This window comes from Caulobacter sp. FW305-C-30-S16, from assembly GCF_058783025.1.
This window is the reverse complement of record NZ_JBYSYH010000001.1, coordinates 54,515-110,773: the sequence shown is the minus strand read 5'-3', so window position 1 is coordinate 110,773 and position 56,259 is coordinate 54,515. Positions and strand designations below refer to the sequence as shown.

The window sequence follows — 56,259 nt, the reverse complement described above, 5'->3', positions numbered from 1 at the left end:
TTTCGCCCTTCTTCCTGTCCTTCGCGGCGGCCGGTTTCGGCGTGGCCCTTGTGCATGTGGCCATCCCCACGCACTGGCTTCCGTTCGTGCTGGTCGGCCGGGCCCAGGGCTGGCCGCTGCGGCGCGTGCTGACGGCGGCCGGCGCGGCCGCCGTGGGCCATATCCTGACGACCTCCATCGTCGGCGTGCTGATCCTCACCGCCGGCCGTTTCGTCGAGCAGTGGATCCAGGGCGTGCTGCACTATGCCGCCGCGGCCCTGCTGCTGGGCTTCGGACTCTATTACCTGACGCGCGCCTTCCAGCGCCGCGTGGCGCTGGCGGGGCTGGACGAGTCCGCGCTCGCCACGCCGCCACGCGTCGACGACCGCGCCGCCTGGTGGGGCGTCGTCGGGGCGCTGGCCCTGTCGCCGGGCGAGGTGCTGCTCTCTTTCTATCTTACAGGGGATACGCACGGCTGGCCGGGGCTGGTCCTGCTCAGCCTGGTGTTCCTGGCCGGCACCTTCGCCGGGATGGTCGCCCTGATCACCCTGACCTGGGCCGGGATGGCGCATTTCCGCATGGACCGGCTGGCCCGCTACGAATCGGCGATCCTCGGGGCGGTTCTGGTGACACTGGCCATCGTGGTGGTGGTTTTCACGCCCTGAGCCGCCTATCTAGCGGGTCATGACCGACGCTTCTCCCGCCCGCATCCCCGTCACCGTGCTCACCGGCTACCTCGGCGCCGGCAAGACCACCCTGCTCAACCGCATTCTCACCGAGGACCACGGCAAGCGTTACGCCGTGATCGTCAACGAGTTCGGCGAGATCGGCATCGACAACGACCTGGTCGTCGGCGCCGACGAGGAAGTGTTCGAGATGAACAACGGCTGCGTCTGCTGCACGGTGCGCGGCGACCTGATCCGGGTGGTCTCGGGCCTGATGAAGCGCAAGGGCGGGTTCGACGCGATCATCGTCGAGACCACGGGCCTGGCCGATCCCGGCCCGGTGGCCCAGACCTTCTTCGTCGACGACGACGTTCGCGCCCGCACGAAGCTGGACTCGGTGACGACCGTGGTCGACGCCCTGCACCTGCCGCTGCGGCTGGCGGACAGCCGCGAGGCGGTCGAGCAGATCGCCTTCGCCGACCAGATCCTGCTGAACAAGACCGACCTTGTGACGCCGGCGCAGCTGAAGGCCGTCGAGGCGCAGATTCGCCGGATCAATCCGCTGGCCCCGATCCATCACACACAGCGCTCGGCCGTGCCGCTGGACGCGATTCTCGGCCGCGGCGGGTTCGACCTGGACCGCATCACCGAGCTGGAGCCGGAGTTCCTCAATCCGGCGCACGGCGAGGCGGGTCATGTGCATGACGAACACTGCGACCATGACCACGGACACGACCATCATCACCACGATCATGATCACGGCCACCACGACCACGCCGCCCATGATCACGTGGCCGAGGCCGGCATTCGCGGCGTGTCGCTGACGTTCGAAAAGCCGCTCGACGGCATCAAGGTGACCAACTGGCTGAACCAGCTGTTGCAGGACAAGGGGCCCGACATCCTGCGCGCCAAGGGCATCCTCGACGTGAAGGGCGAAAGCCGCCGCCTGGTGTTCCAGGCCGTGCACATGATCCTCGAGGGCGACTTCCAGCGCGACTGGAAGGACGGCGAGCCACGCTACAGCCGGATGGTGTTCATCGGCCGCGACCTCGACGAGGCGATGCTGAAGGCCGGGTTCGAGGGGTGCGTGGCCTGAACTCCTTCCTCTCCGCGTAGCGGGGAGGGGGACCAGCCGGAGGCTGGTGGAGGGGCCGGCGCCAATGCGAGCGGCCTCATCCTGAATTCCGGTCATTCCGGAGCGTACTGCGCAGCCCCCTCCACCATGCTCCGCATGGTCCCCCTCCCCCCTGCAAGGGGAGGAATGTTCGCGCCAAAGAAAAAGGCCGGTGTTTCCACCGGCCTTTCGCATGTCTGGCTGTAAGGCCGACCTATTCGATGTCTTCGTTGATCAGGCCGATCTTGAAGTAGCCGTTCGCCTGCAGGACGTTCAGCACGGCCATGAACTGCTCGTACATCACGTCGGCGTCGGCGCGCACGAACACGCGCTCTTCGGTGAAGTTGGCGGTGACGCCTTCCTTCTGCATCGCGACGGGAATGTCGGCCGGCAGGTTTTGCAGGCTGGATTGAACCGCTTCACCGACGAAGATCGCGCCGGTCTTCTGGATCGAGATGAAGACGGGCTTTTTGGGCTTGGGATCGTCAGCCTTGGGCGGAACCGCCGGCGGAAGGTCGAGCGCGATCGAGACGGTCGCCATCGGCGCGGCGACCATGAAGATGATCAGCAGCACGAGCATGATGTCGACGAACGGCGTGACGTTGATCTCGCTGTTCTGACCCAGATCGTACTTGGAGCCGCCGCCCCCACCCAGTTTCGCCGCCATTCCGACACTCCCTTGCGCGGGCAAACGCGTGCCGCCCGCTGTCATTCGTCAAACCCATTACGCGACTGCAGCCGCTTGTAAAGCCTGTCTCGCTTGGCAGGCGAAAACGAACGGCCGCTGGGCAAGGCCAAGCCTGCGTTATAAACGCGCCACCATGACTTTCGATTTCGACGCCTATGTGACCGCCGCGCTTTTCGACCGTTCCGGACGAACATTGTTCGCTCTGGGCGATGGAACCGTGCGCGCCGTGACGGGGGACGGGTTCGTCACCGTCGAGGCCCACCAGGGGGCGGTGTTGTCCGCCTGCGTCCATCCCTCCGGCATGGGCATCCTGACCGGCGGGGACGACGGCCGGGTGGTCTGGACCCGGCTGGAGGGGGGCGAGATCGCCGCAGATCTGGTCGGAGCGGTGAAGGGCCGCTGGATCGACTCGGTCGCCGCCAGCGCCGAATCGGGCCTGATCGCCTTCACCGCCGGCCGCGAGCTGCACGTGCTCGATTCGAAGGACCCGACCTTCAGCCGTGTGTTCACCCACGAGAAGTCCGCCGCCGACGTGGCGTTCGACCCGAAGGGCCGGCGGCTGGCCGTGGCGACCTACAACGGCGCGGCGCTCTGGTATGCGCGCATCGCCGACCAGAAGCCGCAGATCCTCAAGTGGGCCGGCAGCCATGTGCTGGTCGCCTGGAGCCCGGATGGCCGGTTCCTGATGAGCGCCATGCAGGAGAACCAGCTGCACGGCTGGAAGGTCGCCGACGACAAGAACCTGCGCATGGGCGGCTACCCGGCGAAGGTGAAGAGCATGAGTTTCCTGTCGAACGGGCTGATGATGGCGACGTCCGGCTCGAACGGCGCGGTGGTCTGGCCGTTCGCCGGCGCGACAGGCCCGATGGGCAAGGACGCCGCCGAGATCGGTTATGACCAGTCGGCCATGGTCGTGCGGGTCGCGGGCACGCCGAACGCCTCGGTCCTCGCCGCCGGCCTCGACGACGGCCGCGTCTGGGCCGCCGACCTGAAGAGCGGCAAGATCGAACATCTGAAGGCCGAGAAGGGCGCGGCCATCAGCGCCCTGGCCATCAGCCTCGACGGCTCCCGCGTCGCATGGGGCGATGAGCACGGCGGCGCCGGGATGGTGGAGACTGGGCTGTCCTAGTCGCAAGCCTCCCCGCTCGCGGGGGAGGAAGGCAAGCTACTCAAACCCCCGCATCTCCGCCCAGACCTCGAAAGGGTCCCGCCTTGTCCGCAGGGTGTTGATCGGCGCGCTCTCGTCGGGCCAGCCCAGCGCCATGCCGGAGAAAAGCATGTGGTCGTCGGGCAGGGCGAGGTGTTCGGCGACCGTCTTCGGGTAGCGGGCCCAGAACTCCTGGGCGCAGGTGGCCAGGCCGCGTTCGGTCGCCAGCAGCATCAGGGTCTGCATGTACATGCCGACGTCCGACCACTGGGGCGGGCCCAGCTTTCGGTCGAGGCTGAAGAACAGGCCGACCGGCGCGCCGAACAGCTGGGTGTTCTTGAACAGCTGCTGCAGCCGCGCCGGCTTGTCCTCGCGCGGGATGCCGATCGTTGCGTAGAGGTCCTCGCCGCACTGGAAGCGGCGGGTGCGGAAGGGGTCCCAAAGGTCAGGCGGATAGACGTCGTACTCGGGGGTCTCGCCGGCGAGGTTGGCGGCGACCTTCGCCTTCAGCCCCTCCAGCGGCGCGCCGGTCAGGGCGTGAACCCGCCACGGCTGGAGGTTGCCGCCGGACGGCGCGCGCTGGGCGGCCAGCAGCAGCTCGCGGACGAGCTCGCCGGCGACCGGCCTGTCCAGATAGGCGCGGACGGAGACGCGACGATCAACGGCTTCGGAGACGTTCATGGCGGATGCTTTCGGCCAGCGACAGATGCGATGTCAGTGGCTAGCATCCCTCCGCCGCGTCAAGGCAAGGGGAGGCCGGATTGAGCCCGGAACCGCCGGAAGAACCGCAGGAATACATCCCGTCCAGGGAGGACGAGGCGGCCGGGCCCGACTCGCCGACCGTCGTCGCGCCTGCGCCCCAGGTCGCGCCTGCGCCTCCACCGGGAGCCTCCCGGCGACCCGGCGGTTTCGGTCGGCTGGTGCGCGCCGTGTTCATCTGGGGCTTCATTCTGACCGTCGTGCTGCCGGTCGGCGTGACGCTGCTGTACCGGTTCGTGCCCCCGCCGGTGACCATCCTGATGGTCCAGCGCCTGTTCGAGGGCAAGGGACTCGACTACCGCTGGCGTCCCCTCAAGCGCATGTCGCCCGCGCTGGTGCAGGCGGCGATCGCCTCGGAGGACGCCAAGTTCTGCGCCCATAACGGCTTCGATTTCGAGGCGATCCAGAAGGCCGCGGCGTCGAACAAGCGGCGGCCCGGCAAGATCCGCGGCGGTTCGACGATCAGCCAGCAGACGGCCAAGAACGTCTTCCTGTGGCCGCAGCGGTCGTACCTGCGCAAGGGCCTGGAGGCCTATTACACGGTCCTGATCGAGACGCTCTGGGGCAAGCGGCGGATCATGGAGGTCTATCTCAACGTCGCCGAAATGGGCTCCGGGACCTATGGCGCCGAGGCGGCCGCGCGGCGCTACTTCGGCGTCAGCGCCGACAAGCTGACGCGGGCCCAGGCGGCGCGCCTGGTGGCCATCCTGCCCAATCCGCTCAAGTACAAGGCCGTCAACCCGGGCAAATATGTCGCCAGACGCTCGCGCCGCATCGGGGCCGCCGCCGGCACGGTGCGCAGCGATGGCCTGTCGGCCTGCGTCGGGAGTCTGCGTCCCGCGACCCGGGCGGAGCGGGCGGAACCCGCGCCGGAGCGCAAGCCCGCAGCCCGGCAGCCCGCGCCGGAGCGCAGGAGCGATCCGTTGCCGCCGGTGCCTGTCCCCGAACCCGTTCCGGTGGAGCCTGCGCCTGTTAGTGATCCCGCGCCGGCGGAGCCGGAGTTCAAGTCCACCGATTGATTTCCGCTCATACCGGCCTTCTCCGGGGTGAGCGGGTGCGGGATTGATCCGGACACAGCGAACCGCTTGACGGAACCCGCGCTCGCCCTTCCCATGCCGCGCAATAAATTCCCCTGTGAGGATGCGTCCCATGTTGAAGACCAAACTTCTGGCCGCCGGCGCGGCTCTGGCGATCGTGGCCGGGATCGGCGGCGTCGCCGCCGTGGCCCAGGCCCAGGCGCCCGCCGCCGCGCCGACCCCCGCCGTTCCCACCGCCGCCGACGCCCAGGCCTTCATCGCCAAGGCCGAGGCCGACCTGGCCGCCCTGTCGCAGTACGTGAACCGGGCCTCGTGGGTCCGCGCGACCTACATCACCGAGGACACCCAGTGGCTGGAGGCCAAGGCCGGGTCGGAGATCACCGACCTCGCCACCCGCCTGGCTATCCAGGCGGCGCAGTACGACAAGGTCGACGTCGACCCCGTCACCCGCCGCAAGCTCGATATCCTCAAGCGCGCCCTGGTCGCGCCGGCGCCGCAGCGTCCGGGCGCGGCCGACGAGATGGCGACCATCGCCTCGCGTCTGGACTCGACCTATTCGACCGGCAAGTTCACCTACAAGGGCAAGACCCTGACGCTGAACGACGCCGAGGACATCCTCGCCTCGAGCACCGATCCCGAGGAGCTGAAAGCCGTCTGGGAAGGCTGGCACTCGATCTCGCCGGTGATGGTTCCCGACTACGCGCGGCTGGTGGCCCTCTCCAACGAGGGCTCGGCCGCGCTCGGCTACAAGGACACCGGCGCCCTCTGGCGCTCGGGCTACGACATGGATCCCGACGCCTTCGCCGCCGAGACCGACCGGCTGTGGAAGCAACTGGAGCCGTTCTACAAGAACCTGCACTGCTACGTGCGCGCGCGGCTGAACGAGAAGTACGGCGACGCGGTCCAGCCGCGCACCGGCCCGATCCGCGCGGATCTGCTCGGCAACATGTGGGCCCAGCAGTGGGGCAACATCTATCCGATCGTCGCGCCCAAGAGCACGACCCCGTCCTACAACCTCGACGAACTGCTGGTGAACGCCGGCTATGACCCGGTGAAGATGGTCAAGACCGGCGAGGCCTTCTACGTCTCGATGGGCCTGGCGCCGCTGCCGGAGACCTTCTGGACCCGCTCGCAGATCACCCGCCCGCGCGACCGCGAAGTCGTCTGTCACGCCTCGGCCTGGGACCTGGACGACGCCGACGACATCCGCATCAAGATGTGCACCAAGGTCAACGGCGAGGACTTCTACACGGTCCACCACGAACTGGGTCACAACTACTACCAGCGCGCCTACAAGGCCCAGCCCTACATCTTCAAGGGTGGCGCGAACGACGGCTTCCACGAGGCGATCGGCGACTTCATCGGCCTGTCGGCCCTGACCCCGACCTACCTGCAGCAGATCGGCCTGCTGAAGGACGCGCCGGGTCCGGACGGCGACATTCCCTTCCTGCTGAAGATGGCGCTCGACAAGATCGCCTTCATGCCGTTCGGCCTGATGGTCGACCGCTGGCGCTGGGAGGTGTTCTCCGGCCAGCTGACCCCGGCGCAGTACAATGACGGCTGGTGGGCGCTGCGGACCAAGTACCAGGGCATCACGCCGCCCGCGACACGCCCGACCGACGCCTTCGATCCGGGAGCGAAGTATCACGTGCCGGGCAATGTGCCGTACACGCGCTACTTCCTGGCCCACGTCTACCAGTTCCAGTTCCAGCGGGCGGCCTGCAAGCAGGCCGGCTGGACCGGGCCGCTGCATCGCTGCTCGACCTACGGCAACAAGGAAGTCGGCGCGAAGTTCAACGCGATGATGGAGATGGGCGCCTCGCGTCCGTGGCCCGAAGCGCTGGAGGCCTTCACCGGGGAGACCCGCACCGACGCCAGTGCGGTGGCCGACTACTTCAAGCCGCTGAACATCTGGCTGGTGAAGCAGAACAAGGGTGAGAAGTGCGGCTGGTAGGTCCGCTCGCGTCCTGAACGGAACGAGGGGAGGCGGAGCGATCCGCCTCCCCTTTTTCTATTCCGCCGCCGCCAGCGCGGTGGCGCGGGGGCGGGCGACCGCCGCGAACCGGGCGTGGTATTCCGGGTGCTCGGTGCCCATCCACCGGTCCCACCAGGTGAAGTACAGGCCGTAGTTCCAGCCGGCCTGGGCGTGGTGCAGGTCGTGGTGGGTGACCGTCGTCATCCAGTCGAACATCGGCCTGCCGTCGCGCCGGGCGGGAAACAGTTCGTAGCCGGAGTGACCGATCACGTTGCGCGCGATCTGGTGCAGCATGAACAGGCCGAACGCGATCCACGGCACGGGAACCAGCAGCAGCCAGATCACCGAGAAGCTGGCCATGACCGCGGCCTCGGCGATGTCGAAACTGTAGGCCGTGAAGGGTGTGGGATTGTTCGAGCGGTGATGGCGCCGGTGGAAGGCGCGGAACAGCCGTGGGTGATGCATCAGGCGGTGCGACCAGTAGAAATAGGCGTCGTGGGCGACGATGGTCAGGATCAGGCCCGCGACGATCCAGACCGGCCCGCCGTCGTTGCGCCAGGCCGCGCCCCACATCAGGCCCGCCTTCTGGAGGCCCAGAGTCGCCAGCGTCACGGTCGAGAACACCGCAACGGACCGGACCGAACAGAGCAGCTCGATGACCAGCTGACGGGCCGGCGGCGTGTCGGGCCGGATCTTCCAGCGGCGCAGGGCCGGCGCGAGGGCCACGCACAGGACCAGCCAGGTCAGCGGCGCGGCGATGATGTAGCGGGTGAGGTCGACCTGAAACCCGGTCAGCCAGTGGCGGCCGAGGTGCAGGATCTGCGTAGCGATGGGGTCCATGGCTGTCTCCGTCAGGGGGCGATGGCCAACCCTGACGGCGTCGGGGAACCGGGGCTTCCCTCGTCCTCCCGATTCCGGGGGATTCCGGAATCAGCCGGTCTTTTCCGGATTTGACGACCGGGCCAGCGCCTGGATCCGCCAGGCTGACGGCGTCAGGCCGGTGGCGTCCTTGAAGGCGCGATTGAAGGGACCGAGCGAGGCATAACCCAGGTCGAAGGCGAGGGCGGAGATCGAGGCCCGGGTGTCGTCGGGCGACGCCAGGGCCGCCTTCGCCGCCTCGATCCGGCGGGCGTTGAGAAAGTCGGAGAAGTTGCGGAATCCCAGCCCGCCGTTGATCAGCCGCCGCAACCGGTGCTCGGGGATCCCCACCTCGCCGGCCAGCTGGCCGATGGTCAGGCCTTCGCGGCGCCAGAGATCGTTCCCGGCCATGATCGCCTGCAGCCGGGCGAGGGCCGGCCTGTCCTGCGGGGCGACGCCGTCCCCGGTCGCGTCCACCGGACGGGCGGGGCTCACGAAGATGTCCGGCCTCCCCTGCAGGAACGTAGCGGCGCCCAGCAGGGTGATGGCGGCCAGACTGGCGGCCTGGAGCATGGGACCCCAGGCCGGGCGGACGCCGAGCGCGTCGGCGATCTCGAACCCGGACAGGATGATGCAGTAGAGCGCCACCACGACCATGAACGGCCCGCGCAGCGACCGGCGCGCCTCGACCAGGTCGCCGCCCCAACTGCGCCAGACGATCCGCACGACATGCAGCACCAGCGCCACCTCGAGCAGGTTGTGCACGATCCAGACGCCGCTGGCGGCGGGGCGCGGCAGGATCGCGCCGACCGTGGCGACGGCCATCATCAGGACAATCGGGGCCAGGCGCTCCCAGGTGGCGGCGCGGTCCTCGAACAGGGTCACCGCGAACAGCCAGAACCAGGCCGTCCCGGCGCTCGACAGAAGCCAGATCGGCATGTTCAGCCAGACCAGGGCCTGGGTGGCCGCGCCTCCCGAGTTCAGGCTGAAGGCGGCGACCGACAGGCAGAAGACGGCGCCGGCCCAGCGCGCCGCGCCGACACGTCCGCTGCGCAGCAGGCCGAGGCCCGTCGCGAGCACCGCGCCGACGGCGATGCCGCGCAACAGGATTTCGATAACAGGCATGGGGTCCTCGCCGACGCCGGCAAGAGTTCCACGCGTCGCGGCCGGCGCCAACGTGGTTTCCCGACTTTCACCCTGCCTGGTGGCCCAAGCATTTACCGCGATGACGCCATCATTGCCCGTTGATCGCAATTCTGTCGGGGCAGGGCGATGAAGACGGGTCTGAAAATTCTGGTTCTGGCGCGCCGCCTTCTGGACGGCTGGCGCCGTGATGACGGCGCGGTGGCGATCCAGTTCGCCGTCGCGATCGTTCCGATGGCCGTGATGGTCTTCGGCGCGCTCGACGTCAGCCGGGCGTCCGGTGAGAAACAGCGGCTGCAGGACGCGCTCGATTCCGCCGCGCTCGCCGCCGCCCGATCCACGGAGACCACTGACGCCGGTCTCAAGCTGGTCGGCGACAAGGTCCTGGTCGCCAATCTCGCGGCGTCGAAGGCGACCCTCGGCAACTCGACCTTTCGTCTGGAGGGATCGAAGGTCATCGCCACGGCCCAGGCCTCAATGGCCACGACGGTCGCGAACCTGTGGATGGACGGCGACATGACCATCGGCGCGGAGTCCGAGGTCACGCGGTCTTCCAACAACGTCGAGGTGGCGCTCGCCCTCGATGTCACCGGCTCGATGTCCGGCCAGAAGATCATCGACCTCAAGGCCGCGGCCAAGGACCTGATCGACCTCGTCGTTCAGGACCAGCAGACGCCCTACTACACAAAGCTGGCGCTGGCGCCCTACTCGGCCGCCGTGAACGTCGGGACCTACGCCGCCAGCATCCGCGGGACCTACAGCAGCGGGACCTGCACGACGCCGGGCTGCGCCAGCTACAAGTTCACCAACGCCCAGGGAAACCTGAAAACCTTCGCCATCAGCACCTGCGCCACCGAGCGGACCGGGTCGGACGCCTTCACCGACGCCGGGCCGGGTTCCAGCCTGCTGGGGCGCAACTATTCCAGCAGCGCGAACGGTTGCCTGACCAGCACCATCACACCCCTGTCCACCGACCGGGCGGCGTTGAAGAGCCAGATCGACGGCCTGACCGCCGCCGGCTCGACCGCCGGGCATCTGGGCCTCGCCTGGGGCTGGTATCTGGTGTCGCCCAACTTCGCCTCGCTCTGGCCGACCGCCAGCCAGCCGGCGGCCTACGGAACCGACAAGCTGCTCAAGGTCGTGGTCCTGATGACCGACGGCGCCTTCAACACCACCTACTGCAAGGGCGTGATCAGCAAGGACTCCGGGTCCGGCAGCGGGTCATCGGCCGATCACATCAACTGCAACGCGCCGAACGGCGGCGCCTTCGCCCAGGCCCAGGCGCTCTGTACGAACATGAAGGCGCAGGGCGTCATCATCTACACCGTGGGCTTCGATGTGGCGGCCGATGAGGATGCGCAGGACATCATGCGCGAGTGCGCCACGGACGCCGAGCATGTCTACTTGCCGTCCACCGGCGCGGCGCTGAAGACCGCGTTCAGGGCTATCGGGGAGGACATCTCCCGGCTGCGGATATCCCGGTAGGGCCGCGCATCGTAACGCCGGATTCACCACGGCTGTTGGGGGTTTTCTTACCCTCATGCGCGATGATCGCCGGCTCAAGGGGTGATAATCCATGAACCGTGCCTCGAAACGGCCCGCCAGCTGGCTCCTCGCGCCCATCGGGCGTTTTCTCCGGCGCTTCCGCAGCGAGCGCGGCGCCGTGGCCATCTGGTTTGCGGTCATGGCCCTGCCGACCGCTGTGCTGGCCTTCGGCCTGATCGATGTCAGCCGCGCCAGCGTCGAGAAGCGCCAACTGCAGGACGCGCTCGATGCGGCGACCCTGATGGCCGCCCGGTCGACCTCCACCACCGACGGCCAGATGCAGGCGATCGGCGCGCCGGCCCTGGTCGCGCAGCTCTCGGGCGTCAGCGACGCCACCATCACCAGCTCCAGCTTCAAGATCGTCGGCACCAAGGTGACCGGCACGGCGACGGCTTCCGTGGTTCCCGTCATCGCCAACCTCTGGCTTCAGGGCAACATGACCATCGGCGCGGAGTCGGAGGTGGCCCGGTCCTCGACAAACCTCGAAGTGTCGATCGTGCTCGACATCACCGGGTCGATGAGGGGTCAGAAGCTGACGGACCTGAAGACCGCCGCCAAGGACCTGATCGATCTGGTCGTGTCTGACGTCCAGACGCCCTTCTATTCCAAGGCGGCCCTGGTGCCCTTCGAGGTCGGCGTCAATCTGGGCAGCTATGCCGCAAGCGGGCGTGGCGCGATCGCCGCGGCCAAGTCGGTGACCGGCGCCTCCTGGATGACCGGAAGCAGCAAGAACATCACGGCGATCAACAGGAACAACCCTGTTCGGGTGACGTCCAACGCCCACGGCTTCAACAATGGCGACGTTGTCTGGATCAGCGGCGTCAACGGCATGACCCAGCTGAACAACCGGGCCTTCGTCGTCACGGGACGCCAGACCAATACCTTCCAGCTGCAGGGCGTGAACGGCTCCAGCTACAGCAGCTACAGCTCGGGCGGGACCATCCGGAAGTGTCAGGTGTCGGACTGCGGCATCGTGATCACCGCGAACGGGCACGGCTTCAACAACGGCGACAAGGTCTATTTCACCGGCGTCGGCGGCATGACCCAGCTGAACGACACCGCCTTCACGGTCGCCAACAAGACGACCAACACCTTCTCGCTGTCCGGTGTGAACGGCGCCAGCTACGGGACCTACAGCTCGGGGGGCTCGGTCTGGTGCCTTGTCGCCGGCTGCAAATATTACCAGCTGACGGACAACAACGGCGACGTCCGGCAGTTCGAGATCACCACCTGCGCGACCGAGCGCATCGGCACAGACGCCTATCTGGACACCGCGCCGGGCGGCTCTCCTGTGGGCAAGATGTACACGCCCGGCGGAACCGGTTGTCCGGCGGCGACCATCTTCCCCCTCTCGACTGACAAGACCGCGCTGAAGGCGGCGATCACCGACCTTGATGACGGCGGTGCGACCGCCGGTCAGATCGGGGCGGCCTGGGGCTGGTACATGCTGTCGCCGAACTTCGCCTCGCTGTGGGCGAGCGCCAGCCAGCCGGCCGCCTACACCGCGACCGACGTGCTGAAGGTTCTGATCTTCATGACCGACGGTGATTTCAACACCGCGTACTGCAACAACGTGCTGAGCAAGGATTCCAACGGCAGCGACGACAAGCAGATCAACTGCAACGCCACCAACGGTGATCCGACGACCCAGGCGCAGGCGATCTGTACGGCGGCCAAGGCCAAAGGCGTCGTGATCTATACCGTCGGCTTCCAGGTCGGCAGCGGATCGACGGCGGAGGCCTTCATCAAGGCCTGCGCGACGGACGCCGACCACGTTTACCTGCCGTCGAGCGGATCGCTGCTGAAGGACGCCTTCGCGGCCATCGGTCGCGACATCACCAAGCTGCGGTTGTCCCGCTAGACCGGCGGGCCTCGTCCGGAAACGGGCGGGGCCGACCGGCCCGTCGCGACAGCGGCCCGGGTCAGGCGCTGAGCGCGTCGTTGTCGGGAATGACCTGGGCGCAGGCTTCAGCCAGCGCGCCGAACAGGGCCTCGGCCGAGACTGGCTTGCTCAGATGCCCGTCGGCGCCGGCGGCCATCGAGGCCGCAACGTGCTCGGGCAGGGCGTTGGCGGAAAGCGCCCAGATCGGCGTCGAGGGACGGCCGCCCGCGCCTTCCGCCGCGCGGATGGCGCGGATGGCGGTCAGGCCGTCCATCACCGGCATCTGCATATCCATCAGGATCAGATCGAATGAAGCGACGGCGGCGGCCTCGACCGCCTCGGCGCCGTTCTCGACACAGGTCAGCTCGACGCCGGAACCGTCGAACAGCAGCTCGACGACCCTGCGGTTGACCGCGTGATCCTCGGCCAGCAGCACGCGCGGGGCCCGCCCGTCAGACGGTTCGAACAGCGCGGCCTGCGAATTTTCCTTCAGGTCGCCGGCCCAGCGTTCGAGCTCGACGGTGAGCACGAAGCGCGATCCCTCGCCCGGCGTCGACTGCGCCTCCAGCGTGCCGCCCATGGCCTCGGCCAGGGCGCGCGAGATGGCCAGGCCCAGACCCGTGCCGCCGAAGCGGCGGGTGATCGAGCCGTCAGCCTGTTCAAAGCGCTCGAACAGACGGTCCCGCACGTCCGCGCCGAACCCGATCCCGCTGTCGACGACCGCGATGACCAGCCGACCGTCGTGATCCATCGCCGCTTCGAGGCCGACGCCGCCGCGGCGGGTGAACTTGATCGCATTGGACAGCAGGTTGCACAGGATCTGGCGCAGGCGCACGGCGTCGCCGACGAAGGCGCTGTCCGCGCTGGCCCCGATCGCCAGGGAAAAGCTGAGGTCCTTTTCGGCCGCGTTGGCGCGGAAGAGGGATGCGGCCGACCGCAGGCAGTCGCCGAGATCGAAGGGCTCGGGCTTCAACTCAAGCCGGCCCGACTCGATGCGCGCGATATCCAGAACGTCGGCCAGGATGGCTTCAAGCGTCTGGCCCGACGTCTGGATCAGGCTGACCATCTCGGTCTGGGCCGGGCTGAGGTCGGTCCGCGCCAGCGCGGAGGCCACGCCCATCACGCCGTTCAGGGGCGTGCGGATTTCGTGGCTCATGTTGGCCAGGAACTCGCTCTTGGCGCGGTTGGCCGCCTCGGCCAGGTCGCGCGCCCGGACGGTGGCGGCCTCGACATGCTTGCGGCTGGTGATGTTCTTGAGCACCCCGAGGACGCCGTCGACGCGGCCGTCTTCGCCGATCAGCAGTTCGGAGGCCGAGAAGGCCCAGACTTCCCGGCCATCTGGCCGGTTCATGCGGTACTCGGTGCGGAACGGCTCGCCGGTGGCCATGCAGTGGTTCCAGTGCGCCTGCGCTTCCTCGCGGTCGTCGGGGTGCACCGTCACCCACATGTCGCGCGCGACGTCGTCGTAGCTGAGGCCGCCCTCGAAAAAGGTGTCGGCCGCCCCGTCCACCTTCAGGGTCTTGTCGCGATAGTTGACCTCGTAGACCAGCACCTCGGCGATCTCGAGCGCGAGCTTGAGCCGGCTCTCGGACCGCTGTGCGCGCTGCAGCGTCTCGACCACGTCGGTGATGTCGTGGCTCATGGTGATGATGCCGCCGATCTTTCCGTCGCTGTCCCGCCACGGGCAGATCGTCGCCCGCAGCCAGCGATCGGGGCGCGTGGCGCTGGGCACCAGGATCCTGTCGGTCGTGATCGTCTCGCCCGCGAGGCAATTCCGGTAGAAATGTTCGAGCTGCGGAAAGGACTTCGGGAACAGCTCGGCCATCGGCCGGCCGATGGCCTCCTCGGCCGGAACGCCCTTTTCCTCCTCCCAGTGCTCATTGACGAAGACATAGCGAAGGTCGCGATCAGCCATGCCCAGGGCGACCGGAGAGGAGTGCATCACCGCGTCCTTCAGCGCGACCGCCGCGCGGGAGGCGATCCTGGCCTGTTCCGCCAGGCGGCCGGCGCGGGAGCGTTCTATGGCCTCGGCGAGCAGGGCCGCCAGATCGACGAGTGTGGCGACTATCGCCTCATCGCGAGGCCTCTGGTCCCTGAACAGCAGGCAGAGAGCGCCCAGCTTGACGCCGTCGGCCACCACCACGGGGGCGTTGACGTAGCTTCGCGCGAATGGCCAGCCGACCACCCACGGGTGGTTGCTCCATTCTTCGGCGAGGTCGGGGTCCCACAGGGGCTGAAGTTCGTCCAGGTGGCGGGCGGTGGCGGAATCCGCCAGATCGCCGACGTGCTCGGGCAGACCGTCGAAGCCGGAGTTCCAGACATGGTCTTCCTCGACAAGCACCACATAGGCGTGGTCGGCGCCGGATGCGCGCTTGGCCAGCCTCGCGACCCGGTCGATGACCGGGCGCAGCGCATCAACGTCCAGGGACCTGACTTCCGCAACCCGCTCGGCGTCTGAAGGCGCCATGCCGTTCCCCTCTATGCCTCGCGCGTCATGGTGAAAGCGCAGGGTTAATTCGGGGTGACCTCAGGCCGTGCTCAGAGGAGCTTTATCTCCTTCAGGCGCTGCATCAGAAAATCGTCGGCGGTCAGGGGTTCGGGATAGCGGTCCGGATTCTCCGGGGTCGCGCAGCCGGGCAGGGTGCTGATTTCGTAGTCCGGCGCGAAATGCAGGAAGAACGGCGTCGAGTAGCGGGCGAAGGCGCGCCGTTCCGGCGGCGGGTTGACCACCTGGTGGATCGTTGAGGGCAGGACATGGTTGGTGGCCCGCTCCAGCATGTCGCCGATGTTGCAGACCAGGCAGCCCGGCGGCGGGTTGATCGGCAGCCACTGGCCGTCACGATCCTTGACCTGCAGCCCGCCTTCCTCGGCGCCCAGCAGCAGGGTGATGGCGTTGATGTCGCCGTGCGCGCCGGCCCGCACGCCGGTCGCGTCGGCCGGGATCGGCGGGTAGTGCAGCAGCCGGAGGATGCTGTTGCCCTCGCGCACGGCCTCGTCGAACTGGTGACGCGGCAGGTTCAGGTAGGCGGCGATGGCCTGCAGCACCTTCGCGCCCATGGAATCGAGCGCGTTGTAGAGCCAGGCGACCTTGTCATGGAAATCGTCGATCTCGGCGGGCCAGACGTTCGGCGGCATCTGTGGCGCGTAGCGATGGCCGGGCGCCAGGTCGCGGCCCATGTGCCAGAACTCTTTCAGGTCGTGGTGTGTCGCGCCCTTGGCGGTCTCGATCCCGAACGGAATGTAGCCGCGCTGGCCGCCCTTTCCGACGGCGTACTGCTTCTTGACCGCGTCCGGCAGCGCGAAGAAGCGCTTGGCCGCGTCGATGGCGGCGTCGATCTTCGCCTGGTCGAGATCGTAGTCGCTGATCGCGGCGAAGCCGTAGCGTTTGAAACTGTCGCCCAGCGCCTTCGAAAAGGCCTCGAAGTCGGCTTCGTAGAGCGAGAACGGGACGGGCTCGATCGCGGATCGGGTCTGGGCGGCGTCGGTCATGGCGACCCTTTTACACCCGCCGCGACGCCCGCGCACCTGACCTGAATCAAGCCGGGGCGGGGGAGCGCGGAACCACCACGGGCGCGGGACGTTTGGGCCGCACAATCACACCGGAGCCACCCATGCTGAGACCCTCGGCGCTTGCCGCCTGCCTGCTCGCCGCCGCCCTGGGCGCCTGCACGACGATCGACCCCGACACGGGCGAGACCGTGCGCAACAATGCGGGCACCGGCGCGATCGCCGGCGCCGTCGGCGGCGCCCTGCTGGGCTACCTGACCAACACCAGCGATGGCGAGCAGGGCCGCAAGAACGCGCTGCTCGGGGCCGGCATCGGCGCGCTCGGCGGCGCGGCCGTCGGCGGCTACATGGATCGCCAGCAGGCAGAGCTTCGCCAGGAGCTGCAGGGCACGGGCGTCAGCGTCATCCGCGACGGCGACAACCTCGTTCTGAACATGCCGAGCGACGTGACCTTCGGCGTCGATCGTTCCGACATCCAGCCGCAGTTCGTGCGGGTGCTCGACGGCGTGGCGACGATTCTGAACCGTTATCCGCAGACGCTGGTCGATGTGATCGGTCACGCCGATTCCACGGGTGACGACAGCTACAACCAGGCGCTCTCCGAGCGTCGCGCCAGTTCTGTGGCGATGTTCCTGACCGACCGCAGCCGCGTGCTGCCGGGACGCCTGTTCGTCCAGGGCCGCGGCGAAAGCCAGCCGGCGGCCAGCAACGAGACGGCCGAGGGCCGCGCCGAGAACCGGCGCGTCGAGATCGTGCTGCGGCCGTTCCGCGGCTGACGCGTCAGGCGGGCCGGGCGGGACCGTCCTGCTCGGCCGCCTCGCGCTGGTCCTCGTCGCGGCCGCTGGGATCCCAGCCGTCCGCGGCGCCGGGCTTCATCGTTGCGAGGTCGGCGGCCAGCAGGCGGTCCATGGTCTGGGACGCGTCGCGCGACGCCAGCATGTAGGCCTCGGTCTGGCCCCACATCGGTCGCAGCTCCTCGAACGTGCGCAGATCGTGCCGGCGGAAGTAGTCGGCCGCCCGGTGCGCGCGGTGGGCGCGGAATCCGAGCGACTTGAGCGCCCTCACGCCCATCGCCAGCGCGCCTTCGAAGGTCTCTCGTTCCACCGCGTCGGCCCCGTTCGCCAGCATGTCGTAGGCGTGCCGCCGGTCGAAGGCGCGGGCGAGGATCGTCAGGTGCGGGAAGGCTTCCCGCGCGCGCTCGACCAGTTCCGCCGCCTTCTCCTGGTCGTCGATCGCCACAATCAGCATCCGGGCCCGCTCGGCGCCGGCCTGCCGCAGCAGGTCCAGACGCGTGGCGTCGCCATAGTGCACACGTCGGCCGAAGCGCCGCAGCAGGTCGATCATCTCGATGTCGGCGTCCAGCACGGTCGACTTGAAGCCGTTGGCCATCAACAGGCGCCCCGTGACCTGACCGAACCGGCCGAAGCCGGCGATGATGATGTCCGGCTCGGCGTCTTCCTCCTCGAAGGTAGGATCGGCGATGCTCTCGGTCGGGTTCTTGCGGTCGAGGAAGGTCAGGATCTTCTCGTAGACGATGATCGTCAGCGGGGTCATCGCCATCGAGACGGCCACCACCGCGGTCAACAGGTCCGCCAGCGGCTGGCTGATCACCCCCGCGCCGACCGTGAAGGTCAGCAGGACGAAGGCGAACTCGCCGCCCTGGGCCAGGGCCACCGCCACGGTCGCCGCCAGCCGGTTAGAGGCTCCGCCAACCCGCGCCAGGGCGAACAGCACGACGAACTTCAACGCCATCAGGCCCAGCACCAGCCCGATCAGCAGCAGCGGTTCGCGCAGGATCAGGTTGAAGTCGATGGTCGCGCCGACGGTGATGAAGAACAGTCCCAGCAGCAGGCCGCGGAATGGCTCGATGTCGGTTTCCAGCTCGCGCCGGAACTCGCTCTCGGCCAGCACCACGCCGGCCAGGAAGGCGCCGAGCGCCGGCGACAGGCCGACGATCTGCATCAGCAGGGCCACGCCGACCACGATCAGCAGCGAGGTGGCCGTGAAGATCTCGCGCAGGCGTGACTGGGCGATGAAGCGGAACACCGGCCGCACCACGAACCGGCCGCCGCCGACGACCGCTCCCACGGCCGCCAGCACCGCCAGCGCCTGCATCCAGGCGGGCAGGTCGGCGATCAGGCTGGTCGTATGGGTGTCGGAGGTCAGCTGAACCGGTCCGGTCGCGAGCAGCGGCAGCAGGGCGAACAGCGGGATGATCGCCAGGTCCTGCAGCAGCAGCACCCCGAAGGCCGCCCGGCCGACGGGACCCTGTCGCAACCCCTTCTCGTCGAGGGTCTGCAGCACGATCGCCGTCGAGGACATCGCCAGCACGAGGCCGGCCGCCAGCGCCGTCGGCCAGGGCAGTCCGAAGATCATGCTGGCGCCGGCGATGGCCAGGGCCGTGGCCACGACCTGCGCGCCGCCGAGGCCGAAGATGGTCTTGCGCATCGACCAGAGCAGGGCGGGGCGCACCTCCAGCCCGATCAGGAACAACAGGATCACCACGCCGAACTCGGCGAAGGCCATGACGTCCTCGGCCTCGCCCGTCAGGTTGAGCGCGAAGGGGCCGATCAGGGCGCCGGCGATCAGGTAGCCGAGCACCGAGCCGAGCCCGAGCTTCTTGGCCGCCGCCACGGTGACGACGCCCGCGGCCAGATAGACCAGCGCCTGGGTCAGGAAGTCGCCGTGCATCAGACGGTCTCCCGCGCGCCGGCCGCCAGGCCTTCGAGACGGACCCGGTAGCGGTCGGCCTCGCCCTGGATGTGGGCGTCGTCCTTCAGCCGGGCGCCGTGGACGACGTAGGGATTTTCCCAGGTCATGCCGCAGAGGGCCGCGGTCTGCTCCAGCGGACGCAGGAACTCCTCCATCGTGAAGCGGTTGTAGCCGCGCTTGTGATAGGCCTGCGCCGGGCCGCCGGTGGTGCAGGCGACGAACAACTGCTTGCCCTTCAGCCGGTCGCCGCCCTTGCCGTAGGCAAAGCCGTGCAGCCAGACGAGGTCCAGCCACTCCTTCATCAGGGCAGGCGTCGAGTACCAGTACATCGGGAACTGCAGTGCGATCACCTGGTGCGCCAGAAGCTTCCGCTGCTCGGCCTCCACATCGATCACGAAGTCCGGGTAGGTCTCATAGAGGTCGTGGAACCGCACGCCGGCGGCGTCCCGCGCCGCGCCGGCCAGCACCGTGTTGGCGCGCGAGCGCTCCAGCGCCGGATGGGCGAAGACAACCAGCACCGAGGGTTCGCGGCCTTCAGGCTCCATGATAGCGTTCCGGACTGGATCTCATGTTATTCACCAAGGGTTGAATTTCTCGCCGGATCGGGCGAGAGGGGCCGACCATTTCGAGCGGAGCGATCATGGCGGACAAGGTTCGCAAGGACGCCGTCGAGGCCCTGTCGGGGCTTCTGTTTGACGGCATGACCATCATGGCGGGGGGCTTCGGGCTCTGCGGCATTCCCGAAAACCTGATCGCGGCGATCCGCGAGAGCGGCGTCAAGGACCTCACGGTCGTCTCCAACAATTGCGGCGTCGACGGGTTCGGCCTCGGCATCCTGCTGGAGACCCGTCAGATCCGGAAGATGATCAGCTCCTATGTGGGGGAGAACAAGCTGTTCGAACAGCTCTACCTCTCCGGAGAACTGGAACTGGAGTTCAACCCCCAGGGCACCCTGGCCGAGCGCATCCGCGCCGGCGGCGCCGGGATCCCGGCCTTCTTCACGAAAACCGGCGTGGGCACGCTGGTGGCCGAGGGCAAGGAAGTCCGCGAATTCGACGGCGAGGCCTATGTGATGGAGCGCGGCCTCGTCGCCGACCTGTCGATCGTCAAGGCCTGGAAGGGCGATGCCGAGGGCAACCTCGTCTATCGAAAGACCGCCCGGAACTTCAATCCGATGATGGCCACCGCCGGCAAGGCGACCGTGGTCGAGATCGAGGAGATGGTCGCCATCGGCGCGCTCGACAAGGACCACATCCACACGCCGGGCATCTACGTTGACCGCCTGTTCAAGGGCGCCGTCTTCGAGAAGCGCATCGAGCGCGTCACCACCCGCGTCAAGGAAGCCGTCTGATGGCCTGGACCCGCGAAGACATGGCCGCCCGCGCGGCCCGGGAGCTCAAGGACGGCTTCTACGTCAATCTGGGCATCGGCATCCCGACGCTCGTGGCCAACTACATCCCCGAGGGGATGCATGTGACGCTGCAGAGCGAGAACGGCATGCTCGGCATGGGCCCGTTCCCCTATGAGGGCGAGGAAGACGCCGACCTGATCAACGCCGGCAAGCAGACCATCACCGAGCTCGACTCCAGCTCCTATTTCTCGTCCGCCGACAGCTTCGCCATGATCCGCGGCGGCCATATCGCCCTGTCGATCCTGGGCGGGATGCAGGTGGCCGAGAACGGCGACCTGGCCAACTGGATGGTGCCCGGAAAGATGGTCAAGGGCATGGGCGGGGCGATGGACCTGGTCGCCGGCGTCAAGCGCGTGGTGGTGGTTATGGACCACTGCGAAAAGACCGGCGCGCCCAAGCTGCTCACCCGCTGCAACCTGCCGCTGACCGGCGCCGGCGTGGTCGATCTGCTGATCACCGAGCTGGGCGTGTTCGAGATCAACCGCGGCAAGACGCCGGTGCGTCTGATCGAACTGGCGCCCGGCGTGACGGTGGACGAGGTGAAGGCGAAGACCGAGGCCGCGTTCACGGTCGCCGTCTAGTTCCCTCACGGGCAGTTGTGCGACAGTGACTTGCCCCGGCGTGGGGGCGCGCCATCTTGCAGCCCATGAACATCATGCGCTTCCTGGCGGTCATCGCCGCATCGTTCGCCGTGTCGGCGGCCACCGGCGCCGCCCGGGCCGCACCGACTCTCGAAACAGCCTGGTTCGCCGGCGGCTGCTTCTGGTGCCTCGAGCACGACATGGCGAAGATCCCCGGCGTCGTTGACGCCGTGTCCGGTTACGCCGGCGGGGATCTGCAGAACCCGACCTACGAGAACCACGAGGGCCATCGCGAGGCTGTGCGGGTGACCTACGATCCGGCGCGGATCAGCTATCGGCAGCTGGTCGACCGGTTTTGGCCGCTGGTCGACGTGACCGACGCGGGCGGCCAGTTCTGCGACCGCGGCCCGCAATATTCGACCGCCGTCTGGGTCGCCACCGAGGCGCAGCGGCAGGCGGCCGAGGCCTCGAAGGCCGCTGCGGCCGCCCGGTTGAAAGGGCGGACGATCGTCACGCCGATCCTGCGCTACATCTCGTTCTGGAAGGCCGAGGGCTATCATCAGGACTACGCCGCGAAAAACCCGGTGCGCTACGCCTACTATCGGGCGTCCTGCGGCCGCGACGCGCGGGTGAAGGCGGTCTGGGGCCGGTAGGCCCGCTGCCTAGTCGCGGTTCGCCACCGGCCTGAGGCCTTCGCCGAGGATCAGCGTCTGGCGACGGCGGCAGCGGTGGGCGTAGGCCTTCTCGTCGTCACGATAGCGCACAGCGCATTTGATGCTGAGGACCTGGTGCAGGATCCCCGCCGTCCGGCTCCTGTCGAAGTCGGCGACGATCCGTTCCGCCTGGAGGCCTTCCAGACTGACCACCAGCACCCGGCGGCCGAGCGCCGGCGTCAGGGGTGCGGTCGCTTCGGCCTGGTTGCCCGCATGGCTGCGCCGCAGCCAGATGGTCAGTGGCGGGGCGTCCGGGGCGCCGATGTAGTCGCGGCCGTAGTAGGACAGGGCGTTGAACAGGAAACGGTCGTCCACCGCGATGGCCGACAGTCCGCCGTTGAGGTTCTCGAGTTGCGCCCGCTGGTTCACCTGCTTGGCCATCTGCTCCCAGCCGCGCACGCGCTTGATGTCATTGGACCGGCCCAGGGCGTCGACGACCTCCGGTCTGGCGACCGCCACCAGCATGAAGGCCGCGAGCGCCGCCTGAACGCCGAGGCCGCCGATCGCCCACCATTTGGCCCGCCAGCGCATCAGCAGGGCCGCCGTCAGCACCGCCCCGGCGACATAGGCGCTGGCCGCCCAGTTGTCGTTGGCCCGCGACAGCAGCGCGCCGAGCGTCACCACCGCCAGCGGCGGGACGACGAAGCACAGCAGCAGCAGGTCCTGCGGCAGCAGCCTCCGGCGCCAGGCCAGCACCGCCGCGCCGCCGATCAGGACGCCGAACGGTACGGGCCCGAAGACGCCGAACTGGCCGCCGATGAAGCTCAGCATCTCCTCGGGATTGAACAGCTCGCCGCCGAGGTTGGCGTTGGAGGCCGTGTGTCCGACCGTGGCGAATCCGTGATTGGCGTTCCAGATCAGGTTGGGCGTCAGCACCAGGATAAACGCGCCCAGGGCGAGGGCGGCGGTCTTCAGGTCCCAGGCCCGGCGCGCGTCCTTCGACAGCGCGAGATGCAGCCCGATGGCGATCAGGGCGTAGAGCGCCGCGTACTTCGACAGCATGGCGAGGCCGAGGGCCGCGCCGAGGGCGGCTGCGGGCGCCAGCCGGCGCTCGCCGGGCTGCAGCGAGACGTAGGCCAGCAGCGCGAGCGACAGGAAGCAGAGCAGGGGCGCGTCGGTCGCCATGATGAAGGACGACAGCGCCACGCCCGGCATCAGCAGGTAGACGGCCGCCGCCAGCACGCCTGTCCATGCGTCGAACAGCTTGCGGCCGATAGCGAAGAGCGCGAAGCCGGCGACGCCGTGGAACAGCGGCGCGGAGAACCGTACCCAGGGCTCGGCGTCGCCGCCGACGGCGGTGGTCGCCCAGATCGCCCAGGCGATCATCGGCGGCTTGGAGAAGTAGCCGAAGTCGAGCGTGCGCGACCACAGCCAGTACTGGGCTTCCTCCGGGTTCAGCTCCAGCGGGCTGGCGAAGAGGGCCGCAAGGCGCAGAACCGTCAGCACAAGGACAAGTGTCACGGCGACCCGCAGCGGGCGGCTGCTGTCGAGGGCGGGCGAGGGATCGACGGTGGCGTTCAGGGTCATGGGCGAGGGGGACGCTGGCCCGCGTCATGGACCCTGTAAAGGCGATCCATGCCCAAAGGTGTCGCAATCTTGCGACAAACCGGCCCAAAAACGCCACGATCCTTAACGTCGCCTTGCTTCACCGGGACTCCGCTCTAGACTATCGAGCAGGCGTTCAAGACTCATTCGGGCATCGTCACCTTAGCTTCGCATTGGCGCGCTATTTCGTGTGACTGGTACCCGGGCCGGGTCTTTTTTCAGGTTTCAAACCGGCGTCGGGATGAGAGGGGATACTCACACTATGACCAAGAACAAGCTCGCCTTTGTGGCGACGTCCGCGCTCGTGGGCAGCATGATGCTGGCCTCGACCGCCTATGCGCAATCCACCGGCACCACCGAAGTTGAAGCCGTCGTCATCACCGCGACCGCCGGCCAACCGAACATCGACGGCGTGATCACCGCCGAATCGGCCCCCAAGGCGAAGGCCACGATCGACCAGGAGTTCATCGCGACCCAGCCGACCGGTCAGACGATCCTTCAGTCGCTGAACCTGACCCCGGGCCTGAACTTCACCAACAACGACCCGTACGGCTCGTCGGGCGGCAACGTCCGCCTTCGCGGCTTTGACGGCCCGCGCATTTCGCTGACGTTCGACGGCATTCCGCTGAACGACACCGGCAACTACGCGATCTACACGAACCAGCAGCTCGACCCGGAACTGATCTCCAAGGCCAGCGTCAACATGGGCACCACGGACGTGGACAGCCCGACGGCCTCGGCGACGGGCGGCACGATCAACTACACCAGCCGCAAGCCGGGTGGCGACATGGGCCTGATGCTCAACGGCGCCGCCGGCAGCTTCAACTATCGTCGCGTGTTCGGCCTGGTCGACACCGGCGAGATCGGCCCGTGGGGCACGACCGCCTACCTGGCCGGTTCGTACCAGAAGTACGACAAGTTCAAGGGTCCGGGCGACCTCGAGAAGTGGCAGATCAACGGCAAGATCTATCAGCCGCTGGGCGACAACGGCGATTTCTTCTCGCTGGCGTTCCACTACAACGAGAACCGCAACAACTTCTACCGCACCACGACGATCTCCACGTTCCTGCTGAACGGCGCGGACTACGACAACAACGCCGCCTATCTGCCGATCGTCTCGACGCCCGTCGTCCTGCCGAACACCGGCGACGTTGACGCCGATCCGGCCGACAACTCGAACTACTACGGCCTGCGGATCAACCCGTCGAACACCGGCAACATCCGGGAACAGGCGAAGTTCACGCTCTCCGACACGCTGACCTTCACGCTCGACTCCGCCTTCCAGTACACCCTGGCCAACGGCGGCGGCAGCACGACCCTGAGCGAAGTCGGCACCCTGGGCCAGCAGAACACCGTCTTCGGCACGACCGGCGCGGTGGCCTGCGGCGTTGGCGGCGTGGCCGGCACGGGCTTCGACCTGAACAAGGACGGCGACTGCCGTGACACGTTCGTGCGCTTCTACTCGCCGAGCAACACCAACACCCGTCGCTTCACGGTGGCCGGCTCGCTGATCTGGGAGCCGAACGACAACAACACCTTCCGCATCGCCTACACCTTCGACCGCGGACGTCACCGTCAGACGGGCGAATACGGCAACATCTCGGCCAGCGGTGATCCGCTCGACGTGTTCGGCGGCAAGGACGGCAACGGCGCCAAGGTGCTGAACGCCGACGGCTACTTCTTCCGCAGCCGCGACCGTCTGTCCTACGCCATCCTGAACCAGCTGTCGGCCGACTGGCGCGGCAACTTCATGGACGACACCCTGTTCGTGACGGTCGGCCTGCGGGCGCCGGTGTTCAAGCGTGAGCTGAACCAGTACTGCCTGACGCAGAACGGCGCCAACACGGTGCTCTGCACCAGCCAGCCGGTCTACGCCAACGTCGACACCGACCTGACGACCGCCGGTCTCCAGGCGTCGGCCAACCTGGTCACCCTGACCAACGTGGCGATCGCGGCGTCCGGCACGACCCGGTACGTCCGTCCGTTCGAGGCGGAAGCCGAGTACAAGGACGTTCTGCCGAACGTCGGCGTCTCCTACGTCCTGGCGCCGGGTCACACGGTCTTCCTCAGCTACGCCGAAGGCCTGTCCGCGCCGCGCACCGACAACCTCTACACCGTCGGTGTGGCGAATGCGGTGTCGAGCACGAACCCGATCCTGAACATCCCGACCGTTTCGGCGACCGCTCCGGTCGTCATCTCGGACGTGGATCCGGAAACCAGCCAGGCCTGGGATCTGGGCTATCGCTTCCGCTCGCCGACGATGATCATCTCGACGGCCCTGTGGTCGAACAACTTCCAGAACCGCATCGTGTCGTCGTTCGATCCGGACCTCGGCTACAACGTCGACCGCAACGTCGGCGACGTGAAGCTCTGGGGTATCGACGCCCAGGCCGGCTGGACCCCGACTGATACCTTCAGCCTCTACGCGTCGGTCAGCTACACCAGCGCTGAACTGCAGGACGATCTGCAGCTCGGCCGGTCGACGATCATCGTCGCGCCCGCGCTGACCCCGGCCAACACGCCGACGTACCTGCCCACCAAGGGCAAGACGTTGGTGGAAACGCCGGAGTGGATGTTCACGGGCCGCGCCCAATGGCGCGTGACCGAAGACTTCACCGTCGGCTTCCAGGGCAAGCACGTCGGCGACCGTTACACGACGGACGTCAACGACGAGCAGTCGCCGGGCTACAACGTGTTCGACATGGACCTGCGCTACGACCTGCCCTTCGGCGCTGAAGGTACGTCGCTGCAGCTCAACGTCACGAACATCTTCGACGAAGAGTACTACGCCAACATCAGCTCGGGCACGAACGCGAAGACCATCGCGCGGATCAACCCGGAACTGGACCAGACGGCGATCTCGCGTAACCCCAACACGGCTTTTGTCAGCATCGGCGCGCCGCGCACGATCCAGCTGAGCCTGCGTACCCGCTTCTAGTTCGAAGCAACCACGACTAAACGGGAGGGGCGGCCTGAGCGATCAGGCCGCCCCTTTTCGTTTGGGCGACACTTGACGCAACCTCCAGCCAGGGCCACTTCCCCCGCCGCATGAGCACCCCTCTCGTTCCCGCTGAATGGTCTCCGCACCGCGCCATGTGGCTCGGCTTCCCCAGCCATGCCGATCTGTGGCTCGAGAACCTCGAAGGCGCCCAGGACGAGGTCGCCGCCCTGGCCCGCGCCCTGGCCGGTCCGGGCGAGGAGCGCGTCCGGCTGATGGTCTGCGGCGACGACGCCGAGGCCGCCGCCCGTGCGCGGCTGGGCGACGTCGCCGGCGTCGAGATCGTCCGCGCACTGTTCGGCGATATCTGGGTGCGAGACACCGGCCCGATCTTTCGCAGCGACGGCCGCGCCGCCGGCTTCCGCTTCAACGGCTGGGGCGGCAAGTACGAGCTCGAGGGCGATGACCAGGTCGCCGCCCAGATCGCCGCCGCCTCCGGCGCGCCGCTGGACGCCAACGGCTTCATCCTCGAGGGCGGCGCCGTCGAGCACGATGGCCTGGGCACGCTGCTGACCACCCGCCAGTGCGTGCTGAACGCCAACCGCAACGCCGGCTGGACCGAAGAGGCCGCGGGCGCGGCGCTCGGCCAGGCGCTCGGCGCCCGCAAGGTGCTGTGGCTGGGCGACGGCCTTCGCAACGACCACACCGACGGCCATGTCGACAACCTGGCGCGGTTCGTCGCGCCGGGCGTGGTCGCCTGTCCGATCGCCTGGGGCAAGGCCGACCCCAACGCCAACCTCTACGACCAGACCGCCCGCGACCTGTCGCAGATGACCGACGCCCGCGGTGGCCAGCTGCAGGTCATGCGCATTCCCTCGCCGGGCTGGATCGACGGCGACGGCGGCCCCGCGCCGGCCAGCCATATGAACTTCATCATCGCCAACGGCGCGGTGATCGTGCCGCTCTACGACGATGCCAAGGCCGGCGCCTTCGCCGTCGACGCGGTGCAGAGCCTGTTCCCCGAGCGCAAGGCGATCGGCCTGCCGTCCACCGCCATCCTGACCGGCGGCGGCTCGTTCCACTGCATCACCCAGCAGGAGCCCGCCTGATGGCCCGGACGCTCAGCCTCGCGGCGATCCAGACCAGCTACGGCATGGATCTGGACGCCAACATCCGGAAGACCGAGGGGTTCATCCGCCAGGCCGCCGCGGCGGGGGCGCAGGTGATCCTGCCGTCGGAGCTGTTCCAGGGTCCCTACTTCTGCGTGGCGCAGGAGGAGCGCTGGTTCGCGCAGGCCCATCCCTGGCGCGAGCATCCCTGTGTGAAGGCCCTGGCCCCGCTGGCCGGCGAACTGGGCGTGGTGATCCCGATCTCGATCTTCGAGAAGGAGGGGCCCCACTACTTCAACAGTCTGGTGATGGCCGACGCCGACGGCGCGCTGCTGGGCGTCTATCGCAAGAGCCACATCCCTGACGGCCCCGGCTATCAGGAGAAGTACTACTTCCGGCCGGGCGACACCGGCTTCCGCGTCTGGGACACCAAACACGGCCGCATCGGCGTCGGCATCTGCTGGGACCAGTGGTACCCCGAGTGCGCGCGGGCCATGGCGCTGATGGGCGCCGAGGCGCTGCTCTATCCCACCGCCATCGGCAGCGAGCCGCATGACGCGTCGCTCGACACGGCCCTGCCCTGGCGGCGGGCGATGCAGGGGCACGCGGTCAGCAACATCATCCCGGTGGTCGGGGCCAACCGCATCGGCTTCGAGCCCTGGGACGGCTATCCCAACGGCGGCCAGCGCTTCTATGGCTCGTCGTTCATCGCCGACCATCGCGGCGACCTGGTCTCCGAGCTGGGACGCGACGACGAGGGGCTGGTGCAGACCACCGTCGATCTGGACTTTCTCGCCACCCACCGCGCCGCCTGGGGCTTCTTCCGTGACCGCCGGCCGGATCTTTACGGCGCGCTGGCGAGCCCCCGTCCGGCATGATCAAGACCCCGCGCCTGATCCTGCGAAGCTGGCGCGAGGAAGACCTTGAGCCGTTCGCGGCGCTGAACGCCGATCCAGAGGTCATGCGATATTTCCCCTCGACCCTCTCGCGGGCCGAAAGCGACGCCCTGGCGGCCCGGTACCAGTCGCACATCGACCAGCACAGCTTTGGCCGCTGGGCGATTGAACGCCGCGAGGACGGCGCCTTCCTGGGCCACTCCGGGCCGATGACGATGTCGCCGCCAGTCCCGCTGTCGCCGGGCGCCGAGATGGGCTGGCGACTGGCGCGCGCCGCCTGGGGACGGGGCTACGCCACCGAGGCGTCGCAGGCTGCGATGGACGTCTGCTTCGAGCACATCGGCCTGGAGCGGATCGTCGCCTTCACCTCGACGACCAACCTGCCCTCACAGGCGGTGATGGCGCGGCTGGGCATGACGCGCCGGGCGGATCTCGACTTCGATCATCCGAACGTCCCGGAAGGTCAAATTCTGCGCCGGCACCTGGTCTGGTCGCAGGACGCCCCCTGATTGCCTTGTCAGCCGCCGCAGCCTTCCGCCGCCGGCGCCGTGGCCAGTTCGGCGCGGGCGGTTTCGAGGTCCGTCAGGAACTCGGGATTGGCGTGCAGCGCCGCCACGGTCGCCGAGGCCATGGTCTGGCCGGCGGTGATGTCGCTGGCGTAGTGCAGGCCGCAGATGACGCGGTTCTCGCCGAACTCGCGACCCCGGACCAGCACTGACGAAGCCCTGGCCGGATAGAGCTCGGCCAGCACCAGCGCCCAGGCCCAGCCCGCCGCGGCGTTGCTGGAGGCATAGGAACTGTTGGTTTTCATCCAGTCCTCACGGGCGACGCACAGCGGGGCGTCGTCATGGCCGACCATCGGCCGGGGCCGGTTGAAGGTGGACTTCAGGACCGCGACGCTCCGGGCCGCATCCATCACCATCCGGTCCATCATCCGCGACAGCGTCGGGGTGTCCTTCACGGTGATCGCCTTGCCGATGGCGCAGGCGAAGCTGGCGTGGGCGACATCGCCGAACAGGTCTGCGTCGAGCGCGGCCTGCTTCCACCGGGCAGAGCCTTCCAGAGCACGGCTCGACAGGAAGTAAGCGCGTTCGGCGGCGGCTTCGGGCGAGTCCTCGGCCGGTGGACCGCCGACAATCACCAGCGGGTCAGGCACGGCCTCCGGCGCCAGATAGCCGGTCGGACGTGGCTCCTGCGCCGAGGCGGTCAGCGCCAGGGCGAGGGTGACGAGCGCGCCCGCCGCAAAGGTCCGCATGCCGATCATCCTGAGCCTCCAGCGCCCTTGGGCGCCGACCGCAGTCAGGGATCACTCGATCATCGTCAAGCTGAAAACGCCGCGCCGCCCTTGACGACTCGATATGTTATTTCATAACACTTTGAGACTGTCGATTTCCCCGGGGTCCTGTGATGTCCTGCCGTCTTCTCCTGCTTTCCGCCGCCAGCGGCTTGACCCTGTTCGCCGCGACGCAGGCCTCCGCGGCCGAGGCGGACCCGAATACCGTGGCTGAGGTGACCGTTACGGCCGCGCCCTATGCCGTGTCCCTCGACTCGGTCGCCACCAGCGTCAACGTGGTCGGCCGCGAAGAGCTCGACCGCGCGCCGGCGGTGGGCCTCGGCGACATTCTCAACGGGCTGCCCGGACTGCGGTCGACCTTCTATGGTCCCGGCGCCAGCCGCCCGGTGATCCGGGGGCTTTCCGGGCCGCGGGTGCTGATCCTGCAGAATGGCGTGGGTCTGGTGGACGCCAGCTCCCTGTCTCCTGATCACGCCGTGGCCTCGGAGCCGGGCGAGGCGTCGCGGATCGAGGTGCTGCGCGGTCCCTCGACCCTCGCCTATGGCGGTTCGGCGATCGGCGGCGTGGTCAATGTGATCGACGACCGGATCCCCGCCCGCCCGGCGTCCGACGGTCCGGAAGGCCGGATCGCCGCCGCCGCCGGGTCGGGCGACGACAGCTACTCCCTGTCCGCCAGCCTCAAGGCCGGCGCCGGGCCCTGGGTCTTCGCGGCCGACGCGGTGAAGCGCGAAAGCGGCGACTACAGCGTGCCGGTGAATCCTGTGTCCGACCGCCTCGCCGCGACCGAAGGCGTGACGCCCCTGGGCGACCGTGTGGTCAGGAACACCGACGTCTCGATGCTGGCCTATGGCGCGGGCGTCTCCTGGATCGGTGACGACGGCTACGTCGGCGTTTCCGCCAAGCGCACCGAGACGCAATACGGCGTGCCGTACGAGCAGATCGTCATCGTCGGTCCGCCGCCGGCCGAGGGCCCGGTCTACATCGATCTCAAGCAGACCCGCCTCGACGCGCGCGGCGAGTCGGCGGTGTCGCTGGGGCTGTTCGACCGGGCGCGGTTCTCGGTCGGCTACGCGGACTATGAGCATGCGGAGATCGAGGTCGCCACCGGTGCGGTCGGCACGCGCTTCCTGTCCAAGGGAACCGAGGGCCGGGTCGAACTGGTGCAGGCCGAGCGCGACGGCTGGCAGGGCGCCGTCGGCGTCCAGGGCCTGGTGCGCAGCTTCGAGGCGATCGGCGATGAGGCCTTCATCCCGCCGACCGACATCGACGAGGTCGGCGTTTTCGTGCTGCAGCGACTGGATCGAGACGCCTGGGGCGTCGAGGGCGGTCTGCGGCTGGACCGTCGCGGACTCGACGCCCGCCTGACCGGTCGTCCGACCAGCGACGCCGCGACCGTCTACGGCATCGACTGGTCGACGACCGCATCCAGTCAGGAGTTCAGCAACGTCTCGGCCTCGGCGGCGGTGTTCTGGCGGCCGGCGACCGACTGGTTCCTGGGCTTCAGCGTTTCGCGCAACGGCCGCGCGCCGACCGAGTTCGAACTGTACGCCGATGGCCCGCACGCCGGGACCGGCTCCTACGAGGTCGGCGATCCGACCCTGGAGTCCGAGAGAGTCACCTCCTACGAGGTCAGCTTGCGTTGGACCGGTTCCGGGCGAGCCGAGCTGCACCTGTTCACCGCCCGCTATGACGGCTTCATCCAGGAGCTGCCGACCGGCCTGCTGGCGGAGGATGACGGCACGATCAGCCTGACCGGTGAGCTGCCGGTGTTCCGCTACAGCCAGACAGACGCGACCTTCACCGGGATCGAGTTCGAGGCTTCGCACGACCTCTGGCGCGACGGCGGTCGGTCGGTTTCCGTCGAGGGCGTGTTCGATACGGTGCGCGGTAAAACCGGCCTCGGGACGCCCGCCCGCATCCCGTCCTGGTCGGCGACGGCCCGCCTGGTGTGGAAGGGCGAGCGCACCGACGGCCAGATCGAGCTGCGTCAGATCGGCGACCAGGACCGCGTCGCCGCCTTCGAGCTGCCGACCGACGGCTATACGCTGGTCAACGTCCAGGCGGGCTTCAAGCCCTTCGAGGACCGGGACCTCACCCTGTTCGTCGAGGGTCGCAACCTGGGTGATGTCGAGGCGCGCGAGCATACCTCGTTCCTGAAGGACATCGCGCCCCTTCCGGGCCGGACGATCCGCGCCGGCCTGAGCTGGGCGTTCTAGCCTGGCGCCGGGGACATGTACCGAAGGTACGTGTCCCCTAAACCAGCAGCTCGATTGGGGGACACGTACCTTCGGTACATGTCCCCGGCCGCCTACCCCAGAACCGTCTTGCCGTTCCTGACCACGGTGACGCCGCGCGACTTCACGCGCGCCTCGAACGAGACGACGTCGCCGTCCTTCCACATGTCGACGGTGATCGTCTCGCCGGGGAACACCGGGCTGGAGAACCGAACCTGGTGGCTTTTGATCTTCGCCGGGTCGAAGCCGCAGTACTCCTGAAGCACCGCCCGGCAGGTGACGCCGTAGGTGCAGAGGCCATGCAGGATCGGGCGGGGGAAGCCGGCCGCCGCGGCGATCTTCGGGTCCGAATGCAGCGGGTTGCGGTCGCCGCTGAGCCGGTAGATCAGCGCCTGGTCCGGCCGGGTCGCAATGTCGACCGAGAGGTCCGGCGCGCGGGTCGGCACCTCGTGCGGCTCGGGCGCGCCGTCCGACGGCCCGCCGAAGTTGCCGTCGCCCCGGGCGAAGGTCGATCCGGTCAGGGTGGCGATCTTCTCGCCGGTTTTCGCATCCGCCAGCACGGTCTCGTTGTAGATAACCGCGCCCTTGTCGCCCTTGTCGTAGGCGCCGACGACCCGGCTGGTGGCCAGGATCGAGGCTTCGGTCGGCAAGGGCTTGTGGAATTCGACCTTCTGCTCGCCGTGCACGACCAGCAGAAAGTTGATGCCCATCTTGCCGATGCCCGGACCAGCGCCCCAGGCGACGGTGGTGGCCTGGGTCGGCACGGCCTTGAGGCCGCTTTCATAGACAAACGGGAGCTCGTCCGCGTTCATGGGGTCCGACCCCATGCCGATGCCCAGCGCGTAGAGCATGGTGTCCTTCTCGGTCCAGGCGAACGGCTGGGGCTCGCTGGTCAGGGCCAGAATCTCGGGGTAGGCGATAGGCATGGACGTCTCCCGGGGTTTTCTTCTTGCCGTGATTGAAGCGCGTTGACGTTGGGGACCGCAAGACGGGAGCTCGCATTGCCGGGTTCCGTTTGTTCAGCTAGAAGCGCCCGCTCATCTTCATCGCGGACGTAACCCGGCCGCAGCTTCAAGAGTCCCGAATGGAAAAGACCCAGGACGTCATCGGCCCCATCAGCGGCAACATCCTTTTCTACACGACGCCCGAGCCCCTCAGCAAAGACATGCATGGCGGTCTGGGCGTGCAGCGTATGGAAAAGCCGTTCGGCTTCGCGATGAAGGGCCATGTCGTGCCGCTGACCGTCGCGGAGTTCACCTTCGCCGCGATCAGCTACCCGATCATCTTCGCCGGCCCGGAAAACATGCCGCTGGCGGTCATGGGCATCAACACCGACGAGAACCTCTTCATCAATGAAGACGGTTCGTTCGTCGCGGGCGGTTACGTGCCGGCCTACATCCGCCGCTACCCGTTCGTGCTGGCCGCCGACGAGGCGCAACAGCGCATGGTCGTCTGCATCGAGCGCAACGCCTCGATCTTCACCGATCGCAAGAAGGCCGACCTGCCGCTGTTCGACGACGCGGGCGAGCCGTCGGAATACACCCAGAACGCCATCAAGTTCTGCGAGGACTTCGAAGGCGAACGCCGCCGCACCGACTCGTTCGTCAAGCTGTTGAAGGACCTCGACCTGTTCGAGCAGCGCGAGTCGATCTTCAACATGCCGAAGGAAGACGGCACGTTCGAGCCGGTGAAGCTCGCCGAGTACTTCGCCGTGTCGGAAGCCAAGCTGAACGCCCTGTCGGGCGAGCAACTGGCCCAGCTGCGCGACAACGGCGCGCTGGAAAAGATCTACAACCACCTGACGTCGCTGATCGGCTGGGACCGTCTGGTCGCCATCGCCAGCGAACGCGCTCTCAAGCGGGATCAGGCCGCCGCCTGATCCGGCACGGACCGCGGCCGCTCCGGCGGTCGCGGTCGAATGCCTGCCGGTTGCTCTGGCCGGCGAACACCCTACCGCGCGAAGACGCTTCGCGTGAGGCAGGAGAAGACGAGGCGCCCGGCCTCGTCGAGCAGGTCATGCTGGGCGATGATGATGCCCTTGTCATCGCCTACCGGGTCCTTGCCCATCACCGTCATCCGCCCGCGGAGCAGTTCTCCGACCGGGGGATTGCGCGCCCAGCGCAGGGCATCGACGCCCAGCCGCTTGGTCTGCGGCCAGTCTGACGAAGCGTGCTCCTCGAGCCGCGACCAGAGGGCGTAGACCATCGCGTCCGGCGCCCCGCGCTCGACGCCCCAGCCGGGCGCGAAGGCGCGGATGAAGGCCTCCAGCGCCTGGGCGTCGACCGCCACGGCGCCGAGATTGACCACCTGGCCGATCGAGATCTCGTCAAAGCTGGAGGGCATCAGGCGGCGGGCTCCGGAGAGATGCGGATGAGCAGCTTGCCGTCGTGGTCGCCGGTGAACAGCCGCTTCACCGCCTCGGCGGCGTTTTCCAGTCCGTCCACGGCGTGGGCCTTCCACTTGATCTGGCCGCCCAGCACCCAGGGCGCCAGCTCCGCCAGGGCTTCTCCGGCGCGGGGGATGTAGTCGATGACGATGAAGCCCTTGATCAGGATCCGCCGCATCAGCACCCGGGCGAAGTCGCTGGGGCCGGGCACGTCGCCGGTGGCGTTGTAGGTGCTGATCATGCCGCAGAGCGGCATGCGGCTGAAGTTGTTCATCCGGGCGATCACCGCGTCCATGATCTCGCCGCCGACGTTCTCGAAGTTCACGTCGATGCCGTTCGGGCAGAGCCGGTCGAGCGCCGCGCCGACGTCCTCGTTCTTGTAGTCGATGGCCCCGTCGAACCCGAGGTCGCGGGTCAGCCAGGCACACTTCTCGGGGCCGCCGGCGATGCCGATGACGCGGGCGCCCTTCAGCTTGGCGATCTGGCCGGCGATGGAGCCCACAGCTCCGGCGGCGGCGGAGACGACCACCGTCTCGCCCGGCTGCGGCTTGCCGATGTCGACCATGCCGAACCAGGCGGTCAGGCCGGTCGCGCCGAGCACGCTCATGAAGGCCGTCAGCGAAACGCCCGGCAGCATCGGGACCGGATTGACGGCGCCCTCATGGGCGATCGAGTAGCTCTGCCAGCCCGACAGGCCGGCGTTGACCACTGTCCCGACCGGAAAACGGTCCGAGCGGCTGACCTCGACCACGCCGATGGTCCCGCCGCGCATCACGTCCCCGACCTCGACCGGCGGCAGGTACTGGTCCTGGTCGCTCATCCAGATGCGGTTGGTCGGATCCAGCGACAGGTAGACGTTGCGGATCAGCAGTTCGCCGGGCTCCAGATCGCGGAGCGGACGTTCAACGAACTCAAGGTCGCCCGGCGCGATATCGCCCACAGGCCGTTTCTTCAGAATCCAGGCGCGATTGACCGGCATCTCATCCCTCATTGACTGGCCTCGATCATGGCGGTCCCGCCGCCGTTGTCGAGGGGCCCCTCAGGGCCATATAGCTGGATCATGCGACTGACCACGTTTCTTGCCTTGCTGCTGGCCCTGACCGCGGCGCCCGCGCTCGCCGCGCCGGTGAACACGGGTCACATCAAGGCGGAACTCGTCGCCCAGGAGGCGGCCGTCCCGGGCGGGACGGTCTATGTCGCCCTGCGCCAGGATATCGACGCGGGCTGGCACACCTACTGGCGAAATCCCGGCGACTCGGGAGAGCCGACGCGGATCACCTGGACGTTGCCGGCCGGCTGGAAGGCCGGCGAGATCGTCTGGCCGACCCCGACGCGCCAGCAGATCGGCCCGCTGATGAACTATGGCTACAGCGGCGATGTGCTGTTGCCGACCCCGATCGAGGTTCCGGCCTCGGCGAAGCCCGGACAGACGGTGAAGGTGTCCGCGCAGGTCCTGTTCCTCGTCTGCGCCGACATCTGCATCCCCGAGGAAGCGCTGCTGACCCTCGATCTGCCGATCGCCGCCACCCCGCAGCCTGACGCGACCTGGAACGGGCGTATCGCCCGGGTTCTGGCGGACGCGCCGAAGCCGGCCGGGCTTTCCGCGACCTTCTCGGTCGAGGGCGCCAAGCTCTCGCTCGCCGTGACGGGCGCCCCGCTGGAGGGCGCCGACGTCTCCGGGGCCTGGTTCTTTCCCTTCAGCGGCACGGCGATCGAGCACGCCAGACCCCAGATCATCGAGCGCGGGCCGCGCGGCCTGACCCTCGCCTTGCCGGCGGGCGCCGACTTCGCCCAAGGCTCGGCTCCGACGACCCTTGAGGGCGTGCTGGCGCTGTCCGGCGTGGCCTATGAGATCAGCGCCACCGCGGGCGCTGCGCCTCCGGGCGCGGCCGGGCTCGGACCGCCGGCCGCCCCTGCGTCGGACAGCGGAAGCCCCGGCCTGGCCGTCTCCATCCTGTTCGCGCTGCTCGGCGGGTTGCTCCTGAACCTGATGCCCTGCGTTTTCCCGATCCTGTCGATGAAGGCGGCGGCGCTCGCCGGCCATGCCCATGAGGCGCGTGCCGCGCGCCGGCAGGGGCTGGCGTATCTCGCCGGCGTCCTGGCGACCTTCCTGGCGCTGGCCGGCGCCCTGATCGCCCTGAAGGCGGCCGGCGCTGCCGTGGGCTGGGGCTTCCAGTTGCAGTCTCCCGCCGTGGTGGCCGCCCTGGCGGCCCTGATGCTGCTGGTGGCGCTGAACCTGTCCGGCGTGTTCGAGGTCGGCGCCGCGCTGCAGGGCGTCGGCGGCAAGCTGGCGGACGGCCGGCGCGGCCTGACCGGCAGCTTCATGACCGGCGTCCTGGCGGTCGTGGTGGCCGCGCCCTGCACGGCGCCCTTCATGGGTCCGGCCATGGGGTTCGCCCTGACCCAGAGCGCCGGGGTCTCGCTGCTGATCTTCGCGGCCCTCGGCCTGGGACTCGCGGCCCCGTTCGTAGCCCTGTCCTTCGCGCCGCCCCTGCTCAGGCTGCTCCCCCGGCCGGGCGCGTGGATGGAGACGCTGCGCAACCTGCTGGCCTTCCCGATGTACGGGACGGCGGCCTGGCTGATCTGGGTGCTGGCCCAGCAGACGGGACCGGCAGGCCTTGCGCTCGGTCTCGCCGCCGCGGTGGTCGCCGCCTTCGCCGCCTGGCTGTTCGGCCAGGCCCAGCGCCGCGAGCGCGCGCGCGTCACGCGCTGGATCGCGGCGGTGATGCTGCTGGCGACCGGCGGCCTGATCTACGGCCTGGTGCTGGTTCCCCCGCACGCGTCGGCCTCCGCACCCGCGCCGGACCCGAAGCGCGCGGCGGCCGCCGATCTGCCGTCAGAGGCCTGGTCGTCCGAGCGGGTCGCCGCCCTCCGCGCCGAGGGCCGGCCGGTGTTCGTCAACTTCACCGCCGCCTGGTGCGTCACCTGCCAGGTCAACGAGCAGGTCGCCCTGTCGACCACGACGGTGGCGGAGGCTCTGAAGAGCAGCGGCGCAGTCTATCTGAAGGCGGACTGGACCAATCGCGACGCGGCCATTGCCGGCGCCCTCGCCGAGCACGGCCGGGCCGGCGTCCCGCTGTATCTGGTGTACGGATCGGACGGCGGGCCGCCGGTCATCCTGCCTCAGTTGTTGACGGCGGGACTGGTGGCGGAGTCGCTGGCCAGGGCCGCTGTTCCGCCTGCCGACGGCTGACGGTCCGCTGATTCAGGTTCCGGACGTCACGGTGGCCGGGGTGGTGATCACCTCGACGTTGTCGCGCAGCAGCCAGAACATTTCCTTCAGGGCCATGTCGCGCGCGCGCTGATCGGCAGCTGTTTCGACCTGCTTCAGTCGCACCGGCAGATCCTCGGCGATGCCGCGCAGGATGCACTTGAGGTCGCCGTCCGTGCCGCGGGCCTTGAGCAGCAGGTGCGCCTGCATGTCGAGCTTCGACAGCGCGTCGACCTCGGTGCGGAAGGCGTCGAAGCCGTCGAGCGGGCCTTCCTTGCCTTTCCAGGCGTCCACCGCGGCCTTCAGGGCGTCGGCGCGTTTGACGATGTCCATGAACAGCGGCTCGGACGCCACCGACGCGGGCGGCGCCGCCACGACGACGGCCGGGGCCGAGGAGGCCGCCATCGGCGAGGCCGAGGCGAGCCAGAGCGTTGCGGCGAGGGCGATAGCGTCACAGGACATGGAGCGTCCCCCGGTGAATGGGCGTTTGCCCTCTGGTAAGCCCGACATGGTAAACGGCGTCTTGCTGACGGAGTTTGCATGACCGACCTGACCGCCGCCTGGACCGCCCTCGAGGACGCCGCCCGCAAGGACGTGCAGACGCGAATCGTCGATCACTTCGCGGCCGAACCGGACCGGCTCGAGGCGCTGGTGGTCGAGGCCTGCGGCCTGCGGCTGGACCTCAGCAAGCAGCCCTGGAGTCGGGCGGGTCTCGGCGCGGCGCTGGATCTGGCCAGCGCCGCCGGCGTCGAGGCCGCCCGGGATCGGTTGTTCGCCGGCGAGGCGGTCAATGTCACCGAGAAGCGCGCCGCCCTGCACATGGCCCTGCGCGCGCCGGACGGGGCCAGGTTCGCGGCGCTCGGCAAACCCGTCTCCGGCGAGGTCGAGGCGGTGCGCGGCCGGATGGCGGCCTTCGTCGAGGCTGTCCGCTCCGGCGCGATCAAGGGCGCCACGGGCGCGTCTTTCCGGACCATCGTCCACATCGGCATCGGCGGGTCGGACCTTGGCCCCCGTCTTGTCTGGCGGGCGCTGAAGCCCCTGGAGCCCCGGATCGACCTGCGGTTCGTCGGCAATGTCGATCCGGCGGATATCGCCCAGGCCCTGGCCGGGCTGGACGCCGCGACGACTCTGGTGGTCGTCGTCTCCAAGACCTTCACCACCCAGGAGACCATGGCCAACGCCTCTGCGGCGCGGGCCTGGCTGCACGCCGCCCTGGGTGAGGCCGGCGACGCCAACCTGGCCGCCGCCTCGACCAACCTGGCGGCCTGCGCGGCCTTCGGCATCCCGGCGGAACGGGTGTTCGGCTTCGAGGACTGGGTCGGTGGGCGCTATTCGGTGATGTCGGCCGTCGGGCTCAGCTGCGCCATCGCGCTGGGCTGGGACCGGTTCGCTGCGCTGATGGCCGGGGCGGCGGCGATGGACGACCACTTCCGCAGCGCGCCGATTGCGGCCAACGCGCCGGTCCTGCTGGCGCTGGCCCATGTGTTCAACCGCAACGGCCTTGGCCGGCCCGTGCGGGTGGTCGAGCCCTATGCCGACCGGCTGGGCCTGCTGGCCAGCTACCTGCAGCAGCTGGAAATGGAGTCCAACGGCAAGCGCGTGACGCTGAGCGGGGCGCCCGTGGCGCACGCCACGTCGACCGCCGTGTTCGGCAACGCCGGCACCAACGACCAGCATGCCTTCTTCCAGATGCTGCACCAGGGCGTGGACGTGATCCCGGTCGACTTCGTGGCCGTCGCGAAGGCGGAGGAGGGGCCGCAGGCGCAGCAGGCGATCCTGCTGGCCAACGCCATCGCCCAGGCCGAGGCGCTGATGACCGGCTCCGCCAACGCCGCCGAGCCGCACCGCCATTTCCCCGGCAACCGGCCATCGAGCTTCATCCTGATGGACCGGCTGACGCCGCAGGCCCTCGGCGCCCTGATCGCCCTCTATGAGCACAAGGTCTTCGTCGAGGGGGTGCTGTGGAACATCAACAGCTTCGACCAGTGGGGCGTGGAGCTGGGCAAGACCCTGGCGACGGCGGTGCTGGGCGAGCTGCAGGGCTGCGCGGCGGGGCCGCACGATGCGTCGACCGCGGCGCTGATCGAGCGGTTGAGGCGCTAATTCAAACTGTCATCCCGGCCGCAGGGCGAAGCCCGAAGAGCCGGGACCCAGAATCGGCTTCACCCCCTGCGAATGGGATCCTGTCTGGGTCCCGGATAGCCGCTACGCGGCTTCCGGGATGACAGTGTGGGTTTGCTTCGCTATACCCCCGCCCCGATGACCCGCGACGCGCACCACCATCATGCCCACCACGCCATCCCTCGCGGGACGGAACGGGTTCGCGCGGCCTGAAGGCCAGCGCATCACCCCTCCGGCCCCGCCCGACGCGGATGGGGCTAGACCAGCTCCATCCGGCCCGACCAGACCCGATGCAGAGCTGACCCATGACCGACCAGACCTTCCGACCTGAACCCCGCGCCCCCCGCGGATTCGCCGACAAGCGCGCCGCGACCCTGCGCGCCGAGCGGCGGATCGTGGAGGCCGTGTCGAAGGTCTACGAGCAGTGGGGCTTCGAGCCGCTGGACACCGGGGCGTTCGAATACGCCGACGCCCTGGGCAAGTTCCTCCCCGACAGCGATCGGCCGAACGAGGGCGTGTTCGCCCTGCAGGACGACGACGAGCAGTGGATGGCCCTGCGCTACGACCTGACCGCGCCGCTGGCCCGGTTCGCGGCGCAGAACTGGGAAACCCTGCCCAAGCCCTATCGCCGCTACGCCTTCGGGCCGGTCTGGCGCAACGAGAAGCCGGGTCCTGGCCGGTTCCGCGAGTTCATCCAGTGCGACGCCGACACGGTCGGCTCGGCGCGGCCGGAAGCGGACGCTGAGATCATCGCCCTGGCGGTGGCCGGTCTCGAGGCCGCGGGCCTGGCGAAGGGTCAGGCGGTGATGAAGTTCTCCAACCGCAAAATCCTCGACGGGGTCATGGTCGCCGCCGGCGTCGCCGAGGGGCGCCAGAAGCTCATCGTGCTGCGCGCGCTCGACAAGCTGGATCGGCTCGGCCGCGATGGCGTGCGCGATCTGCTCGGCAAGGGCCGGCTCGATGAGTCGGGCGCCTTCACGCCGGGCGCCGAGCTTTCGGCGGCGTCGGCGGGACTGGTGCTGGACTTCCTCGACATGGCCGTGGCCGGCGCGCCGCTCGACCAGCTCGCCGCCGCGCCGTTCGCCCGGGCGGACGCCGCGCTGGAGGGCTTCCGTGAACTGGAGGCGATCATCGCCGCCCTCAAGGGCCTCGGCGTCGACGAGACCCAGGCCCTGTTCGATCCGTCCATCGTTCGGGGTCTGGAGTACTACACCGGCGCCGTGTTCGAGGCCGATCTGCAGATCGAGACCCTCGACGAGAAGGGCCAGCCGATGCGGTTCGGCTCGATCGGCGGCGGCGGGCGCTATGACGATCTGGTCGCGCGGTTCACCGGCGAACGGACTCCGGCGACGGGCTTCTCGTTCGGCGTCTCGCGGCTGGCGGCGGCGCTTAAGGCGGCGGGCCGCGAGGAGGCCGGTGAGAACCGCGGGCCGGTCGTGATCATCGCCTTCGACCAGAGCCGGATGGCCGACTATTTCGCCGTCGCCGCCGAGCTGCGGAACGGCGGCATCGCGGCGGAGGTCTATCTCGGGACCTCCGGCATGCGGCCGCAGATGAAATACGCCGACCGGCGCCTGTCGCCCGCGGCGGTGATCATCGGCGAGGACGAGTTCAACGCCGGGACCGCCACGGTGAAGGACCTCGATCTCGGCCGCGACCTGTCGAAGGGCGTGACCGACAACGCGGCCTGGAAGGCCGAGCGGCCCGGCCAGCAGACCGTCGCCCGCGCTGACCTCGTCGCCACCGTGCGCAAGATCGTGGACGCCGCGCGATGAGACTGGAGCCGCCCGTTCCCGCCGAGGCGCTGGCCGCGATCCGCGCGCCGTTCGCGGCCGCCGGCGCCGCGCCGGTCGAGGTCGCCGTGCTGCAGCCGCTGGCGCTGCTGCTCGACCTGTCCGGCGAGGCCATGCGGCCGCGCCTGTTCGTGGTCCAGGCCGAGGGCGGCGAGGAGCTGGCCCTGCGGCCTGACTTCACCATTCCCGTCGCCCGCGCGCACCTCGACAGCGGCGCGGACTCCGGACGTTACGCCTATGAAGGCAAGGCGTTCCGCGCCGCCCCACAGGGGTCGGTCCGGGCCGAGGAGTTCCTGCAGGTCGGGGTGGAAGTGTTCGGCGGCGCCGATGTCGCGCAGAGCGACGCCGAGGTCGTGGGTCTCGCCTGGCGCTCGGCGCTGGCCGGCGGCCGGAGCGATCTTTCGCTGATCGTCGGCGACATCGCCCTGTTCGCCGCCTTCGTCGACAGCCTGGCGCTCGCGCCGGCGCTGGCGGCGAGGCTCAAGCGGCTGTTCACCCGGCCCCGGCTGCTGCAGGCCGAACTCGACCGCGCCGGCGCTGCGCCCGTCGCGGACGACGCCCGGCTGGTCAATCCGCTGGAAGGCGTGCCCGAGGGCCAGGGCGAGACCGCCCTGCGCCGGCTGTGGGCCATCGCCGGCATCGAGCCGGTCGGGGCGCGGCCGGTGGGCGAGATCGTGCAGCGTCTGGCGGAGCGGACAGAGGCCGCCCGCACGCCGCCGCTGTCGCCGGCCGAGGCGGACGCGGTGCGCCGCTTCCTGGCGGTGTCGGACGCCCCGGCGGCCGCGCTGCAGACGATCCGGGCGCTCGCCGGGCCGGCGCCCGGCGCGCTGGACGCTGCGATCACGCGCTGGACTCGCCGGCTGACAGCGCTGGCCGGGCAGGGAGTCGCCGTCGACCGCATCACCCTGACCGCCGCGTTCGGGCGGGCGTTCGGCTACTACGACGGGCTGGTGTTCGAGGTGCGCAGCGCGGCGCTGGGCGAGGAACGGCCGGTCGCCGCGGGCGGCCGCTACGACGGACTGCCGGCGCGGCTCGGGGCGCCGTCGGCCCGGGGCGCGGTCGGCTGCATGGTGCGACCGGCGCGGGCGTTCGCGGGAGGCGTGGAATGAGCGGTCCGTTGATCCTGGCCATCCCGTCCAAGGGACGGCTGAAGGAACAGGTCGAAGGCTGGCTGGCCGACGCCGGCCTGCCGCTGTCGGCGACGCCGGGTGGGCGGGGCTACACCGCCGCCATTCCGGCCCTGCCGCAGGTCGAGGTCCGGCTGCTGTCGGCCTCCGACATCGCCGCGGCGCTGGACAGCGGCGAGATCCACCTGGGCGTCACGGGCGAAGACCTGCTGCGCGAGCAGGTGGCCGATCTCGAAGCGCGTGTCATGCTGCTCCGGGCGCTGGGCTTCGGCCGGGCGGACCTGGTCGTCGCCGTGCCGCGCGGCTGGCTCGACGTCGAGACCATGGCCGATCTGGAAGAGGTCGCGCACCTGCATCTGGTGCGCACCGGCAAGCGACTGCGGGTGGCGACCAAGTATCTGGTCCAGACGCGGGCCTTCTTCGCCCGCTGCGGCGTGGCCGACTACCGGATCGTCGAGTCGGGCGGCGCCACCGAGGGCGCGCCCTCGTCCGGCGCGGCGGAGATCATCGTCGACATCACCACCACCGGGGCGACCCTGTCGGCCAACCACCTGAAGATCGTCGGCGACGGCGTGATCCTGAAGAGCCAGGCGCAGCTGGCGGCGTCGCTGTCCGCGGACTGGAGCGGCGAGCGTCTGGCTGTCGTGCGGCAGCTGCTCGGCGTTGTCGAGGCCCGCGCCCGGGCGCGCAGTTCGATGATGCTGGTCTGGCCGGCCGAGCGGGACGCGGCAGCGCGCGACGCCCTGGCCGGCCTCGTCGCCCGGGGCGCGCGTCCTCGCGCCAACGGCCTGCTGATCGCGGATCGGGATCTGCTGGACGCGCAGGCGCTTCTGGCGGCCCGGGGAATCGGTCCGGTCGCCGCCAGTCGGCCTGAGCACCTGTTCGAGCCGGAATCGAAGGCCGCGGAAGCACTGGCGGCCCGTATCGGGGCCTAAAACTGACGGCGTCGTCAAAAAGATGTGTTCTTTTGACTCCCGGGTCCAAGAAACATCCCTTTTTTCGCCCATTCGGCGTATTTTCTTGCGCGGGCACGGCTCCCAAAGCCTTGACAGCGAAAGGCTCATGCCGTCTTTTGATGGTGCGCGAGGGACAAGAACCCCAGAGAGTTCTGCCCTCACGGCGTTTCGGGGAGGAAACGCCCGCTTGGATCGAGTGATCGAGGAATAAACCGGACCCGCCGCGACTATCCCCCGCGGCGGGTCTGTGTTTTTCGGCATCGCTGTCAAAAACCCGTCCATTTCATCAATGACCGCGCGTCCTTCGAGACGCGATCCTGAGGGATCGCTCCTCAGGATGACGTCTGGCTTGCGCTCATCCCTGGTCGTCATGGTGAGGCGCGAGCTTCAGGCGAGCGTCTTGAACCACGCACAAATCCCCAGATCAGGACACGCCATGACCTCGACCCTTGAGGACGACTATCAGCCGTCCGCCGTCGCGAATTCCGGTTGCCGCGCGGTGGTCATCACCGGCTGTTCCGGCGGCGGGAAGTCGACGCTGCTGGCCGAACTCGCGCGCCGCGGCCATCGGGTGTTCCCCGAGGCGGGGCGGCAGATCGTGCGTGAACAGGACTGGATCGGCGGCGACGCCCTGCCGTGGAGCGAGCCGTTGAAGTTCGCCGAACTGGTCCTGTCGCGCGGCCTGCACCAGCGGATCACGGCGGCGGCGGACGCCGGCCTCGCCTTCTTCGACCGCAGCATCATCGAGCCGCTGTCCGGGCTTGAGCGGCTGGGCCTGCCGGTTCCCGGGCATCTGCGGCGGGCCGTGGAGCTCTGTTGCTATGACCGGACGGTATTCGTCGCACCGCCCTGGCCGGAGATCTTCCGCAGAGATACGGAGCGCCGGCATGGGCTGGACGAGGCGCTGGAGGACTATGAGCCCTTGGTGGCGTCCTACAGCGGCCTCGGCTACCGACTGGTGGAACTGCCGAAGACTGACGTCGGCGCGCGGGCAGACTTCGTGATGGCGCAGCTCGGCCAATGAACCCGGCAGAAAGGGCGGCCCTCGCGGACCGCCCTTTCGTCATTTTCGCGTTGTCGGCGGTGTTACCAGATGCGGACGCGGTCTTCCGGCTTCACGTACCACTTGTCGCCCGGCTTCACGCCCCAGGCGTCGTACCAGGCGTCGACGTTGCGCAGGGTGCCGATGACGCGGAACTGCGCCGGCGAGTGCGGGTCGGACGCGATCTGCTGGCGGACGGCGTCGTCGCGGTACTTGCTGCGCCAGACTTGCGAGAAGCCGAGGAAGAACCGCTGGTCGCCGGTCAGGCCGTCGATCACCGGCGCGGGCTTGCCGCCGAGCGACAGGTGGTAGGCGTCGAGCGCGATCAGGATGCCGCCGAGGTCGCCGATGTTCTCGCCCATCGTCAGGTCGCCGTTAATGAACGAGCCGGCCACCGGTTCGAACGCCGCGTACTGGGCGCCCAGACGCTTCGTCTGGATCTCGAACTTGGCGGTGTCTTCCGGCTGCCACCAGTCGCGCAGGCTGCCGTCGGCGTCGAACTTGCGGCCTGAGTCGTCGAAGCCGTGGCTGATCTCGTGGCCGATCACCGAGCCGATGCCGGCGTAGTTGATCGCCGCGTCCGCGTCAGGATCGAAGAACGGCGGTTGCAGGATCGCCGCCGGGAAGACGATCTCGTTCATCGTCGGATTGTAGTAGGCGTTGACCGTCTGCGGGAACATGCCCCACTCGCTGCGATCGACGGGCTGGCCCAGCTTGGCCACGTTGAACGCCCACTCGAAGGCGCTCGCGCGCTGGACGTTGCCGTAGAGGTCGTTCGGCGTGATCGTCAGGGCGCTGTAGTCGCGCCATTTGTCCGGATAGCCGATCTTGACCGTGAAGCTGGCCAGCTTGGCCTGGGCGCGGGTCTTGGTTTCGGCGCTCATCCAGTCGAGGCGATCAATGCGGGCCTTGAGGGCGACGCGCAGGTCGGCGACCAGCTGTTCCATCTTGGCCTTGGACTCGGCCGGGAAGTAGGCGTCGACATACAGCTTGCCGACCGCCTCGCCGAGGTTGCCGCTGACCAGGGTGACGCCGCGCTTCCAGCGGACGCGCTGCTCGGGCTGACCCGACAGGGTCTTGGCGCGGAACTCGAAGTTGGCGTCGACGAAGCGCTTCGACAGATAGGGCGCGGCCTGGTCGGTCGTGCGGAAGGCCTGCCAGGCCTGCAGGGTGGCGACCGGGGTGGCGGCGTAGATCGCGGCGATCTTCGTGAACGCCGTCGGCTCGCCGACGATCACCTTGTCGGCCTTGTCGAGGCTCGCGCCGGCCAGCCAGGCCTTCCAGGGGAAGCCGGGGGCTAGGGCCTGCAGCTCGGCGACGGTCTTGGGGTTGTAGGTCTTGTCCGCGTCGCGCTGGTCGGCGATCGGCCAGTGGGCCTGGGCGATCTTCGTTTCCAGGGCGACGATGTCGGCGGCCATCTGGTCGGCGTTGGCCCAGCCGGCCATTTTCAGCATCTTTGCGGCGTAGGCCTGGTAGGCGGCCTTCTTCTCGGCGAACTTGGCGTCGAGATAGTAGTCGCGGTTGGGCATGCCCAGACCCGCCTGGGTCATGTAGGTGACGTTGGTGTCCGGCGCCTTGGCGTCCTGGCTGATGTAGGCGGCGAAGAAGCTGCTGCCGAACCCGGCGCTGGTGACGCCCATCAGGCGGGCGATGGCGTCACGGCTGGTGGCCTTGCGGATCGCGGCCAGCTCGCCGGCCAGCGGTTTGGCGTCCAGCGCCTCGACCGTCGCCTCGTCCATGAAGCTGTTGTAGAGGCCGCCGATCTGCTGGGCCTCGCCGGTGGCGTTCGCGGTCGCCGCGGAGCGCTCGATCACCGCCTTGACGCGGGCGTCGGACAGTTCGCGCAGCACGGCGAACGAGTTCCAGTTGGTGCGGTCAGGCGGGATGTCGAGCGTGGCCAGATAGGACCCCGACGAGAAGCCGACGAAGTCGTCGCCCGGCTTGATCGCGCGGTTCATGCCCGCCATGTCGAAGCCCCAGGGACCCATGCGGGAGGCCTTGGCGATCTGCGCTTCGGTGATCGGCGCAGGGAAGGCGCGGGCGTAGGCGATAGGGCCGCCGACGGCGGCGGCGAGGGCCAGCGCGGCGGCGGCGGAAAGCAGGACGCGTTTCATGACAGGGCGTTTCCGGGTTCAAGGGAATTGATCCGGACCATGCACATTGCGGCGGGCGGCGCTGCTTACAAAAGAGTCATGTAGAGCGCCGCGGCCGACCCCGGGCGAACCGTAAGGAGCGCGGGGAGGCGCTCTTCAGGACATGCCCCGCGCGACCTAGCCCGCCGTGACTCCCAGCGCCTCGAGCGCCTGGATCCGGACGGCCTTGTAGTCGACCTTGCCGTTGGGGGCGCGGACGACCGGGGCCAGCACCAGTTCGCGGGGGGCCTTGTAGTCGGCGAGGCGGCCGCGGACATGGGCGGCCAGTTCGGCAAGGCTGGGCGTCTGGCCCGAGCCGGTCGTGTCGACCACCGCGCAGATCCGCTCGCCGAACCGCTTGTCCGGCACGCCGACGACGACCGCGTCGCGCACCGCCGCGTGGGTCTTCAGCGCCTCTTCCACTTCCTCCGGGAAGACCTTTTCGCCGCCGGTGTTGATCACCTGGGAGCCGCGGCCCAGCAGCTTGATCGTACCGTCCTCGTTGACCTCGGCGAAGTCGCCCGGCACCGACCAGCGGCGGTCCTCGAAGGTCTGGAAGGTCTTGGCCGACTTTTCCGGGTCCTTGTAGTAGCCCACCGGGATGAAGCCGCCGACGGCCACCAGGCCGCGCTCGCCGCTGCCCGGTTCGACGCGTGTCCCGTCCTCCTTGAACACCGCCGCGTTGGGGCCGACCAGGAACTGGGCCGTGGTCGCCTCGGCGCCGGCCACCGAGGTCGAGCCGCCGAGGCCGACGGCTTCGGACGAGCCGAGGCTGTCCATCAGCATCGCGCCCGGCGGAAGGTGCTTCAGCAGCGCCTGCTTGTTGTCATGGCTCCAGACCGTGCCGGACGAGCCGATGCGGGTGATGCAGCTGAGGTCCCAGCGGCCGGGATTGGCGTCCAGCACCTCGAGCATCGGGGCGGCGAAGGCCAGGCCGACGATGGAGATGCTGTTGGCCCGCAGGCGGTGCACCTCGTCGAACAGCTCGACCGAGTCGAAGCGCTGCGAGGGCAGGGTGATGATGCAGCCGCCGCCGGTCAGGGCGCCGAAGCTGCCGAACTGCGCCGTGCCGTGCATCAGCGGGCAGGCGGCGATCAGGCTGGTCGGCGGCGGCAGGTGCAGATCGCCGGCCCGGCCGGTGCGGACACGGACGCCGGCCTCGTGCGGGGTCTCCAGCGGTGGGATCAGGGCCAGGGCGTTGCCGCCGGCGCCCAGCACCTGGAACAGGTCGTCCTGGCGCCACATCACGCCCTTGGGCATGCCGGTGGTGCCGCCTGTGTAGAGCAGCAACAGATCGTCGCCGGAGCGCCCCCAGGGCGCGACGACCTTGTCGGCGCCGGGCGCGGCGATGCTCTCGTATTCCGTCGCCCAGGCCGGGATCGGCGCGCCGTCGTCGGCCACCGCGATCCAGCACTTCACCTTGGTCAGGCGCTCGCGCAGCGCCTCCAGCTTGGGCGCGAAGCCGGCGTGGAAGACGATGACCTCGGCGTCGGCGTTGTCGAACAGGTAGTAGAGCTCGTCGGTCTCGTACCGATAGTTGGTGTTGACCGGGGCCAGCGCCGCCTTGAAGGCGGCGAAGTAGGTCTCGAGATACTCCGGCGCATTGTAGAGGTAGGCCGCGACCTTGCCCTGATGGCTGACCCCGGCCGCCAGCATATGGGCGGCCAGGGCGTTGGCGCGACGGTCGAAGTCACGCCAGCTGATCACGCGCGATCCGCGGATCTGGGCCGGCCGGTCCGGCGCCGCGGCGGCGATTTCTTCCCAGACGTCGGCGAAGTTCCAGCCGGACATGCGCGCTCTCCCGTATGCGTCCTCTGACGGGACGTCGGGATACCTTAGCGGCGTTCAGGCAGGCCCTGTCAACGCGTGACCCGGCGTCAGTGGCCGTGTTGCTCCATGCCCGCCGCGCCGGCCGGGCGACCCTGAACAACGAGCTCCACCGGCACGCGTCCGGCGTTGCGGAAGACCAGCGTCGCCGGGATCCGGTCGCCGGCCTTGAGCGCCTGGCCCAGGCGGATGAACATCACGTGTTTGGCGCCGGGCTCGAAGGTGATCGTCTCGCCGGCCTTCAGCGGCACGCCGTCCTTCAGTTCCTCCATCCGCATCATACCGCCTTTCACCGAACTTTCGTGCAGCTGCACCAGGGCGGAGACGGGGGACTCGACCGCGACAAGCACATCGGGGCCGGTGTTGTTGTTGGTGATTGCGAAGAAGCCGGCGCCGGACCCGCCCGCCGGAGCGGGGCGGCTGAACGGTTCGCTGACGGCGATGCCCGCGGCGCTGTAGGCGACGGGCTTGGCCGGCGAACAGGCGACCAGAAGGGCGACGAGAGAGAGGGCGAGGATGCGCATGATAAGGTCCGGTTCTGTCTAGAGCGCGAATTGGCGTTTCAGCGTCGCCGATACAAGACGGTCGACGACAAAGGCGACGAGGATCGAGAGGCCGAGCAGGGGAAAGACCAGGCCGGTCGCGAGGGCGAACATCGCAAAGCCGCTGACGGGCCGCGCGCCCTGCGGCGCGGGCGGGGCGGCCAGTTTGCCGACCGGGCGACGCTTCCACCACATGACGGCCGAGGTAATGCTGAGGCCGATGACGGCCAGGCAGCCCGCCAGCATGACCAGCTGGTTGATCAGGCCGTACTGCCCGCCCGTGTGCACCGCGATGCCCCACTCGACCGCCTTCGAGACAGGGCCGTAGTCGGCGTAGCGGACGTCGGCCAGGACCCTGCCGCTGTACTGGTCGATATGAATGACCCGCTGGCCGGTGGCCTTGTTCGGGTAGCTCTGGACCGTGAAGACGCCGCCTGGCGAGGCGGGAAGGCGTACGACGTAGCCGGGCGCAACGCCGCGGGCGTCGGCCAGGTCCATGATCGCGCTGATCGGCAGGCGTTGCCCGGCGGAGGGCGCGACGACCGGCGGCGCGGAGACATCCATCGTCCAGGAGCCGGCCGTGGTCGCCGCCAGGGCTGCGTCGGAGGCGACGGAGGTGGCCTTGACCTGCGCGGGCATGCCCAGACCTGCGTCGTTGACGATCCGGCGGAAATTGTCGCCCCAGTAGCCCGACCAGGGCATGCCCGTGACCGCCAGGAAGAGCAGCGCCGAACAGGCGAGGATGCCGGTCACCGCATGCAGGTCTCGCCACCAGATCCGCCGGGCGGGCGTGGCGCGGACAGTGATCACCCCGCCCTTCCGGCCGCGCGGCCACCACAGGTAGACGCCCGAGGCCACCAGCAGGATGGCCCAGCCGGCGACGATCTCGATGACAAGGTTCGGCCCCGCGCCGAGGATGTCGAGGCTGTGAATATGGCTGATCAGCGTCATCGGGCGCTGGTCGTCCGCGACCGTGTCCAGCACCCGCCCCGTTGAGGGTTCGAGGAACACGGACATGACCGTTCCGGCTTCATCGCGGACGCCGACTTCGGCCGAGCGGTCGGGGGCGGAGGGCGGGGCGAAGCGGACCGGCGCGCCCGGCTGAACGGCCAGGGCTCGCCCGATCAGGGTCTCGGCGGCGAGCTGACGGGCCGGGGTCTGCTCGACGATCAGCCGGCTGTGCTCGAAGACCGGCTCCAGCTGGTCGCGGAACAGGTAGAGGCCGCCGGTCGTGGCCAGCAGGATGAAGAACGGCAGGCAGATCAGGCCCGCGTAGAAATGCCAGCGCCAGATCGTGCGGTAGAGCGATCCCGCGCCGGCGGGGAGGGTTTCATCGGTCGTCATGCGACGTCTCCGGATGGGCGGCGACCCTTGAGGCCGCCGCCCGCTGGGGTTCAGAACGAGACCGTGAGGCCGGCATACAGGGAGCGGCCATCCCCGGGCCAGTAGGCCGCGGTCGCCGCCGTCGCGAGGATCGCCGCCTGCACGTTCGAGACATAGGCCTCGTCGGTCAGGTTGCGGGCGTCGACGAATAGCGAGACGCCGTCCTTGACCGCCCATCCCGCGTTGAGGTTCAGCACGGCGTAGGACGGCGCGGTCGTGGTGTTGCGATAGTCGACCGTGATGTCCGACGCCGACCATTCCACCGACGGCGCGACGAACCAGCCGGCCGGGGCGTCGTAGCGGAGCTCCGCCCGGTAGAAATGCTCGGGCACGATCGGCAGCCGGTTGTCGCCGTACTGGACGTCGCCGTCGAAGCGGAAGTCAGACCAGGTCCAGCTCTGGCGCAGCCGCCATTGCGGGGCGAACCGCCAGTCGAGCGCCGCTTCCAGGCCCTGGTGGAGGGTGCGGTCGGCGTTGAAGGTCGAGGCCGGGATGCCGGGCGCCACGGTGAACTGCAGCATCTCGTTGTCGAGCACGGCGCGGTAGACCGTCAGATCCCAGGTGAAGGCGCCGCGCCGCCCGCGAGCGCCGGCCTCGGCGGTCCAGGCCTCCTGCGGCTCGACGGGCGCGAAGCCGGTTCCGGTCGGCGACATCGCGCCGAAGTTCGGCGGCTCGACCGACTTTGTCACGTTGGCGAACAGCTGCGCGCCGTCTTCCGATTCCCAGAGCAGGCCGAAGCGCGGGGCGAACCAGTCGTAGTCCTTCGAGGCGGTCAGGTTGAAGGTCCCGGCCACGCCGGGCAGGGCGAAGCTCTGGTAGTCGCGGCCCGCCCGGCCCCAGGTTCCGCCCGCGATCACCGCCAGCCGGTCGGTGACGAACAGCCGGCCCTCGGCGAACAGATCGGCGGCGTCGGCGTTCTGCAGGGTGCGCGAGCGCGGCGCGCCGCGCGCCGTGGCGAGGTTGACGTAGAAGTTGGAGTCCATGTCGCCGGTGCGCAGCCAGAGCCCGCCATAGGCATCGGCCGTCATGCCCGCGATCTCGCCCTGCCAGGCGAACCGGCCGAAGGCGCCCCAGTTGCGGCTCTGCTGGTCGATGACCTGGAAGATCGGGTGGTCGAGATCCTTCCACAGGCCGTAGACCGCGCCTTCGAACACGGTGCTGTCGCTGATCCGCCAGGTGGTGCGCAGGGAGGCGCGGAAGCCGCGCTGGTTGCGCTGCTGGTCGTTGGCGTAGTTGGCCGGAGCGGTCTGGCGGGGATTGGCCTGGAACTGGCCCCAGGTCAGGACGCCGGGAATTTCCTGGTTGATGTTCGAGCCGTTGACGATCAGCCGGATCTCGCGGTCCTCGCCAAAGGCGCGACCGATGTTGAGCGAGCCGAACTGGATGTTCTGCTGGCTTTGCGAGCGCCAGCCCTGGCCGGTCTGGTTGGTCCCGGCGACATAGACGTCCCAGTCCCCGAACTGGCGGGCGACGGCGAGATTCTCGCGCAGCAGACCGAAGGATCCGCCGTCGATCCGGACCTGTTGGTCAAAGCCGGCGGTCGCGCCCGTGGGGGTGACCATGTTGATCGCGCCGCCCAGCAGGGAGCCGCCGAAGCGCAGGGCGTTGCCGCCGCGATAGACCTCGACCATGCGGGTGGTCAGGGGATCGGCGATCTGGCTGTCGCCATAGCCGTCGGCCTCGTTCAGCGGCAGTCCGTCCTGGGCGATCAGCAGGCCGCGATTGTGATTGGCGTTGCCGATGCCCGAGCCGCGGATGGAAAGGCGGATGTCGCCGCCCCACTTCCGCTGGGCGTAGACGCCCGGGGCGTCGCGCAGCATGTCGTCGAGCGCCAGGGTCTGGCGGCTTGCGTAAGACTCCGAGGAGATCACCGAAACGGCGCCGGGCGTGCGCGACAGACGCTTGCGGGCGTCTGCCACGACAGCGGGGTCTTCCGGGTCGGGGCGGGCGGTGACGATCACCGAATCGACCGTCGGCGCAACGCCGGTCTCGGCGGCGAAGGCGACGGGCGGAAGGGCGGCGCAGGCTGCGCCGAGCAGGAGGACGCGCAGCCGCGCGCCATGGGTCTTGGTCATGTGTGGGTATTCCCGAACAGGTCTGACGGAGCGCGCGTCAGCGCGCCTGGCGATGGGTCAGGCGGTCCGGGCGAGGGGCGGCGCGGTGGATGGCGGCCGCGGCGGGGCGCGGCTCCGCGCCGGGGGTTGGGCGAGGCCGGCGCGGTCCCGCCGTGAGTCGAGGGCGTAGCGAACGGGGATAACCGTCGCGTCGCCGGGCTGGACCGCGGCGACCGAGGCCATGACGCAGTCGTGACACTTGAGGCCGCCGAAGCCGTGGGCGGGTCCGTCGCCGGGAACGACCACCGTTTTGGCGCCGTCCAGCGTACAGAGCACGACGGTCCGGGAGCTGTCCTGCGCCTCGTGTGCAAGGGATGCGGCCGGAATCAGCAGCTGAATGCAGAGCGCGAACAGCGCCAGCGCCGCGGGCAGGATGCCCCGGCGAGGAGAACGCCGGAATGGGCGGCTGCTTCGCATGATCGCCCACTACGCCGCCGTACGGGGTTCCGCAAGCCGGCCAAAGAGCCCCATATTGGGTCTTCAGCATTCTGGAGGCGGTATGGCGGCGGAGGTCTCTCCCGGCGAATACAAGGACGTGGTCCTCTTCCTGGCGACGGCGGGCGTGGTCGTGCCCCTGTTCCGGCGGTGGCGGATCAGTCCGATCCTCGGGTTCCTCGGAGCCGGCGTCCTGCTCGGTCCCTATGGCCTCGGCGCACTGGCGGACAGCGTCCCCTGGCTAGCGGCCGTGACGATTGAGAGTCCAAGGGACGTCGCGCAGCTGGCCGAGTTCGGGGTTGTCTTCCTCCTGTTCATGATCGGGCTGGAGCTCAGCTGGGAACGGCTGCGGCTGATGCGCAAATTCGTGTTCGGCATGGGCGCGCTGCAGGTCGCGGTCTGCTCGGCGGCCATCGCGACAGTGGCCGTCTGGCTCGGCCAGCCGCTTCAGGCGGCCGTGGCGATCGGCGCGGCGCTGGCGCTGTCGTCGACAGCGATGGTCATGCCGCTGCTGGCGGAGAGCAAACGCCAGCACAGCCAGGCCGGGCGGGCGACCTTCTCGGTGCTGCTGTTCCAGGATCTGGCCGTCGCGCCGATCCTGATCACCCTGACCATCATCGGCAGCCAGGGCGGCGGCGAGCTGTTCTCGCCGAAGATGTTGCTGACCTTCGCGCCGGCGGCGGTCGGCATCGTGGCGCTGGTGGTGTTCGGCCGCCTGCTGCTGCGGCCGATGATGCGTTCGGTGGCCCGGGCCAAGAGCGAGGAGCTGTTCATGGCCGCCTCGCTGCTGATCGTGATCGGCGCGGGACTGGTGGCGGCGCTGACAGGCCTGTCCATGGCGCTCGGCGCCTTCATCGCCGGGCTGCTGCTGGCTGAGACCGAGTACCGGCACGAGGTCGAGGTGACCATCGAGCCGTTCAAGGGCCTGCTGCTGGGGCTGTTCTTCCTGTCCATCGGCATCGGGCTGGACCTGTCGCTGCTGGTGCAGAAGCCGGCCGAAATCCTCGGCATGGCCGTCGGCGCCCTGCTGCTGATCGGCACGGTCGTGTTCGTGCTGGGCCTGCTGTTCGGGCTGAAGCCGCGGAAGGCGCTGGAGTCCGCGATGTTGCTGGCCGCGGGCGGCGAGTTCGCCTTCGTCATTCTCGACACCGCCATGAACAATGGCATCGTCCAGCGCGAGATCGGCCGGACCGTGCTCGTGGCCTCGACGCTGACGATGTTCTGCATTCCGGTGCTGGCGGTCCTGGGCGCGAAGCTCGGCGGCCGGCCGGGCGCCAATCCCGCCGCCAGCACGCCGGTCGATCCGACGGCGACGGTCGAGGGCGAGGCTGCGGTTCTGGTGATCGGCTACGGCCGGGTCGGTCGACTGGTCGGCGACATGCTGGGCCGGCACGACATCCCCTGGGTCGCGGCGGAACGGGATCCGAAACTGGTCGAGATCGGTCGCCGCGCCGGGGTGTCGATCTTTTATGGCGACGCCTCGCGGGCCGAGTTTCTGCGTCGCTGCGGACTCGACACGGCGCGGGCGCTGATCGTCACGATGGACAATCCGGAGGGCAACGAGGTGGTCGTCGCGACGGCCCGCGAGCTGCGGCCTGACCTGACCATCGTCGTGCGGGCCCGCGACGCGCGCCACGCCAAGCGGCTCTATGAGCTGGGCGCCACCGACGCCGTGCCCGAGACCATCGAGGCGTCGCTGCAGCTCTCCGAGGCCGCCCTGGTCGACATCGGGGTGCCGATGGGGCTCGTGATCGCCTCGATCCACGAGCGCCGCGACGAATTCCGCAAGGAGCTCAACCGGCCGGAGGCGCTCGGCGGCCGGCGTCGAATGAGGGACGGGCCAAAGGGCTAGGGGCCCGTTCTCCCTCCCCATGAAGGGAAGGGAGAACGCGGGTCGTTGACTCCGCCTGCCGCCCCTCATAAATAACTGACCAGTCAGTTATCAGTGGGTGCGGATCATGCTCGCGGGCGAGCCGAAGTGGCGCCGACGCAAGGAAGCCAGGCCGGCGGAGATCGTCGCGGCGGCGCTGGAGGTTTTCGCGGAGAAGGGCTTCGCCGCCGCGCGGCTGGATGACATCGCCGCGCGCGCCGGGGTCAGCAAGGGCGCGCTGTATCTCTATTTCGAGACCAAGCAGGATCTGTTCGCGGCGGTCGTCCGTGAGGCGGTCGGGCCCAACATCGCGGCGATCGAGGCGGCCGCCACGACCCTCGACCTGCCTTTCGCGCAGATCTCCCGGATATTCCTGGCGCGCGCCGCCGACATGCTGACGACCTCGCCCGCCGGGTCGGTGGCCAAGATGGTCATCGCCGAGTCGCGCAACTTTCCGGACCTCGCCCGGGTCTGGCATGACGATGTGGTCGTTCGTGTCCTGGGCGTGGTCACCGGCCTGATCGAACGGGCGCAGGGGCGGGGAGAGCTTCGTCCCGGCGACGCAGCGATGCATGCGATGAGCCTGATCGGGCCGCTGCTGATGGGCGTGCTGTGGCGCGAGGTGCTGGTTCCGGTCGGCGCCCGGCCGATCGATCTGCGGGCGCTGGCCGCGCAGCACATCGAGACCGTGTTGAACGGACTACTGACCGAGGGAGGCCGATCATGACGCCCCGTCTTCGCGTTGCGGTCGTCGCGATCGTGCTCCTCGCCGGCGCAGGCGCCTGGTGGGTCTGGGGGCGCAAGCCCGACGCCGATCGCGCCCTGTCCGGCTATATCGAGGGCGAGGCGCTGTATCTGGCGTCGTCGGCGCCGGGCCCGGTGTCGAAGGTTTTCGTCGCCCGGGGCCAGAGGGTCGTCGCCGGGCAGGCGCTGTTCGCGCTCGACGCGGGACCCCTGCTGGCGCAGCGCGACCAGGCCGCCGCCGCGCTGGCCGAAGCCGAGGCGCGTCTGGCCGACGCCCGCAAGGGTCAGCGGCCGCAGGAACTGGCGGTCGTCGACGCCCAGCGCGCGGCCGCAGAGGCCGCACTTCGTCAAGCGCAGGCCGAGTACAACCGCATCGCGCCGCTGGTGCAGCAGGGCATCTACGCGCCCGCGCGGCTGGACACCGTGCGGGCCGCGCGGGATTCCGCCGTCGCCAACCTGCGGGCCGTGACCAGCCAGCGCGCGGCCGGCACGCTCGGCGGACGACCGGACGCGTTGCGCGCCGTCGAGGCGCAGGTGCGGCAGGCCCGCGACGTCCTCGCCGCCGCCCAGGCGCAGCTCGACCGGACAGGGCCCCGCGCGCCGGCCGACGCCCGCGTCGAGCAGGTCTATTTCCAGTCGGGCGAATGGGCCGCCGCCAACCAGCCGGTCGTGTCGCTGATTCCGGATGACCGGGTGAAGCTGCGGTTCTTCGTCCCGCAGGGCGAGCTTTCCCGTTACCGCATCGGACGGACGGTCGCCTTCGCCTGCGACGGCTGTGCGAAGGAACTGTCGGCGACCATCGACTATGTCAGCCCGCGCCCCGAGTTCACCCCGCCGGTCCTCT

General features: G+C 69.0%; 45 protein-coding genes and 1 pseudogene (2 of these 46 only partly in view). 26 read left to right on the top strand and 20 right to left on the bottom strand.

Features of this window, described 5'->3' with window-relative positions:
• Together AC3WJT_RS00505 and AC3WJT_RS00500 are read left to right on the top strand one after the other, a co-directional pair.
• Nucleotides 1-644, top strand: the 3' portion of a protein-coding gene (locus tag AC3WJT_RS00505; RefSeq protein ID WP_492341103.1) for a hypothetical protein. 7 nt of this gene lie to the left of the window's left edge; the window shows 644 of its 651 coding nt (coding positions 8-651); its start codon lies off the left edge, out of view; the stop codon is at nt 642-644.
• Between the two features lie 19 nt (nt 645-663).
• Nucleotides 664-1,740: a CobW family GTP-binding protein gene (locus AC3WJT_RS00500; protein ID WP_492341102.1), complete on the top strand. Its 1,077-nt coding sequence runs from the start codon at nt 664-666 to the stop codon at nt 1,738-1,740.
• Nucleotides 1,741-1,972: 232 nt separating this feature from the next.
• On the opposite strand, the gene AC3WJT_RS00495 is transcribed toward AC3WJT_RS00500, so the two are convergent.
• On the bottom strand, nt 1,973-2,425 hold the full coding sequence (locus tag AC3WJT_RS00495) for a biopolymer transporter ExbD (RefSeq protein WP_492341101.1): 453 nt from the start codon (nt 2,423-2,425) through the stop codon (nt 1,973-1,975).
• A 154-nt stretch (nt 2,426-2,579) separates the two neighbouring features.
• Here AC3WJT_RS00495 and AC3WJT_RS00490 point away from each other — a divergent pair, with 154 nt between their 5' ends.
• Complete coding sequence (locus AC3WJT_RS00490; protein WP_492341100.1) at nt 2,580-3,575, top strand: WD40 repeat domain-containing protein; 996 nt, start codon at nt 2,580-2,582, stop codon at nt 3,573-3,575.
• A 36-nt stretch (nt 3,576-3,611) separates the two neighbouring features.
• Here AC3WJT_RS00490 and AC3WJT_RS00485 read toward each other — a convergent pair whose 3' ends face one another.
• A complete protein-coding gene (locus AC3WJT_RS00485; RefSeq protein ID WP_492341099.1) occupies nt 3,612-4,274 on the bottom strand; it encodes a nitroreductase in 663 nt (220 codons plus the stop codon).
• Nucleotides 4,275-4,522: 248 nt separating this feature from the next.
• Here AC3WJT_RS00485 and mtgA point away from each other — a divergent pair.
• Both mtgA and AC3WJT_RS00475 read left to right on the top strand, forming a co-directional pair.
• Nucleotides 4,523-5,176, top strand: a pseudogene (mtgA, locus tag AC3WJT_RS00480) (monofunctional biosynthetic peptidoglycan transglycosylase); the annotation flags it as partial.
• A 325-nt stretch (nt 5,177-5,501) separates the two neighbouring features.
• Nucleotides 5,502-7,343 (top strand): M2 family metallopeptidase, encoded by a 1,842-nt coding sequence (locus AC3WJT_RS00475; RefSeq protein ID WP_492341098.1) that lies wholly within the window; start codon nt 5,502-5,504, stop codon nt 7,341-7,343.
• 57 nt (nt 7,344-7,400) lie between these two features.
• On the opposite strand, the gene AC3WJT_RS00470 is transcribed toward AC3WJT_RS00475, so the two are convergent.
• Both AC3WJT_RS00470 and AC3WJT_RS00465 read right to left on the bottom strand, forming a co-directional pair.
• The gene (locus AC3WJT_RS00470; RefSeq protein WP_492341097.1) at nt 7,401-8,204 is read right to left on the bottom strand and encodes a sterol desaturase family protein; all 804 of its coding nucleotides are present in this window, start codon (nt 8,202-8,204) and stop codon (nt 7,401-7,403) included.
• 90 nt (nt 8,205-8,294) lie between these two features.
• Nucleotides 8,295-9,347: a helix-turn-helix domain-containing protein gene (locus AC3WJT_RS00465; RefSeq protein WP_492341096.1), complete on the bottom strand. Its 1,053-nt coding sequence runs from the start codon at nt 9,345-9,347 to the stop codon at nt 8,295-8,297.
• Between the two features lie 147 nt (nt 9,348-9,494).
• Between AC3WJT_RS00465 and AC3WJT_RS00460 the strand changes: the two genes are divergently transcribed.
• Together AC3WJT_RS00460 and AC3WJT_RS00455 are read left to right on the top strand one after the other, a co-directional pair.
• Nucleotides 9,495-10,850, top strand: a complete 1,356-nt coding sequence (locus AC3WJT_RS00460; protein ID WP_492341095.1) for a pilus assembly protein TadG-related protein — start codon at nt 9,495-9,497, stop codon at nt 10,848-10,850.
• A gap of 178 nt (nt 10,851-11,028) precedes the next feature.
• Nucleotides 11,029-12,771, top strand: coding sequence for a ubiquitin-activating E1 FCCH domain-containing protein (locus AC3WJT_RS00455; RefSeq protein WP_492341094.1), 1,743 nt, complete (start codon nt 11,029-11,031; stop codon nt 12,769-12,771).
• Between the two features lie 61 nt (nt 12,772-12,832).
• Here the strand turns inward: AC3WJT_RS00455 and AC3WJT_RS00450 are convergent, their stop codons facing one another.
• Nucleotides 12,833-15,259, bottom strand: coding sequence for a PAS domain-containing protein (locus tag AC3WJT_RS00450; RefSeq protein WP_492341093.1), 2,427 nt, complete (start codon nt 15,257-15,259; stop codon nt 12,833-12,835).
• A gap of 71 nt (nt 15,260-15,330) precedes the next feature.
• A complete protein-coding gene (locus AC3WJT_RS00445; protein WP_492341092.1) occupies nt 15,331-16,281 on the bottom strand; it encodes an isopenicillin N synthase family dioxygenase in 951 nt (316 codons plus the stop codon).
• Nucleotides 16,282-16,403: 122 nt separating this feature from the next.
• Between AC3WJT_RS00445 and AC3WJT_RS00440 the strand changes: the two genes are divergently transcribed.
• Complete coding sequence (locus AC3WJT_RS00440) at nt 16,404-17,075, top strand: YiaD family glycine zipper/OmpA-like lipoprotein (protein WP_492341091.1); 672 nt, start codon at nt 16,404-16,406, stop codon at nt 17,073-17,075.
• A 4-nt stretch (nt 17,076-17,079) separates the two neighbouring features.
• On the opposite strand, the gene AC3WJT_RS00435 is transcribed toward AC3WJT_RS00440, so the two are convergent.
• Both AC3WJT_RS00435 and kefF read right to left on the bottom strand, forming a co-directional pair.
• Complete coding sequence (locus AC3WJT_RS00435; RefSeq protein WP_492341090.1) at nt 17,080-18,990, bottom strand: monovalent cation:proton antiporter-2 (CPA2) family protein; 1,911 nt, start codon at nt 18,988-18,990, stop codon at nt 17,080-17,082.
• Entirely contained in the window at nt 18,990-19,556 is a 567-nt protein-coding gene (gene kefF, locus AC3WJT_RS00430; RefSeq protein ID WP_492341089.1) for a glutathione-regulated potassium-efflux system oxidoreductase KefF, read from the bottom strand. The genes AC3WJT_RS00435 and kefF overlap by 1 nt, the downstream gene beginning before the upstream one ends.
• Before the next feature lie 95 nt (nt 19,557-19,651).
• On the opposite strand from kefF, the gene AC3WJT_RS00425 reads away from it, so the two are divergent.
• The 3 genes from AC3WJT_RS00425 to msrA all read left to right on the top strand — a co-directional run bounded on the left by AC3WJT_RS00425 (nt 19,652) and on the right by msrA (nt 21,656).
• Nucleotides 19,652-20,362, top strand: a complete 711-nt coding sequence (locus tag AC3WJT_RS00425; RefSeq protein WP_492341088.1) for a CoA transferase subunit A — start codon at nt 19,652-19,654, stop codon at nt 20,360-20,362.
• A complete protein-coding gene (locus AC3WJT_RS00420; RefSeq protein WP_492341087.1) occupies nt 20,362-21,003 on the top strand; it encodes a 3-oxoacid CoA-transferase subunit B in 642 nt (213 codons plus the stop codon). Before AC3WJT_RS00425 ends, AC3WJT_RS00420 begins: the two co-directional genes overlap by 1 nt.
• A 71-nt stretch (nt 21,004-21,074) precedes the next feature.
• The gene (gene msrA / locus AC3WJT_RS00415) at nt 21,075-21,656 is read left to right on the top strand and encodes a peptide-methionine (S)-S-oxide reductase MsrA (protein ID WP_492342345.1); all 582 of its coding nucleotides are present in this window, start codon (nt 21,075-21,077) and stop codon (nt 21,654-21,656) included.
• Between the two features lie 9 nt (nt 21,657-21,665).
• Here the strand turns inward: msrA and AC3WJT_RS00410 are convergent, their stop codons facing one another.
• The gene (locus AC3WJT_RS00410; RefSeq protein ID WP_492341086.1) at nt 21,666-23,243 is read right to left on the bottom strand and encodes an ArnT family glycosyltransferase; all 1,578 of its coding nucleotides are present in this window, start codon (nt 23,241-23,243) and stop codon (nt 21,666-21,668) included.
• Between the two features lie 280 nt (nt 23,244-23,523).
• On the opposite strand from AC3WJT_RS00410, the gene AC3WJT_RS00405 reads away from it, so the two are divergent.
• The 4 genes from AC3WJT_RS00405 to AC3WJT_RS00390 all read left to right on the top strand — a co-directional run bounded on the left by AC3WJT_RS00405 (nt 23,524) and on the right by AC3WJT_RS00390 (nt 28,713).
• Nucleotides 23,524-26,199 carry a TonB-dependent receptor gene (locus AC3WJT_RS00405; RefSeq protein WP_492341085.1) on the top strand — a complete coding sequence of 892 codons (2,676 nt, stop codon included), beginning with the start codon at nt 23,524-23,526 and terminating at the stop codon, nt 26,197-26,199.
• A 110-nt stretch (nt 26,200-26,309) separates the two neighbouring features.
• Nucleotides 26,310-27,308 carry an agmatine deiminase family protein gene (locus AC3WJT_RS00400; RefSeq protein ID WP_492341084.1) on the top strand — a complete coding sequence of 333 codons (999 nt, stop codon included), beginning with the start codon at nt 26,310-26,312 and terminating at the stop codon, nt 27,306-27,308.
• Nucleotides 27,308-28,186, top strand: a complete 879-nt coding sequence (gene aguB, locus AC3WJT_RS00395; RefSeq protein WP_492341083.1) for an N-carbamoylputrescine amidase — start codon at nt 27,308-27,310, stop codon at nt 28,184-28,186. Before AC3WJT_RS00400 ends, aguB begins: the two co-directional genes overlap by 1 nt.
• Entirely contained in the window at nt 28,183-28,713 is a 531-nt protein-coding gene (locus AC3WJT_RS00390) for a GNAT family N-acetyltransferase (RefSeq protein ID WP_492341082.1), read from the top strand. The genes aguB and AC3WJT_RS00390 overlap by 4 nt, the downstream gene beginning before the upstream one ends.
• Nucleotides 28,714-28,721: 8 nt before the next feature.
• Here AC3WJT_RS00390 and AC3WJT_RS00385 read toward each other — a convergent pair whose 3' ends face one another.
• A complete protein-coding gene (locus tag AC3WJT_RS00385; protein ID WP_492341081.1) occupies nt 28,722-29,468 on the bottom strand; it encodes an acid phosphatase in 747 nt (248 codons plus the stop codon).
• A gap of 143 nt (nt 29,469-29,611) precedes the next feature.
• Between AC3WJT_RS00385 and AC3WJT_RS00380 the strand changes: the two genes are divergently transcribed.
• A complete protein-coding gene (locus AC3WJT_RS00380) occupies nt 29,612-31,714 on the top strand; it encodes a TonB-dependent receptor (protein ID WP_492341080.1) in 2,103 nt (700 codons plus the stop codon).
• A 92-nt stretch (nt 31,715-31,806) separates the two neighbouring features.
• Here AC3WJT_RS00380 and AC3WJT_RS00375 read toward each other — a convergent pair whose 3' ends face one another.
• The gene (locus AC3WJT_RS00375) at nt 31,807-32,658 is read right to left on the bottom strand and encodes a MaoC/PaaZ C-terminal domain-containing protein (protein ID WP_492341079.1); all 852 of its coding nucleotides are present in this window, start codon (nt 32,656-32,658) and stop codon (nt 31,807-31,809) included.
• A 158-nt stretch (nt 32,659-32,816) separates the two neighbouring features.
• On the opposite strand from AC3WJT_RS00375, the gene AC3WJT_RS00370 reads away from it, so the two are divergent.
• Nucleotides 32,817-33,611, top strand: coding sequence for a SapC family protein (locus AC3WJT_RS00370; RefSeq protein WP_492341078.1), 795 nt, complete (start codon nt 32,817-32,819; stop codon nt 33,609-33,611).
• Between the two features lie 71 nt (nt 33,612-33,682).
• On the opposite strand, the gene AC3WJT_RS00365 is transcribed toward AC3WJT_RS00370, so the two are convergent.
• Both AC3WJT_RS00365 and AC3WJT_RS00360 read right to left on the bottom strand, forming a co-directional pair.
• Nucleotides 33,683-34,075 (bottom strand): acyl dehydratase, encoded by a 393-nt coding sequence (locus AC3WJT_RS00365; protein ID WP_492341077.1) that lies wholly within the window; start codon nt 34,073-34,075, stop codon nt 33,683-33,685.
• Nucleotides 34,075-35,097 (bottom strand): NADP-dependent oxidoreductase, encoded by a 1,023-nt coding sequence (locus tag AC3WJT_RS00360; RefSeq protein ID WP_492341076.1) that lies wholly within the window; start codon nt 35,095-35,097, stop codon nt 34,075-34,077. Before AC3WJT_RS00360 ends, AC3WJT_RS00365 begins: the two co-directional genes overlap by 1 nt.
• A gap of 81 nt (nt 35,098-35,178) precedes the next feature.
• Here AC3WJT_RS00360 and AC3WJT_RS00355 point away from each other — a divergent pair, with 81 nt between their 5' ends.
• Entirely contained in the window at nt 35,179-37,311 is a 2,133-nt protein-coding gene (locus tag AC3WJT_RS00355; protein ID WP_492341075.1) for a protein-disulfide reductase DsbD family protein, read from the top strand.
• A 12-nt stretch (nt 37,312-37,323) separates the two neighbouring features.
• On the opposite strand, the gene AC3WJT_RS00350 is transcribed toward AC3WJT_RS00355, so the two are convergent.
• Nucleotides 37,324-37,791 (bottom strand): hypothetical protein, encoded by a 468-nt coding sequence (locus tag AC3WJT_RS00350; protein ID WP_492341074.1) that lies wholly within the window; start codon nt 37,789-37,791, stop codon nt 37,324-37,326.
• 78 nt (nt 37,792-37,869) lie between these two features.
• On the opposite strand from AC3WJT_RS00350, the gene pgi reads away from it, so the two are divergent.
• From pgi to AC3WJT_RS00325, 5 genes are all read left to right on the top strand, one after another.
• Nucleotides 37,870-39,432 carry a glucose-6-phosphate isomerase gene (pgi, locus tag AC3WJT_RS00345; protein ID WP_492341073.1) on the top strand — a complete coding sequence of 521 codons (1,563 nt, stop codon included), beginning with the start codon at nt 37,870-37,872 and terminating at the stop codon, nt 39,430-39,432.
• A 323-nt stretch (nt 39,433-39,755) separates the two neighbouring features.
• The gene (hisS, locus tag AC3WJT_RS00340) at nt 39,756-41,225 is read left to right on the top strand and encodes a histidine--tRNA ligase (RefSeq protein WP_492341072.1); all 1,470 of its coding nucleotides are present in this window, start codon (nt 39,756-39,758) and stop codon (nt 41,223-41,225) included.
• Nucleotides 41,222-42,352: an ATP phosphoribosyltransferase regulatory subunit gene (locus AC3WJT_RS00335; RefSeq protein ID WP_492341071.1), complete on the top strand. Its 1,131-nt coding sequence runs from the start codon at nt 41,222-41,224 to the stop codon at nt 42,350-42,352. The genes hisS and AC3WJT_RS00335 overlap by 4 nt, the downstream gene beginning before the upstream one ends.
• Nucleotides 42,349-43,305, top strand: coding sequence for an ATP phosphoribosyltransferase (gene hisG, locus AC3WJT_RS00330; protein ID WP_492341070.1), 957 nt, complete (start codon nt 42,349-42,351; stop codon nt 43,303-43,305). The genes AC3WJT_RS00335 and hisG overlap by 4 nt, the downstream gene beginning before the upstream one ends.
• 457 nt (nt 43,306-43,762) lie before the next feature.
• Nucleotides 43,763-44,350 carry an AAA family ATPase gene (locus AC3WJT_RS00325; RefSeq protein WP_492341069.1) on the top strand — a complete coding sequence of 196 codons (588 nt, stop codon included), beginning with the start codon at nt 43,763-43,765 and terminating at the stop codon, nt 44,348-44,350.
• A gap of 62 nt (nt 44,351-44,412) precedes the next feature.
• Here the strand turns inward: AC3WJT_RS00325 and AC3WJT_RS00320 are convergent, their stop codons facing one another.
• The 6 genes from AC3WJT_RS00320 to AC3WJT_RS00295 form a co-directional block, all read right to left on the bottom strand.
• Nucleotides 44,413-46,482 (bottom strand): M13 family metallopeptidase, encoded by a 2,070-nt coding sequence (locus AC3WJT_RS00320; protein WP_492341068.1) that lies wholly within the window; start codon nt 46,480-46,482, stop codon nt 44,413-44,415.
• A 156-nt stretch (nt 46,483-46,638) separates the two neighbouring features.
• Nucleotides 46,639-48,291 carry an acyl-CoA synthetase gene (locus AC3WJT_RS00315; RefSeq protein ID WP_492341067.1) on the bottom strand — a complete coding sequence of 551 codons (1,653 nt, stop codon included), beginning with the start codon at nt 48,289-48,291 and terminating at the stop codon, nt 46,639-46,641.
• An 86-nt stretch (nt 48,292-48,377) separates the two neighbouring features.
• On the bottom strand, nt 48,378-48,851 hold the full coding sequence (locus AC3WJT_RS00310; RefSeq protein ID WP_492341066.1) for a copper chaperone PCu(A)C: 474 nt from the start codon (nt 48,849-48,851) through the stop codon (nt 48,378-48,380).
• An 18-nt stretch (nt 48,852-48,869) separates the two neighbouring features.
• Nucleotides 48,870-50,213 carry a PepSY-associated TM helix domain-containing protein gene (locus AC3WJT_RS00305; RefSeq protein ID WP_492341065.1) on the bottom strand — a complete coding sequence of 448 codons (1,344 nt, stop codon included), beginning with the start codon at nt 50,211-50,213 and terminating at the stop codon, nt 48,870-48,872.
• Nucleotides 50,214-50,263: 50 nt separating this feature from the next.
• On the bottom strand, nt 50,264-52,327 hold the full coding sequence (locus tag AC3WJT_RS00300) for a TonB-dependent receptor family protein (RefSeq protein ID WP_492341064.1): 2,064 nt from the start codon (nt 52,325-52,327) through the stop codon (nt 50,264-50,266).
• A 57-nt stretch (nt 52,328-52,384) separates the two neighbouring features.
• Entirely contained in the window at nt 52,385-52,783 is a 399-nt protein-coding gene (locus tag AC3WJT_RS00295) for a DUF2946 family protein (RefSeq protein ID WP_492341063.1), read from the bottom strand.
• Nucleotides 52,784-52,865: 82 nt separating this feature from the next.
• On the opposite strand from AC3WJT_RS00295, the gene AC3WJT_RS00290 reads away from it, so the two are divergent.
• The 3 genes from AC3WJT_RS00290 to AC3WJT_RS00280 all read left to right on the top strand — a co-directional run.
• The gene (locus tag AC3WJT_RS00290) at nt 52,866-54,653 is read left to right on the top strand and encodes a cation:proton antiporter domain-containing protein (protein WP_492341062.1); all 1,788 of its coding nucleotides are present in this window, start codon (nt 52,866-52,868) and stop codon (nt 54,651-54,653) included.
• A gap of 106 nt (nt 54,654-54,759) precedes the next feature.
• Complete coding sequence (locus AC3WJT_RS00285) at nt 54,760-55,398, top strand: TetR/AcrR family transcriptional regulator (protein WP_492341061.1); 639 nt, start codon at nt 54,760-54,762, stop codon at nt 55,396-55,398.
• Nucleotides 55,395-56,259, top strand: partial view of an HlyD family secretion protein gene (locus AC3WJT_RS00280; RefSeq protein ID WP_492341060.1) — the 5' portion only. Its footprint extends 116 nt past the window's final position; 865 of the gene's 981 nt are visible here — the first part of the coding sequence; it begins with the start codon at nt 55,395-55,397; its stop codon lies beyond the right edge, outside the window. Before AC3WJT_RS00285 ends, AC3WJT_RS00280 begins: the two co-directional genes overlap by 4 nt.

Bases quoted from the DNA above. Each gene is read 5' to 3' on its own strand.
- AC3WJT_RS00450 (WP_492341093.1), bottom strand. From the start codon at position 15,259: ATGGCGCCTTCAGACGCCGAGCGGGTTGCGGAAGTCAGGTCCCTGGAC.
- AC3WJT_RS00385 (WP_492341081.1), bottom strand. From the start codon at position 29,468: ATGATCGGCATGCGGACCTTTGCGGCGGGCGCGCTCGTCACCCTCGCC.
- AC3WJT_RS00360 (WP_492341076.1), bottom strand. From the start codon at position 35,097: ATGCCGGTCAATCGCGCCTGGATTCTGAAGAAACGGCCTGTGGGCGAT.
- kefF (WP_492341089.1), bottom strand. From the start codon at position 19,556: ATGGAGCCTGAAGGCCGCGAACCCTCGGTGCTGGTTGTCTTCGCCCAT.
- AC3WJT_RS00375 (WP_492341079.1), bottom strand. From the start codon at position 32,658: ATGCCTATCGCCTACCCCGAGATTCTGGCCCTGACCAGCGAGCCCCAG.
- AC3WJT_RS00305 (WP_492341065.1), bottom strand. From the start codon at position 50,213: ATGACGACCGATGAAACCCTCCCCGCCGGCGCGGGATCGCTCTACCGC.
- hisG (WP_492341070.1), top strand. From the start codon at position 42,349: ATGAGCGGTCCGTTGATCCTGGCCATCCCGTCCAAGGGACGGCTGAAG.
- AC3WJT_RS00310 (WP_492341066.1), bottom strand. From the start codon at position 48,851: ATGCGCATCCTCGCCCTCTCTCTCGTCGCCCTTCTGGTCGCCTGTTCG.
- AC3WJT_RS00485 (WP_492341099.1), bottom strand. From the start codon at position 4,274: ATGAACGTCTCCGAAGCCGTTGATCGTCGCGTCTCCGTCCGCGCCTAT.
- AC3WJT_RS00285 (WP_492341061.1), top strand. From the start codon at position 54,760: ATGCTCGCGGGCGAGCCGAAGTGGCGCCGACGCAAGGAAGCCAGGCCG.
- AC3WJT_RS00335 (WP_492341071.1), top strand. From the start codon at position 41,222: ATGAGACTGGAGCCGCCCGTTCCCGCCGAGGCGCTGGCCGCGATCCGC.
- AC3WJT_RS00435 (WP_492341090.1), bottom strand. From the start codon at position 18,990: ATGCACGGCGACTTCCTGACCCAGGCGCTGGTCTATCTGGCCGCGGGC.
- AC3WJT_RS00470 (WP_492341097.1), bottom strand. From the start codon at position 8,204: ATGGACCCCATCGCTACGCAGATCCTGCACCTCGGCCGCCACTGGCTG.
- AC3WJT_RS00465 (WP_492341096.1), bottom strand. From the start codon at position 9,347: ATGCCTGTTATCGAAATCCTGTTGCGCGGCATCGCCGTCGGCGCGGTG.
- AC3WJT_RS00295 (WP_492341063.1), bottom strand. From the start codon at position 52,783: ATGCGAAGCAGCCGCCCATTCCGGCGTTCTCCTCGCCGGGGCATCCTG.
- AC3WJT_RS00400 (WP_492341084.1), top strand. From the start codon at position 26,310: ATGAGCACCCCTCTCGTTCCCGCTGAATGGTCTCCGCACCGCGCCATG.
- AC3WJT_RS00320 (WP_492341068.1), bottom strand. From the start codon at position 46,482: ATGAAACGCGTCCTGCTTTCCGCCGCCGCCGCGCTGGCCCTCGCCGCC.
- AC3WJT_RS00325 (WP_492341069.1), top strand. From the start codon at position 43,763: ATGACCTCGACCCTTGAGGACGACTATCAGCCGTCCGCCGTCGCGAAT.
- AC3WJT_RS00290 (WP_492341062.1), top strand. From the start codon at position 52,866: ATGGCGGCGGAGGTCTCTCCCGGCGAATACAAGGACGTGGTCCTCTTC.
- AC3WJT_RS00380 (WP_492341080.1), top strand. From the start codon at position 29,612: ATGTCCTGCCGTCTTCTCCTGCTTTCCGCCGCCAGCGGCTTGACCCTG.
- AC3WJT_RS00475 (WP_492341098.1), top strand. From the start codon at position 5,502: ATGTTGAAGACCAAACTTCTGGCCGCCGGCGCGGCTCTGGCGATCGTG.
- AC3WJT_RS00370 (WP_492341078.1), top strand. From the start codon at position 32,817: ATGGAAAAGACCCAGGACGTCATCGGCCCCATCAGCGGCAACATCCTT.
- AC3WJT_RS00315 (WP_492341067.1), bottom strand. From the start codon at position 48,291: ATGTCCGGCTGGAACTTCGCCGACGTCTGGGAAGAAATCGCCGCCGCG.
- AC3WJT_RS00300 (WP_492341064.1), bottom strand. From the start codon at position 52,327: ATGACCAAGACCCATGGCGCGCGGCTGCGCGTCCTCCTGCTCGGCGCA.
- AC3WJT_RS00355 (WP_492341075.1), top strand. From the start codon at position 35,179: ATGCGACTGACCACGTTTCTTGCCTTGCTGCTGGCCCTGACCGCGGCG.
- AC3WJT_RS00365 (WP_492341077.1), bottom strand. From the start codon at position 34,075: ATGCCCTCCAGCTTTGACGAGATCTCGATCGGCCAGGTGGTCAATCTC.
- AC3WJT_RS00350 (WP_492341074.1), bottom strand. From the start codon at position 37,791: ATGTCCTGTGACGCTATCGCCCTCGCCGCAACGCTCTGGCTCGCCTCG.
- AC3WJT_RS00490 (WP_492341100.1), top strand. From the start codon at position 2,580: ATGACTTTCGATTTCGACGCCTATGTGACCGCCGCGCTTTTCGACCGT.
- AC3WJT_RS00495 (WP_492341101.1), bottom strand. From the start codon at position 2,425: ATGGCGGCGAAACTGGGTGGGGGCGGCGGCTCCAAGTACGATCTGGGT.
- AC3WJT_RS00390 (WP_492341082.1), top strand. From the start codon at position 28,183: ATGATCAAGACCCCGCGCCTGATCCTGCGAAGCTGGCGCGAGGAAGAC.
- AC3WJT_RS00420 (WP_492341087.1), top strand. From the start codon at position 20,362: ATGGCCTGGACCCGCGAAGACATGGCCGCCCGCGCGGCCCGGGAGCTC.
- AC3WJT_RS00460 (WP_492341095.1), top strand. From the start codon at position 9,495: ATGAAGACGGGTCTGAAAATTCTGGTTCTGGCGCGCCGCCTTCTGGAC.
- pgi (WP_492341073.1), top strand. From the start codon at position 37,870: ATGACCGACCTGACCGCCGCCTGGACCGCCCTCGAGGACGCCGCCCGC.
- AC3WJT_RS00410 (WP_492341086.1), bottom strand. From the start codon at position 23,243: ATGACCCTGAACGCCACCGTCGATCCCTCGCCCGCCCTCGACAGCAGC.
- AC3WJT_RS00440 (WP_492341091.1), top strand. From the start codon at position 16,404: ATGCTGAGACCCTCGGCGCTTGCCGCCTGCCTGCTCGCCGCCGCCCTG.
- AC3WJT_RS00500 (WP_492341102.1), top strand. From the start codon at position 664: ATGACCGACGCTTCTCCCGCCCGCATCCCCGTCACCGTGCTCACCGGC.
- AC3WJT_RS00425 (WP_492341088.1), top strand. From the start codon at position 19,652: ATGGCGGACAAGGTTCGCAAGGACGCCGTCGAGGCCCTGTCGGGGCTT.
- aguB (WP_492341083.1), top strand. From the start codon at position 27,308: ATGGCCCGGACGCTCAGCCTCGCGGCGATCCAGACCAGCTACGGCATG.
- AC3WJT_RS00405 (WP_492341085.1), top strand. From the start codon at position 23,524: ATGACCAAGAACAAGCTCGCCTTTGTGGCGACGTCCGCGCTCGTGGGC.
- AC3WJT_RS00445 (WP_492341092.1), bottom strand. From the start codon at position 16,281: ATGACCGACGCCGCCCAGACCCGATCCGCGATCGAGCCCGTCCCGTTC.
- hisS (WP_492341072.1), top strand. From the start codon at position 39,756: ATGACCGACCAGACCTTCCGACCTGAACCCCGCGCCCCCCGCGGATTC.